At 72.5% G+C, this 55,715-nt stretch carries 54 protein-coding genes (1 of these 54 running past the window's edge); 17 read left to right on the top strand and 37 right to left on the bottom strand.

The window, feature by feature from the left end; all coding sequences use genetic code 11:
* On the top strand, positions 1-184 hold the 3' portion of the coding sequence (locus tag QWM81_RS14815) for a serine/threonine-protein kinase (protein ID WP_290112398.1). Its footprint begins 1,076 nt before the window's first position; 184 of the gene's 1,260 nt are visible here — the last part of the coding sequence; the start codon falls outside the window, past its left edge; its stop codon occupies positions 182-184.
* 10 nt (positions 185-194) lie between these two features.
* On the opposite strand, the gene QWM81_RS14810 is transcribed toward QWM81_RS14815, so the two are convergent.
* From QWM81_RS14810 to QWM81_RS14770, 9 genes are all read right to left on the bottom strand, one after another.
* On the bottom strand, positions 195-1,013 hold the full coding sequence (locus QWM81_RS14810) for a TrmH family RNA methyltransferase (protein ID WP_290112397.1): 819 nt from the start codon (positions 1,011-1,013) through the stop codon (positions 195-197).
* Positions 1,014-1,097: 84 nt separating this feature from the next.
* Complete coding sequence (gene cobA, locus QWM81_RS14805; RefSeq protein WP_290112395.1) at positions 1,098-2,330, bottom strand: uroporphyrinogen-III C-methyltransferase; 1,233 nt, start codon at positions 2,328-2,330, stop codon at positions 1,098-1,100.
* A gap of 414 nt (positions 2,331-2,744) precedes the next feature.
* Positions 2,745-6,041 carry a nicotinate-nucleotide--dimethylbenzimidazole phosphoribosyltransferase gene (gene cobT, locus QWM81_RS14800; protein WP_290112393.1) on the bottom strand — a complete coding sequence of 1,099 codons (3,297 nt, stop codon included), beginning with the start codon at positions 6,039-6,041 and terminating at the stop codon, positions 2,745-2,747.
* Between the two features lie 305 nt (positions 6,042-6,346).
* Positions 6,347-7,567: a precorrin-6y C5,15-methyltransferase (decarboxylating) subunit CbiE gene (cbiE, locus tag QWM81_RS14795; protein WP_290112391.1), complete on the bottom strand. Its 1,221-nt coding sequence runs from the start codon at positions 7,565-7,567 to the stop codon at positions 6,347-6,349.
* Between the two features lie 113 nt (positions 7,568-7,680).
* A complete protein-coding gene (locus QWM81_RS14790; protein WP_290112389.1) occupies positions 7,681-8,328 on the bottom strand; it encodes a GNAT family N-acetyltransferase in 648 nt (215 codons plus the stop codon).
* Between the two features lie 149 nt (positions 8,329-8,477).
* Positions 8,478-9,365, bottom strand: coding sequence for a MetQ/NlpA family ABC transporter substrate-binding protein (locus tag QWM81_RS14785; RefSeq protein ID WP_435372372.1), 888 nt, complete (start codon positions 9,363-9,365; stop codon positions 8,478-8,480).
* A gap of 67 nt (positions 9,366-9,432) precedes the next feature.
* Positions 9,433-10,104 carry a methionine ABC transporter permease gene (locus QWM81_RS14780; RefSeq protein WP_290112387.1) on the bottom strand — a complete coding sequence of 224 codons (672 nt, stop codon included), beginning with the start codon at positions 10,102-10,104 and terminating at the stop codon, positions 9,433-9,435.
* Positions 10,101-11,243 (bottom strand): methionine ABC transporter ATP-binding protein, encoded by a 1,143-nt coding sequence (locus QWM81_RS14775; protein ID WP_290112385.1) that lies wholly within the window; start codon positions 11,241-11,243, stop codon positions 10,101-10,103. Before QWM81_RS14775 ends, QWM81_RS14780 begins: the two co-directional genes overlap by 4 nt.
* Before the next feature lie 362 nt (positions 11,244-11,605).
* Positions 11,606-12,265 carry an HAD-IA family hydrolase gene (locus QWM81_RS14770; RefSeq protein WP_290112464.1) on the bottom strand — a complete coding sequence of 220 codons (660 nt, stop codon included), beginning with the start codon at positions 12,263-12,265 and terminating at the stop codon, positions 11,606-11,608.
* Between the two features lie 73 nt (positions 12,266-12,338).
* Between QWM81_RS14770 and QWM81_RS14765 the strand changes: the two genes are divergently transcribed.
* Both QWM81_RS14765 and QWM81_RS14760 read left to right on the top strand, forming a co-directional pair.
* Entirely contained in the window at positions 12,339-12,698 is a 360-nt protein-coding gene (locus QWM81_RS14765) for a hypothetical protein (protein WP_290112383.1), read from the top strand.
* Position 12,699: 1 nt separating this feature from the next.
* Complete coding sequence (locus QWM81_RS14760; protein WP_290112380.1) at positions 12,700-13,116, top strand: hypothetical protein; 417 nt, start codon at positions 12,700-12,702, stop codon at positions 13,114-13,116.
* On the opposite strand, the gene QWM81_RS14755 is transcribed toward QWM81_RS14760, so the two are convergent.
* From QWM81_RS14755 to QWM81_RS14745, 3 genes are all read right to left on the bottom strand, one after another.
* On the bottom strand, positions 13,094-13,570 hold the full coding sequence (locus QWM81_RS14755) for a GNAT family N-acetyltransferase (RefSeq protein ID WP_290112379.1): 477 nt from the start codon (positions 13,568-13,570) through the stop codon (positions 13,094-13,096). The genes QWM81_RS14760 and QWM81_RS14755 overlap by 23 nt on opposite strands.
* Before the next feature lie 39 nt (positions 13,571-13,609).
* Positions 13,610-14,197, bottom strand: coding sequence for a sigma-70 RNA polymerase sigma factor region 4 domain-containing protein (locus QWM81_RS14750; RefSeq protein WP_290112378.1), 588 nt, complete (start codon positions 14,195-14,197; stop codon positions 13,610-13,612).
* A gap of 159 nt (positions 14,198-14,356) precedes the next feature.
* Entirely contained in the window at positions 14,357-15,502 is a 1,146-nt protein-coding gene (locus tag QWM81_RS14745) for a glycerophosphodiester phosphodiesterase (RefSeq protein ID WP_290112377.1), read from the bottom strand.
* Between the two features lie 134 nt (positions 15,503-15,636).
* On the opposite strand from QWM81_RS14745, the gene QWM81_RS14740 reads away from it, so the two are divergent.
* Positions 15,637-16,395 carry a lysophospholipid acyltransferase family protein gene (locus QWM81_RS14740; RefSeq protein ID WP_290112463.1) on the top strand — a complete coding sequence of 253 codons (759 nt, stop codon included), beginning with the start codon at positions 15,637-15,639 and terminating at the stop codon, positions 16,393-16,395.
* A gap of 86 nt (positions 16,396-16,481) precedes the next feature.
* Here QWM81_RS14740 and QWM81_RS14735 read toward each other — a convergent pair whose 3' ends face one another.
* The 4 genes from QWM81_RS14735 to QWM81_RS14720 all read right to left on the bottom strand — a co-directional run bounded on the left by QWM81_RS14735 (position 16,482) and on the right by QWM81_RS14720 (position 21,426).
* Positions 16,482-18,026 (bottom strand): MFS transporter, encoded by a 1,545-nt coding sequence (locus QWM81_RS14735; protein ID WP_290112376.1) that lies wholly within the window; start codon positions 18,024-18,026, stop codon positions 16,482-16,484.
* Complete coding sequence (locus QWM81_RS14730; RefSeq protein WP_290112375.1) at positions 18,023-18,574, bottom strand: TetR/AcrR family transcriptional regulator; 552 nt, start codon at positions 18,572-18,574, stop codon at positions 18,023-18,025. The genes QWM81_RS14735 and QWM81_RS14730 overlap by 4 nt, the downstream gene beginning before the upstream one ends.
* A 127-nt stretch (positions 18,575-18,701) precedes the next feature.
* The gene (gene argH / locus QWM81_RS14725) at positions 18,702-20,129 is read right to left on the bottom strand and encodes an argininosuccinate lyase (protein WP_290112373.1); all 1,428 of its coding nucleotides are present in this window, start codon (positions 20,127-20,129) and stop codon (positions 18,702-18,704) included.
* A gap of 100 nt (positions 20,130-20,229) precedes the next feature.
* Positions 20,230-21,426 (bottom strand): argininosuccinate synthase, encoded by a 1,197-nt coding sequence (locus QWM81_RS14720; RefSeq protein WP_290112372.1) that lies wholly within the window; start codon positions 21,424-21,426, stop codon positions 20,230-20,232.
* A 425-nt stretch (positions 21,427-21,851) separates the two neighbouring features.
* On the opposite strand from QWM81_RS14720, the gene QWM81_RS29120 reads away from it, so the two are divergent.
* From QWM81_RS29120 to QWM81_RS14695, 6 genes are all read left to right on the top strand, one after another.
* Positions 21,852-21,983 (top strand): keywimysin-related RiPP, encoded by a 132-nt coding sequence (locus QWM81_RS29120; RefSeq protein ID WP_353938300.1) that lies wholly within the window; start codon positions 21,852-21,854, stop codon positions 21,981-21,983.
* Positions 21,984-22,069: 86 nt separating this feature from the next.
* Entirely contained in the window at positions 22,070-23,899 is a 1,830-nt protein-coding gene (locus tag QWM81_RS14715; RefSeq protein ID WP_290112371.1) for a lasso peptide isopeptide bond-forming cyclase, read from the top strand.
* A 28-nt stretch (positions 23,900-23,927) separates the two neighbouring features.
* The gene (locus QWM81_RS14710) at positions 23,928-24,251 is read left to right on the top strand and encodes a lasso peptide biosynthesis PqqD family chaperone (RefSeq protein WP_290112370.1); all 324 of its coding nucleotides are present in this window, start codon (positions 23,928-23,930) and stop codon (positions 24,249-24,251) included.
* Positions 24,248-24,844, top strand: a complete 597-nt coding sequence (locus tag QWM81_RS14705; protein WP_435372371.1) for a lasso peptide biosynthesis B2 protein — start codon at positions 24,248-24,250, stop codon at positions 24,842-24,844. Before QWM81_RS14710 ends, QWM81_RS14705 begins: the two co-directional genes overlap by 4 nt.
* On the top strand, positions 24,841-26,625 hold the full coding sequence (locus QWM81_RS14700; RefSeq protein ID WP_290112369.1) for an ABC transporter ATP-binding protein: 1,785 nt from the start codon (positions 24,841-24,843) through the stop codon (positions 26,623-26,625). Before QWM81_RS14705 ends, QWM81_RS14700 begins: the two co-directional genes overlap by 4 nt.
* 58 nt (positions 26,626-26,683) lie before the next feature.
* Entirely contained in the window at positions 26,684-27,373 is a 690-nt protein-coding gene (locus tag QWM81_RS14695) for a L,D-transpeptidase family protein (RefSeq protein WP_290112368.1), read from the top strand.
* A gap of 97 nt (positions 27,374-27,470) precedes the next feature.
* Here the strand turns inward: QWM81_RS14695 and QWM81_RS14690 are convergent, their stop codons facing one another.
* The 6 genes from QWM81_RS14690 to QWM81_RS14665 all read right to left on the bottom strand — a co-directional run bounded on the left by QWM81_RS14690 (position 27,471) and on the right by QWM81_RS14665 (position 33,310).
* Entirely contained in the window at positions 27,471-28,007 is a 537-nt protein-coding gene (locus QWM81_RS14690; RefSeq protein ID WP_290112366.1) for an arginine repressor, read from the bottom strand.
* A gap of 7 nt (positions 28,008-28,014) precedes the next feature.
* Entirely contained in the window at positions 28,015-29,208 is a 1,194-nt protein-coding gene (locus QWM81_RS14685) for an acetylornithine transaminase (protein WP_290112364.1), read from the bottom strand.
* Positions 29,205-30,110: an acetylglutamate kinase gene (gene argB, locus QWM81_RS14680; RefSeq protein ID WP_290112363.1), complete on the bottom strand. Its 906-nt coding sequence runs from the start codon at positions 30,108-30,110 to the stop codon at positions 29,205-29,207. Before argB ends, QWM81_RS14685 begins: the two co-directional genes overlap by 4 nt.
* Positions 30,107-31,261 carry a bifunctional glutamate N-acetyltransferase/amino-acid acetyltransferase ArgJ gene (argJ, locus tag QWM81_RS14675; protein ID WP_290112362.1) on the bottom strand — a complete coding sequence of 385 codons (1,155 nt, stop codon included), beginning with the start codon at positions 31,259-31,261 and terminating at the stop codon, positions 30,107-30,109. The genes argB and argJ overlap by 4 nt, the downstream gene beginning before the upstream one ends.
* 323 nt (positions 31,262-31,584) lie before the next feature.
* Complete coding sequence (gene argC, locus QWM81_RS14670; protein ID WP_290112361.1) at positions 31,585-32,613, bottom strand: N-acetyl-gamma-glutamyl-phosphate reductase; 1,029 nt, start codon at positions 32,611-32,613, stop codon at positions 31,585-31,587.
* 148 nt (positions 32,614-32,761) lie between these two features.
* Positions 32,762-33,310: an ArsR/SmtB family transcription factor gene (locus QWM81_RS14665; RefSeq protein ID WP_435372370.1), complete on the bottom strand. Its 549-nt coding sequence runs from the start codon at positions 33,308-33,310 to the stop codon at positions 32,762-32,764.
* Here QWM81_RS14665 and QWM81_RS14660 point away from each other — a divergent pair.
* Both QWM81_RS14660 and QWM81_RS14655 read left to right on the top strand, forming a co-directional pair.
* On the top strand, positions 33,297-34,160 hold the full coding sequence (locus QWM81_RS14660; protein WP_353938299.1) for an MFS transporter: 864 nt from the start codon (positions 33,297-33,299) through the stop codon (positions 34,158-34,160). The two genes, QWM81_RS14665 and QWM81_RS14660, sit on opposite strands and share 14 nt — an antisense overlap.
* Positions 34,161-34,441: 281 nt before the next feature.
* Positions 34,442-34,906 (top strand): hypothetical protein, encoded by a 465-nt coding sequence (locus QWM81_RS14655; RefSeq protein WP_290112462.1) that lies wholly within the window; start codon positions 34,442-34,444, stop codon positions 34,904-34,906.
* Here the strand turns inward: QWM81_RS14655 and QWM81_RS14650 are convergent.
* Both QWM81_RS14650 and QWM81_RS14645 read right to left on the bottom strand, forming a co-directional pair.
* Positions 34,893-36,044, bottom strand: a complete 1,152-nt coding sequence (locus tag QWM81_RS14650; protein WP_290112360.1) for a methyltransferase — start codon at positions 36,042-36,044, stop codon at positions 34,893-34,895. The genes QWM81_RS14655 and QWM81_RS14650 overlap by 14 nt on opposite strands.
* A gap of 176 nt (positions 36,045-36,220) precedes the next feature.
* Entirely contained in the window at positions 36,221-37,657 is a 1,437-nt protein-coding gene (locus tag QWM81_RS14645; RefSeq protein ID WP_290112359.1) for an aminotransferase-like domain-containing protein, read from the bottom strand.
* On the opposite strand from QWM81_RS14645, the gene QWM81_RS14640 reads away from it, so the two are divergent.
* Both QWM81_RS14640 and QWM81_RS14635 read left to right on the top strand, forming a co-directional pair.
* Positions 37,656-38,651, top strand: a complete 996-nt coding sequence (locus QWM81_RS14640) for a DMT family transporter (RefSeq protein ID WP_290112358.1) — start codon at positions 37,656-37,658, stop codon at positions 38,649-38,651. The genes QWM81_RS14645 and QWM81_RS14640 overlap by 2 nt on opposite strands.
* A gap of 92 nt (positions 38,652-38,743) precedes the next feature.
* Positions 38,744-38,938, top strand: a complete 195-nt coding sequence (locus QWM81_RS14635) for a DUF1918 domain-containing protein (RefSeq protein WP_290112357.1) — start codon at positions 38,744-38,746, stop codon at positions 38,936-38,938.
* A gap of 122 nt (positions 38,939-39,060) precedes the next feature.
* Here the strand turns inward: QWM81_RS14635 and QWM81_RS14630 are convergent, their stop codons facing one another.
* Positions 39,061-40,401 carry a glycoside hydrolase family 10-like protein gene (locus QWM81_RS14630; RefSeq protein WP_290112356.1) on the bottom strand — a complete coding sequence of 447 codons (1,341 nt, stop codon included), beginning with the start codon at positions 40,399-40,401 and terminating at the stop codon, positions 39,061-39,063.
* Between the two features lie 168 nt (positions 40,402-40,569).
* Here QWM81_RS14630 and QWM81_RS14625 point away from each other — a divergent pair, with 168 nt between their 5' ends.
* Together QWM81_RS14625 and QWM81_RS14620 are read left to right on the top strand one after the other, a co-directional pair.
* The gene (locus tag QWM81_RS14625; protein ID WP_290112354.1) at positions 40,570-41,430 is read left to right on the top strand and encodes a 3-hydroxybutyryl-CoA dehydrogenase; all 861 of its coding nucleotides are present in this window, start codon (positions 40,570-40,572) and stop codon (positions 41,428-41,430) included.
* Between the two features lie 143 nt (positions 41,431-41,573).
* A complete protein-coding gene (locus QWM81_RS14620) occupies positions 41,574-41,825 on the top strand; it encodes a hypothetical protein (RefSeq protein ID WP_290112461.1) in 252 nt (83 codons plus the stop codon).
* Between the two features lie 23 nt (positions 41,826-41,848).
* Here QWM81_RS14620 and QWM81_RS14615 read toward each other — a convergent pair whose 3' ends face one another.
* The 9 genes from QWM81_RS14615 to infC all read right to left on the bottom strand — a co-directional run bounded on the left by QWM81_RS14615 (position 41,849) and on the right by infC (position 51,847).
* On the bottom strand, positions 41,849-42,379 hold the full coding sequence (locus QWM81_RS14615) for an NUDIX hydrolase (RefSeq protein ID WP_290112352.1): 531 nt from the start codon (positions 42,377-42,379) through the stop codon (positions 41,849-41,851).
* 86 nt (positions 42,380-42,465) lie between these two features.
* Complete coding sequence (locus QWM81_RS14610; protein ID WP_290112351.1) at positions 42,466-43,806, bottom strand: NsdA family TPR-like regulatory protein; 1,341 nt, start codon at positions 43,804-43,806, stop codon at positions 42,466-42,468.
* Between the two features lie 642 nt (positions 43,807-44,448).
* Complete coding sequence (gene pheT, locus QWM81_RS14605) at positions 44,449-46,977, bottom strand: phenylalanine--tRNA ligase subunit beta (protein WP_290112350.1); 2,529 nt, start codon at positions 46,975-46,977, stop codon at positions 44,449-44,451.
* On the bottom strand, positions 46,977-48,101 hold the full coding sequence (pheS, locus tag QWM81_RS14600; protein WP_290112349.1) for a phenylalanine--tRNA ligase subunit alpha: 1,125 nt from the start codon (positions 48,099-48,101) through the stop codon (positions 46,977-46,979). Before pheS ends, pheT begins: the two co-directional genes overlap by 1 nt.
* Positions 48,102-48,236: 135 nt before the next feature.
* The gene (locus tag QWM81_RS14595) at positions 48,237-49,361 is read right to left on the bottom strand and encodes a sensor histidine kinase (RefSeq protein WP_290112348.1); all 1,125 of its coding nucleotides are present in this window, start codon (positions 49,359-49,361) and stop codon (positions 48,237-48,239) included.
* 58 nt (positions 49,362-49,419) lie between these two features.
* A complete protein-coding gene (locus QWM81_RS14590; protein ID WP_290112347.1) occupies positions 49,420-50,274 on the bottom strand; it encodes a TrmH family RNA methyltransferase in 855 nt (284 codons plus the stop codon).
* Between the two features lie 98 nt (positions 50,275-50,372).
* Entirely contained in the window at positions 50,373-50,759 is a 387-nt protein-coding gene (gene rplT / locus QWM81_RS14585; protein ID WP_073758255.1) for a 50S ribosomal protein L20, read from the bottom strand.
* Positions 50,760-50,861: 102 nt separating this feature from the next.
* Positions 50,862-51,056 (bottom strand): 50S ribosomal protein L35, encoded by a 195-nt coding sequence (gene rpmI, locus QWM81_RS14580; protein WP_041128339.1) that lies wholly within the window; start codon positions 51,054-51,056, stop codon positions 50,862-50,864.
* A 101-nt stretch (positions 51,057-51,157) separates the two neighbouring features.
* Positions 51,158-51,847 carry a translation initiation factor IF-3 gene (gene infC, locus QWM81_RS14575; RefSeq protein WP_290112345.1) on the bottom strand — a complete coding sequence of 230 codons (690 nt, stop codon included), beginning with the start codon at positions 51,845-51,847 and terminating at the stop codon, positions 51,158-51,160.
* A gap of 291 nt (positions 51,848-52,138) precedes the next feature.
* Between infC and QWM81_RS14570 the strand changes: the two genes are divergently transcribed.
* The gene (locus QWM81_RS14570) at positions 52,139-52,513 is read left to right on the top strand and encodes a DUF1844 domain-containing protein (RefSeq protein ID WP_290112343.1); all 375 of its coding nucleotides are present in this window, start codon (positions 52,139-52,141) and stop codon (positions 52,511-52,513) included.
* A gap of 129 nt (positions 52,514-52,642) precedes the next feature.
* On the opposite strand, the gene QWM81_RS14565 is transcribed toward QWM81_RS14570, so the two are convergent.
* From QWM81_RS14565 to QWM81_RS14555, 3 genes are read right to left on the bottom strand one after another with little or no spacing between them, the layout of a single operon-like run.
* The gene (locus QWM81_RS14565) at positions 52,643-53,374 is read right to left on the bottom strand and encodes an SseB family protein (RefSeq protein ID WP_290112342.1); all 732 of its coding nucleotides are present in this window, start codon (positions 53,372-53,374) and stop codon (positions 52,643-52,645) included.
* Positions 53,375-53,394: 20 nt separating this feature from the next.
* Positions 53,395-54,582: a type VII secretion-associated serine protease mycosin gene (mycP, locus tag QWM81_RS14560; protein WP_290112341.1), complete on the bottom strand. Its 1,188-nt coding sequence runs from the start codon at positions 54,580-54,582 to the stop codon at positions 53,395-53,397.
* Positions 54,579-55,445 carry a hypothetical protein gene (locus QWM81_RS14555; RefSeq protein WP_290112460.1) on the bottom strand — a complete coding sequence of 289 codons (867 nt, stop codon included), beginning with the start codon at positions 55,443-55,445 and terminating at the stop codon, positions 54,579-54,581. The genes mycP and QWM81_RS14555 overlap by 4 nt, the downstream gene beginning before the upstream one ends.
* Positions 55,446-55,715 lie beyond the last annotated feature (270 nt).

Here is a 55,715-nt window from a genome sequence, read left to right as displayed (position 1 = left end):
CGCGCGCACGGGCGCGGGCGGGCGTACGGGCGCGGGCGGGCGTACGGGCACGGGCGGGCGTACGGGCACGGGCGGGCGCCGGCCGGCGAACCCGCGACTGCTGCGTCAGCGGATCTTCGTCTTCGTGGTGGTGACGCTGATCGTGCTGCTGGGGATCGCGGCGGCGCAGGGCCTCCAGGGATAGCCGGCGGCTCTCAGGCCCCGGGGCGGTCGGTGGCCACGGCGTAGAAAGCGACCGCGGCCGCCGCGCCCACGTTGAGCGAGTCGACGCCGTGCGCCATCGGGATGCGTACCCACGCGTCGGCCGCGGTCAGCGCCTTGGCGGACAGGCCCTCGCCCTCCGCGCCCAGCATCAGGGCGACCCTGTCGAGACGGTGCGGGGCCGCCTCGTCGATCGGGGTGGCCTTCTCGTGGGGGGTCAGCGCGAGCAGCTTGAAGCCCGCCCCGCGTACCGTCTCCAGACCCCGGGGCCAGGTCTCCAGCCGGGCGTACGGTACGGAGAAGACGGCGCCCATCGACACCTTCACCGAGCGGCGGTAGAGCGGGTCCGCGCAGTCCGGGGAGAGCAGCACCGCGTCCATGCCGAGGGCGGCGGCGCTGCGGAAGATCGCGCCGATGTTGGTGTGGTCGTTGACGCCCTCCATGACGACCACCCGGCGGGCGTGATGGAGCAGTTCGCCCGCCGTGGGCAGCGGCGTGCGCTGCATGGAGGCGAGCGCGCCGCGGTGCACGTGGTAGCCGGTGACGCGCTCGGCGAGGTCCGGCGTCACCACGTACACGGGCGCCGGGACCTCCTCGATGACGTCCCGCATGACGTCGACCCACTTGGCCGACAGCAGCATGGAGCGCATCTCGTACCCGGCCTGCTTGGCGCGGCGGATGACCTTCTCGCCCTCGGCGATGAACAGCCCCTCTGCGGGCTCGCGCCTGCGCCGCAGTTCGACGTCGGTCAGGCCCGTGTAGTCGCGCAGGCGCGGGTCGTCGGGATCGTCGATGGTGATGAGCTCGGCCACTGGGTGATACGCCTTGTCGGGGGTTGGGTGGGGTAGGGCGGTCGTCGGGGGTGGGGCGGTCGTCGGGGGTGGGGTGCCGGCGTGTTACTTCGTGTTCTTGTGCGGGCCTTCGGCGACGACCGGGCCGATGACGATGACCGCCGGCGGGCGTACATCCTCCGCCTTCACCTTCTCCGCGACCGTCGCGAGCGTCGCGTCCACGCGGCGCTGCGTGGCCGTCGTGCCCTCCTGGACCAGTGCGAGCGGCGTGTCCGGGGCCTTGCCGTGGGCGACCAGCGCCTTGGCGATCGCGCCGATCTTGTCGACGCCCATCAGGATCACCAGCGTGCCGCGCAGCTTGGCGAGGGACTCCCAGTCGACCAGCGAGCGCGGGTCCTCCGGCGCGACATGGCCGCTGACCACCGTGAACTCATGGGCCACCCCGCGGTGCGTGACCGGGATGCCCGCCGCGCCCGGAACGCTGATCGAGCTGGAGATGCCCGGCACCACCGTGCAGGCGATGCCGGCCTCGGCGAGCGCCTGCGCCTCCTCCATACCGCGCCCGAACACGAAGGGGTCGCCGCCCTTGAGGCGGACCACGGACTTACCCGCCTTGGCGTGCTCGATCAGCGCGTTGTTGATCGCCTCCTGCGCCATGAAACGGCCGTAGGGGATCTTCGCCGCGTCGATCACCTCGACGTGCGGCGGCAGCTCGTCCAGGAGGTCGCGGGGGCCGAGGCGGTCCGCGATGACCACGTCCGCCTCGGCGAGCAGGCGGCGGCCGCGGACCGTGATCAGGTCCGGGTCGCCGGGGCCGCCGCCGACGAGGGCGACGAACGGGGTACGGGAGCGGTGGTGCGGAGCCGCGATCGAGCCGTCGCGCAGCCCCTCGACGATCGCGTCCCGCACGGCCGCGGAACGGCGCGGGTCGTGCCCGGTCAGCACGGCCACCGTGACGCCCTCGCTGCGGCCGGTCGCGGGCGTCCACGCCGTGGCCGCCTCGGCGTCGTCGGAGCGTACGCACCAGGTGCGGGTGCGCTCGGCCTCGGCGGAGGCACGGGCGTTGGCCTCGGGATCGCTGGACGCGATCAGGGCGTACCAGGCGTCGGCCAGGTCCCCGTCCTCGTACCGGCGGCGCTCCCAGCGGATCTCGCCCGCCTCCGCCATGGCCTCCACCGAGGGGGTGGCGGACGGCGATACGAGCGTGACGTCGGCACCGGCCGCGATGAGGGCGGGGAGCCGGCGCTGGGCCACCTGCCCGCCGCCGATGACGACGACACGGCGCCCGGAGAGGCGAAGTCCGACGGGGTAGGCGGGGTGCTCGGCGTACTCGACCATGGCGGTGCGGGCTCCTCGGGCGGGGTGTTGCTCTGTGCGGCGGCCGCTGCGACGGTGAAGCGGCTGGTGGGGCGGGGGGTGAGACGTTGCGGACCACGATACGGGTCGCGGCGGCGACGCGGGCGGGGGCGTTGGGTGGGGTGGGTGGGGTGGGTGCCCCGGTGGGCGGTGCCCCGGGCGTGGGGACATGCGGGCATGGGGCCCGGGGTGTTCGGGTGTGCCCGGTGACGGGTGCGCTGCGGGGATGCTTTGGGGCCTGCCTTGGGGCGGTGCCTTGGGAGGGGTGCTCGGCGGTGGGCTCCTGGCGGTGGGCAGGGGCGGGGGCCGGGTGCTCCGGTGGGGGCTCGGACTGCGCTTCGCGCCTTTGCGTCCGAGCACCCCTCACCTCGACCTCGGCCCCTCACACCGCGGGGCTCACTTCTCCGTGACGCCCGCCGAGTCGAACGTGGCCACCTCGTGCATGGCCCGGGCCGCGCTCTGGATCACCGGGAGGGCCAGCAGCGCGCCGGTGCCTTCGCCGAGGCGGAGGTCCAGGTCGACCAGGGGGCGCAGGCCCAGCTTGTTGAGGGCCGCCACATGGCCCGGCTCCGCGCTGCGGTGGCCCGCGATGCAGGCCGCGAGGGCCTCGGGGGCGATGGCCCGGGCGACCAGCGCCGCCGCGCCCGCCGAGACGCCGTCGAGGACGACGGGGGTACGGAGGGACGCCCCGCCGAGGATGAAGCCGACGAGCGCGGCGTGCTCCAGGCCGCCGATGGCCGACAGGACGCCGATGGGGTCGGCCGGGTCGGGCTGGTGGAGTTCCAGCGCGCGGCGTACGACGTCGACCTTGCGGGCGTGCATCTCGTCGTTGATGCCGGTGCCGCGACCGGTGACCTCGGCGGCGTCGATGTCCGTGTAGACCGAGATCAGCGCGGCGGAGACGGTGGTGTTGGCGATGCCCATCTCGCCGGTGAGCAGCGCCTTGTTGCCCGCCGCGACCAGGTCGCGGGCCGTCTCGATGCCGACCTCGACCGCCGCGAGCACCTCCTCGCGGGTGAGGGCCGGGCCGGTGGTGAAGTCGGCCGTGCCGGGGCGCACCTTGCGCGGCAGCAGACCCGGCGTGGCCGGCAGGTCACCGGCGACGCCGACGTCGACCACGCAGACCTCCGCGCCGACCTGGTTGGCGAACGCGTTGCACACCGCGCCGCCGCCGAGGAAGTTGGCCACCATCTGCGCCGTGACCTCCTGCGGCCAGGCGGTGACGCCCTGGGCGTGCACCCCGTGGTCGCCCGCGAAGATCGCGACGGCCGCGGGCTCCGGGATCGGCGGCGGGCACTTCCGGGACAGGCCCGAGAGCTGAGCCGAGATGATCTCCAGCATGCCGAGCGCGCCGGCGGGCTTGGTCATCCGCTTCTGCCGCTCCCACGCCTCACCGAGCGCCTTGGCGTCGAGTGGACGGATGTTGGTGACGGTCTCCTGGAGCAGGTCGTGCGGCTCCTCGCCGGGCAGGGCACGGCGGCCGTACGTCTCCTCGTGGACGACCCAGGACAGCGGGCGGCGCTTGGACCAGCCCGCCTGCATCAGCTCCGGCTCCTCCGGGAATTCGTCCACGTACCCCACACAGAGGTAGGCGACGACTTCCAGGTGCTCGGGCAGGCCGAGGGCCCGGACCATCTCACGCTCGTCGAAGAAGCTCACCCAGCCGACGCCCAGCCCCTCGGCGCGGGCGGCGAGCCACAGGTTCTCGACGGCCAGCGCGGAGGAGTACGGCGCCATCTGCGGCTGCGTGTGGCGGCCCAGGGTGTGCCGGCCGCCCCGGGTGGGGTCGGCGGTAACGACGATGTTGACCGGGGTGTCGAGGATGGCCTCGATCTTCAGTTCCTTGAACTGCTTGGCCCGGCCCTTGGGGAGCGACTTGGCGTACGCCTCGCGCTGGCGCTGGGCGAGTTCGTGCATCGTGCGCCGCGTCTCGGCGGAGCGGATGACGACGAAGTCCCAGGGCTGCGAGTGGCCCACGGACGGCGCGGTGTGCGCGGCTTCCAGTACGCGGAGGAGGACCTCGTGCGGGATCGGGTCACTGCGGAAGCCGTTGCGGATGTCGCGGCGCTCGCGCATGACGCGGAGGACGGCTTCCCGCTCGACGTCGCCGTAGGCGGGGGCCGGGGCGGTGGCGCTTTCCGTGTGCCGCGTGTTGTCGCTGTGCTGGGTGCTGTGGGTGTTCTGCCCGTTGTCGGCGGCTGCGGCCTCCTCGGGCTCCTCGGCCACGGGCGCGGTAACCACCGGCTGGGGGGCCAGCGGTTGTTCGGCGGCCGGAGGCTGCTCGGCCATCGGGAGCTCGTCGGCCATCGGGGGCTGCTCCACCGGGGCCGGCTGGGCGACCGGGGGCTGCTCGGCGGCCAGCGGCTGTGCGGCGGGCTGTTCGGCCGGGACCGCCTGCTCGGCGGCCACAGGTTGTTCGGCGACCGCGGGCTGTTCCGTTACGGGGGCGGGCTCGGCCGCCACGGGCTCCGCCGGTGCGGGCGCAGTCGGCTCCGGGGGCGCCGGTGCCACGGGCTCCGCGGGTGCCTCGGGGGCGGCGGCGACGGGCGCGGCGGCTTCGGCTGCGTTGGGGCCGCCGTCGCGCGGGGCCGGGACCGTGGCGACGGGCTCGGGCGCCGTGGCGACGGGCTCGGGGGCCGTGGCAACGGGCGCAGGGGCCGGGGCAGGCGCGACGGGTTCCGGGGCGGGAGCTGCGGCGACGGGCTCGGGCGCCGTGGCGACGGGCTCGGGGGCAGGAGCGACGGGCGCAGGGACCGGGGCTGCGGCGACGGGTTCCGGGGCTGCGGCGACGGGCTCGGGCGCTGCCTGTGGGGCCTGCTGCTCCGGGACGGGCGGGGCGACCGGTTCCGGGGCGGGCGGGGCGACCGGTTCCGGGGCGGGCGGGGCGACCGGTTCCGGGGCCTGGGCCTGCTGCTCCGGGGCGACGGGCTCCGGGGCGGGGGCGACCGGGTCTGCGGCCGGCTGCGGCACCGGGGCGAGGTGCGGGGTGGTCGGGACGGAGCCCTCGACCTGGACGAACCGGGCGGCCGGCGCGGGGGCCGGTTCCGGAACGACCGTTTCTGCTGCCGCGGGCTGCGGCTGCGCCGACCACGGTTCCGCGCTCTGCGGCGGGAGCTCGCCGAGCTGGGGCCCCGGCAGTACGGGCGCGGGCTCCTCGCGCGGCACGTCCAGGTACTCCAGACCACCGGAGGTCGCGGGACCCGGGTTCGCCGGGCCGCGGTCCGCGAGGGAGCGGACCACGCCGCCCGAGGTGTCGGGAACCGGCGGGCCCATGTGGAGCGGCCGCCGCGCGGGCTCCGGCTGCGGCTGCGGCTGCGGCTGCGGCTCCGGCATGCGTACGCCGCCCAGGTCGACCGAGCCGGAGTCACGGCCACCGGCCTCGTGGGCGTCCACCTGGGCGACGGGCGCCTCGTACACCGGAGCGGGCTGCTCCTGCGCGACCGACTCGTACACGGCCTGCTGCGCCTGCTGCGCCTGCTCCGCGATCATGGCCGCGCCCACCGGGTCCACGTGGGTGTGCGGTTCGCTCCACGCGCCCTGCGAACCGGGCATCAGCAGCAGGTCGTCGTCCTCGGCAGCGGTCTCGGAGGGATCCAGGAAGGTGTACGCGCCCGGAGCGGGGATGCCCGGCTGCTCCACCATGCCTGCGTTCTCCGGCTGCCCCTCGCCCGGGACCTGGCCGGTGTCAGTCATGCGTACCCCTCGCCCATCGGTTGTGCTCCTTCAGACCATCGCCCGCCAACAACAACGAGCGTGCGCGCCGCGCGGCACGAACGGCACGCGGACATCACGTATTGTCGCGGCCTTCGGCCGCCGTGGTAGCGAGATCCGCCACCCTCGGCTGTGGACTGCGCCACGTCGCGCGTCCCCCGGTAGCGCTGTACCACATTCCGCACCCCAAAAGGGTCACTTTTTCGGGACATTGGCGAACGAACCACCGAACACCCGGCTGCGGTACAACGATCGGCCAGCCTACCTGCCGTCCCGTAGTGGCATGGTCACGGGGAGGGGGCGGGCCTGTGCCCGGACAGCAGGAAGACGACCGAGCGGTCGCGTTCCGACCAGGCACCGGCGTCCAGTTCGACGGACTGGAGCAGGACGCACTCGACCGCGTAACCCCCGTCCGCGAGCGCCGCGCCGATGGCCTCGGCCTCGTCGCGGGTGGTGGCGTGGGTGACGATCCGTTCGGGGCGGCGGTCCGCGCAGGCGGTGACGACGGCCGCTCCCCCGCCCCCGATCCGTACGACATCGGGCTCCGGCAGCCGCTCCAGCACGTGCGGCGCGCGGCCGGCCACGGTCTCGAGCTGTACGCCGAAGTGGCGAGCGGCGGCCTCGGTGCGGGCGCAGGCGCCCGGGTCCTCGTCGACCGCGATGACGGCCGCGCCGAACCGGGCGGCCTCCACGGCCAGCGCTCCGGCGCCGCAGCCGATGTCCCAGACCAGGTCGCCGGTGCGCGGGCCGAGGCGGGCGAGCTGCGCGGCGCGCAGACCGGCCGCCTCGCCGGTGCCGAGCTCGCCGCCGTACGCGTGCGGGGGCAGCCCCCAGCCGCGTACCGGCCCGGGGTCCCGGCCCATCAGCCATCCGCCGCCGGGTGCGGCCGGTGCGGCCCCGGCGGGGGCGCCGCCGATGACGATGACGACGTTGGGGTCGCGCCAGGCGTGGTCGGCGGCCTTGTCGGAGGTGAGGACGGTGACCTGTTCGCGCGCGGTGCCCAGTTCCTCGCAGATGACGAAGGTGCGGTGGACGCCGTCGAGGAGCAGGGCGAGCTCGGCGGGGCCGGCGCCCGGGGAGGTGAGGACGGCGACCTTCGGGTGGGCCCGGCAGACGTTGACGGCGCGGCGCAGCGTACGGCTGTGGGCGACGACGATCTCGGCGTCGTCCCAGGGCATGCCGGCGCGGGCGAAGGCGGCGGCGACGGAGGAGACAGCGGGCACCACTTCGACCTCCAGGCCGTACTGGGGTGCGCGCAGGGTGCGTACGACGCCGAAGAAGCCGGGGTCGCCGTCGGCGAGGACGACGGCGGTGCCGCGGTGGCCCGCGATGCGGCGGGCGGCGAGGTCGACGCTGCCGAGGCGGATGCGTTCGGCGGTCGGCGGGACTTCGGGGAGCGCCAGGTGGTGGGCGGCTCCGGCCACGAGGGTGGCGGCCGAGAGGGCGGAACCGGCGGCCGTGGTGAGGGGCGAGCCGTCCCAGCCGATCACCGTGACCCGGTCGGCCATCTTCGTCTGTCTCCTGGGGTGTTGGTGCGGGTCGTGGGGCGCGTGGTGAGGGTACCTCGGGCACCCGGGGAACCCGGCACCTGGGGAAACCCGGCACCTGGGAGAACCGGGTGTCAGTTCCAGTCGGTGAAGGAGGAGTATCCGGTGTCGGCGACCTGGTCGGCGGCGCCTTCGAGGTCCTCGGGGAGCAGGCTCCACACGATCAGGTCGGTCCTGATGTCGGTCCAGCCGCCGTCCTCGGTCTGGGTCCTCGCTATCCAGGCGTTGCGCAGCACACCCTCGCTGATGCAGCCGATCTTCTGGGCGACCTGCTGGGAGGCGGTGTTGTCGGCGGGGGTGCGCAGCTCCAGTCGCTCGAAGTGCTGGTCGCGGAAGAGCCATTGGGCGACGGCGAGGACGGATTCGGTGGCGTATCCCTCGCCGCGGGCCCAGGGGGCGGTGACGTAGGCGACTTCGGTGGCGCGGGTGCGCCAGTCGGTGTTGCGCAGGTCGATGGTGCCGACGAGCCGCTGGGTGAGGAATTCGGTGACGGCGAGGACGACTCCGCGACCCTCGCCGCGTCGAGCAGGAGCGATCCTGCGGACCCACTCCTCGGAGTCGGCGGTGGTGTACGGGTGGGGTACGGAGGTCCAGGCGACGACCATCTCGTCGTTCATCATCTCGGTGTGCGCGAGGATGTCGGACTCCTCGTAGGGGCGCAGCACCAACCGTTCCGTGCTGATGGAGATGTCCGGAAAGGTGGTAGTCATGCGCAGCTCCATGCCGGGGACCGTCCGTAAAGGCCGTGGACGCACAGCATGCAGCATGCAGCCGGTGGTGCGCATGGGCGGGTCGGTACGGATGCGTCGATACGGCACAGGCCCCGCGCACCGGACGGGGTGCGCGGGGCCTGGGGCCGGGACGGGCGGGGTTACTTCACCGCGCCGAAGGCCGGGATGATCGAGCCGTCCTTGTAGGTGTCCTCGATGTACTTCTTCACCTCGGGCGAGTTGAGGAGCGTGGCGAGCTTCCGCACGCGGGCGTCCTTCTCGTTGCCCTTCTTGACGGCGAGGAAGTTGGCGTACGGGTTGCCCTCGGCCTTCTCCAGCGCCAGGGCGTCCTTGGCAGGGCTGAGCTCGGCCTCGATGGCGTAGTTGCCGTTGATGACGGCGGCGTCGACGTCGTTCAGGGCGCGGGGCACGGTGGCGGCCTCCAGCTCCTTGAACTCCAGGCCCTTCTTGTCCGTGATGTCGGAGAGCTTGGCGCCGGAGCCGACGCCGTCCTTGAGGGTGATGACGCCGTTGTCGGCGAGCAGCTTGAGGGCGCGGCCGCCGTTGGTGGTGTCGTTGGGGACGGCGACGGTCTGGCCGGCCTTCAGGTCCTTGAGGTCCTTGAGCTTCTTGGAGTAGAGGCCCAGGGGCTCCAGGTGGACGTTGACGACCGGGACGATGGTGGTGCCGTTCTTCTTGTTGAAGTCGTCCAGGTACGGCTTGTGCTGGAAGTAGTTGGCGTCGACCTGGCCCTGCTGGGTGGCGGTGTTGGGCAGGACGTAGTCCGTGAACTCCTTCACCTCCAGCGTGAGGCCGGCCTTCTTCGCCAGGTTGTCCTTGACGAAGGTGAGGATGTCGGCGTGCGGGGTCGGGGAGGCCGCGACGACGAGGGGCTTGGACGCGTCGGCCTTGCCGCCTTCGGCCTTGGACGACGGGTCGGAGGCCGTGCCGCAGGCGGTCAGGCCGAGGGTGAGGACGGTGATGCCGGCGAAGGCCGTGGTGAGCTTGGTGTGCTTGACGGACCTGATGGGCTTGATGTTCTTACGCACGAAAAGTGCCTCTTTCTGGTGGTGCGGACAACGCCCGGACAAGGAGTGCGGGCTGCTTGGGGTGAGGTCAGGAAGCGGTGCGGCCACGGCGGGCGAGGAGCCGCACGATGCCGTCGCCGACGAGCTGGACGACGGTGACGATCACGATGAGGACCACCACGGTGACCAGCATGAACTGGGTGTCGAAGCGCTGGTATCCGTAGGTGATGACCTTGGCGCCGAGGCCCTCGCCGCCGACCGCGCCGGCCAGCGCCGAGTAGCCGATGAGCACGATCACGGTGGTGGTGACGGCGGAGACGAGCGACGGCAGGGCCTGCGGGAGGAGCACCTTGCGGATGATCGTCGGGATCGAGCCGCCCATCGACTGGACGGCTTCCACCAGGCCGTGGTCGACCTCGCGGATCGCGGTCTCCACGAGGCGGGCGAAGAACGGGATGGCGCCGATGGCGAGGGGCACGATCATCGCGGTCGGGCCGATGAAGGTGCCCACCACGAGAGTGGTGAAGGGGATCAGGGCGACCAGCAGGATGATGAACGGCAGCGAGCGGCCGATGTTCACGATCGCGCCGACCACCTTGTTGACGACGGTGTTCTGCAGCAGTCCCCCCTTGTCGGTGAGGACCAGCAGGACGCCGATCGGCAGTCCGCCGATGACCGAGACGACGGTGGCCCACAGCACCATGTACAGGGTGTCGATGGTTCCCTGGGTGAGCAGGGGCTGCATCTCCGACCAGCTCACTTGGCGATCTCCTTGACCAGCTTCGGGGCGTTCTGGGCAGGTACGGCGGCCTTCTCCTGCACGTCGGCGTCGGCGTCGGCCTCTGCGTCTGCGTCTGCGTCTGCGCCTGCGCCTGCGCCGGCGTCTGCATCGGCGTCCGGGGCGACCAGCTCGGCCTGGAGACCCTGCTCGCGCAGGAAGCCGATGGGGACGACGTTCTCCTCGTAAGGGCCGGGGAGTTCGATCCGCATACGGCCGATTTGCCGGCCGCCGACGGTGTCCATCGCGGCGCCGAGGATCGAGATGTCGATGTTGTACGTACGGGAGAGCTGCGAGATCACCGGCTGGGTCGCGGCCTCGCCGTGGAAGGTGACGTCCAGGACCGTGCTGCCGGGGCCGGACGCGTCGCCGGTCACCGGGAACAGCTCGTGGGCGAGTTCGGAGCCGGGGGTGGCGAGCAGTTCGGCGACCGTGCCCGACTCGACGACGCGCCCCTTCTTCATCAGGGCGGCCGAGTCGCAGATCTGCTTGACGACGTCCATCTCGTGCGTGATGAGCAGGACGGTCAGGCCGAGCTGCCGGTTGAGGTCGCGCAGCAGCTGGAGGATGGAGCGGGTGGTCTCCGGGTCCAGCGCGCTGGTCGCCTCGTCGGAGAGCAGCACCTTGGGGTTGCCGGCGAGGGCGCGGGCGATGCCGACGCGCTGCTTCTGGCCGCCGGAGAGCTGGCCGGGGTAGGCCCTGGCCTTGTCGGCGAGGCCGACGAGGTCGAGGAGCTCCAGGGCGCGGCGGGAGCGGTCGGCGCCGGAGACGCCGAGGATCTCCAGGGGGAGTTCGACGTTGTCCTTGACGGTGCGTGAGGACAGCAGGTTGAAGTGCTGGAAGACCATGCCGATGCGGCTGCGTGCCCGGCGCAGGTCCTTGTTGGCGCGGCGGCCGCGCCCGGCGAGTGCGGTGAGGTCGGTGCCGTCGACCGTCACGGTGCCGGAGGTGGGGCGTTCGAGGAGGTTGACGCAGCGGATGAGCGAGGACTTGCCGGCGCCGCTCTGTCCGATGACGCCGAAGACCTCGCCTTCGCGGACATGGAGGTCGACGCCGTCCAGAGCGGTGACCTGGCGGCCTCGCGACTCGTAGACCTTGGTCAGGCCCGTAGTGGTGATCACAGGGTTTCCGTCACTGTCGAGTGCACGGCGCGGTGTCCGCCGGGCACGGGGCATTCGTCGTTCCGACGCGCGGCACGGCTGGTTCGGCGGGTGGCCGGGGAGGCGCGTGCGCGGGGCGGGCGTCGCGGTCCGGCGGTTTCGTACGGACGGGGCGACGGCTCGGCTGTCGGGCCTCGCTTCGGGGCGCGAGGCTCAGTCAGGGGCCCTCAGAAGGCGCACATTCGACACATACAACGAGCACCGGGCGTCGTCATCGCCTCGGTCGCACGGGTGCGGCTGCTCGTCGTGGTCATGCGTGCCAGTAAACCAGAGGTGCTTTCGGCCCCTGGGCGGCTGTCCGAATAGCGGACAGCCGCTGTCCCTCATGCGGACGGGCCGCCCACGGCGACGACCGTCACTCCCCCGTCCGTGGCCTGCGCGGATACCGCCGACAGGTCGGGTACGACCACGTCGGCGACGAGCTCGGAGGGGTCGTGCGTTGTGGTCAAGGCCACGGTGGCCATGCCGGCGGCCCGGCCCGCGGCCAGCCCGGCCGGCGCGTCCTCGAAGACCACGCACGCCGCCGGGTCCACGCCCAGCTTCGCGGCGGCGAGCAGATAGGGCTCGGGGTCGGGCTTGCCGCGCGTGATGTCGTCGGCCGCGATGACGACGGGCGCCTCGATGCCGGCCTCGCGCAGCCGGGCCTCGGCGAGCGGCCGCGTCGCGGAGGTGACGACGGCCCAGCGGCCGGCCGGGAGGGAGGCGAGCAGTTCCTTGGTACCGGGCAGCAGCTCCACGCCGCCGGGTACGTCGTCGACCTCCAGCTGTTCGATACGGGCCAGGGCCCCGGCTGTCCGGTCGGCGGGCAGCAGCTCGGCGATGATCTCGACGGCGGGGCGGCCGTGCAGCTCGACACGGGCGAAGTCCTCGGCCGCGATGCCGTACTCCTCCGCCCACCGCGACCAGCAGCGGTGGACGGACTCCAGGGAGGAGACGAGCGTTCCGTCGTTGTCGAACAGGAGGGCTTCGGCGTGGATCTTCATGGTCATCGACCCTACGTTCGCCCCGCCGGGGCCGGTGACACCGGGTCTTTTGGCCCGTAATAGTCTCGTGCGCATGCTTCACGCCCTGACGGTCGCACTCTCCGTGGCCGCGCTCGCCCTGGCCGCCTGGTGCGGCTTCGCCGCGTACCGGGACCAGCCGACGAAGGACTGGCACTTCATCGGCATGGCCGTGGTCACCGTGCTGGCGCTGGCGCAGCTGGTCGTCGGCATTGTGCGGCTGGCGCGGGGCGAGAAGGCCGACGAGGGAACGGCGATCTTCCTGGCGTATCTGATCGGCGCGTTCTGCGCGGTGCCCGCGGCGGGGTTCATGTCGCTGGCGGAGCGCACCCGGTGGGGCTCGGCGACCGTCGCGGCGGGCGCGGTGGTGCTGGCGGTGCTGGAAGTGCGCCTCTTCGACATCTGGGAGCGCTGAGATGACGGGGCGCCGTCTGTCCCGGGGGCCGGGGATGCTGCTGGTGTGGCTGTACGGGGTGATGTCGGTCGGCGCGGTGTCGCGGTCGGCGCTGCAGATCGTCACCGAGTTCGGCCGGGCGCCGCTGGCGTACACACTCTCGGCCATGGCCGCCGTGGTGTACGTGTTCATCACGTACACGCTGGTGCGGGGCGGGGAGAGGGCCCGCAGGGCGGCGCTGGTGTGCTGCGCCGCCGAGCTGGTGGGCGTGCTGACCGTGGGGACCTGGACGCTGGCCGATCCGGGCGCCTTCCCGGACGCCACGGTCTGGTCCGATTACGGATACGGGTACCTCTTCATTCCGGTGCTGCTGCCGGTGACCGGAATCCTGTGGCTGCGGAAGGCGGGGACGGCGCCTACGCGGCCTTCTCCAGCGTGACGAGGGTCAGGCGGGGGCCGGCCTCGCGGGTGGCGACGGTCTCGTACCCCTTCTTGCGGTAGAGGCTCAGGTTGGCCTCGCTGCGGTGGCCGGTGAACAGCTGGTAGCGCTTGGCGGCGGGGTCGGCCGCGAAGTGCAGCTCGATGGCGTCGAGGAGGCGGCCGCCCAGGCCGTGGCGGCGCATGCGTGGGTGGACGATGAGCTTGGCGATGGTGGCGGTGCCGGTGTCGTCGATCCGGCCGCGTACGGAGCCGATCACCTCGTCGCCGAGGCGGGCGACCAGGGCGTGGCCGCGGTCGAGTTCGGCCGTCAGGTCGTCGAGTGACTGGGTGAGGGGCTCGATGCTGTAGTCGCCGTACAGCTCCGCCTCGCTCTGGTAGCACAGGTACTGCAACTTGAGGATCTGCTCGGCGTCCTGCGCGCTTGCCGCTGAGATGGTCACGCTCATGCCCATGAATGCATGCCTCCGGCTCACCTGGTCCGCCCTGTCGGTCTACCGCTCCTTTCCCCGATGTTCAGGAACGGCAACCTCCGCCGCGAGCATTCTGCGCAGACATCCCAGGCAACGGGAACGCATGGGTCCCAAACTTCCTTGTGAGATACCCAACTCCCCTGCGATTTCGCGGTAGGTGGGGTCGGTGGGCGACAGCATCGCAGTCAGCAGCCGACGGCAGTGCGGGGGCGTGCGGCCGACGGCGGTACGCAGCGCCCGGCGGCGTTCGGCGCCGAGCGCGGCCACGTCGGTTTCGGCCTCCGACGCGGGGTCCCCGTCGTAGGGCAGTTCCCGTACGACGGTCCGGCGGGCGCGGCGGGCCTCGGCCCGGACGGTGCGGCGCAGCCAGTCGGCGGGCCGGTGCGGCAGGCCGGGCCCGCCGTCCAAACGCTCCAGGAGCCTGAGCCATACGGCCTGTTCGAGGTCGGCGGGCTCGACCCCGGCGGCCGCGGCTTCCGCCTGCGACTCGGCGGCGAGCAGGGGCGTCAGGGCTCCGACCAGGGCGGGGAGGGCCGAGTCGGGTGGTTCGGGGGCCTGTTCGGGGGCCTGTTCGGGGCTCTGCTCGGCAGTCTGCTTGGGGGGTGTCATGCCGGGCACGACACCGCCCGGCCCATCCTCGGTTGCCGTTTCCGCCTCAAACCCCCCGTCCGGGCGGTCGCCCCGGCCGCCGGCTGACGGGCGTGCCCGGTGCGGTACCGGAGGTGGGGCGCCCATGCGCGCGGGCGCCCCACCCCGCGGGGCGACGCGTCAGCGGTCGCGGAAGTCCGCGGCGGCCAGCAGGCCCGTGTCGGGCTGGTCGGTGAAGATGCCGTCGATGCCGGTGGCGAAGTACGCCTCGTACGCGCCGAAGACGTCCCCGTACGCCGCCGGGTCCGTGCCGCGCCGGAAGTCGGCCGGCAGGAAGGTGTTCTCGTTGCGCAGCGTGTACGGGTGGAGGATCAAACCCTTGGCGTGCGCGTCCCGCACCAGGGTGGTCGGCTTGCCCAGCTTGCCGTCCTTGCCCTTGGGGATGACCAGGTCGAGCAGGGGGCCGATGCCCTGTGCGTACGACGCGATCCACGTCAGGCCCTCGGGCGTGATCAGGTCCGCGACCGTGCGCGGGTCGCCCGCCTCGCGGAAGTCCCAGGGACGGTCGTCCGGGGTCCACAGCAGCACGACGCGCGGTGTGGAGACGAGCTTGGCCATCCGCTGCATGCTGCTCGGCTCGAACGACTGGAGGAAGGTCGCCGAGTCGGCGCGGTGGCGCCCGTACCGGCGCAGCAGCTTCGCGAGCGGCTCCTCCAGGCCGAGGCCGAGCCCCCGGAAGTAGGTGGGGTGCTTGGTCTCGACGTACAGCCAGACGGGGCGGCCGCGCCGGCGGCCCTCCTTCTCGGCCCAGCGCAGCACCTCCTCGAAGGTGGGTATGGTCCAGCGCCCGTCGTAGACGGTGTTCTCCTGGCGCGTGCCCGGGATGCGCTCCTTGGCGCGCAGCGTCTTCAGCTCCGCCAGGGTGAAGTCCTCGGTGAACCATCCCGTCAGTGACGTGCCGTCGACGGTCTTGGTGGTCTTGCGGGCGGCGAACTCGGGGTGGTCGGCGACGTCCGTCGTCCCGGTGATGTCGTTCTCGTGGCGGCAGACCAGATGCCCGTCCTTGGTCGGGACGAGGTCCTGCTCGATGACGTCGGCGCCCATGTCCAGCGCGAGCTGGTACGAGCCGAGGGTGTGCTCGGGCCGGTAGCCGCTGGCTCCGCGGTGCGCGATGACCGTCGGGACTGGCAGCCGACGGCGGGAATCCGCCGGGGTCGACGCCTGCGCGGCGGTGCCGCCCGGGCCCAGGGAGAGGGCGGCCGAGCCGAGCACCGCCGCTCCGAGGACGGTCCGGCGGCCCGGACTCCTGCGCGCACCCTGTGTCATGGAGGCTCCTTCGTGAGCAATTTTCGGACTGTTGAGCGAGGCCGATCGTAGGCAGCGGTGCCTTACGTACGGGAGACCCTGGACGAACTCGTGGCAAACGCGGGTCAACACTGCGTATCGACTCGGTGAACCCGATGTGCGGGCGGGGGCAACCCGCGAGTATCGTCCTCACCTGCACATACTGGTCACGTACGTGGTCGGCTACTTCGACGGAGGACTCGTTGTCCCGCTTCGCGCTCATCAAGGCAGTGCTCGGCCCGGTCATGCGCCTGATGTTCCGCCCCCGGGTGGAGGGCGCCGAGAACATCCCCGGCACCGGTCCGGTCATCCTGGCGGGCAACCATCTGACGTTCATCGACTCGATCGTCCTGCCGATCGTGTGCGACCGGCAGGTCTTCTTCATCGGCAAGGACGAGTACGTCACGGGCAAGGGCCTCAAGGGCCGCCTGATGGCGTGGTTCTTCACGGGCGTCGGCATGATCCCGGTGGACCGGGACGGCGCCAATGGCGGCGTGGCCGCGCTGATGACGGGGCGCCGGGTGCTGGAGGAGGGCAACGTCTTCGGCATCTACCCGGAGGGCACCCGCTCCCCCGACGGGCGGCTGTACCGGGGCCGTACGGGGATCGCGCGGCTCACGCTGATGACGGGCGCGCCGGTGGTGCCGTTCGCGATGATCGGCACGGACAAGCTCCAGCCGGGCGGCGCGGGCCTGCCGCGCCCGGGCCGGGTGACGGTGCGCTTCGGCGAGCCGATGGAGTTCTCGCGCTACGAGGGCATGGACCGCGACCGGTACGTGCTGCGGGCGGTGACGGACTCGGTGATGGCCGAGGTCATGCGGCTGTCGGGGCAGGAGTACGTGGACATGTACGCCACGAAGGCGAAGGCCGCGTAACAGGACGCCTGAGTGCGCCTGACCACGTATGACGTAGGTGTCAGGAAGGGCCGCGCCCCGCCGGGGGCGCGGCCCTTCCTCGTGCGTCACGGGTGCTCGATGCCCTCCGCCAGCTTCTGGCCGCGCAGCAGGAACCAGGCCGCGACCGCCGTCGCCAGCAGGACCGCCGCACCGGCACCGGCGGCGATGCGCAGGCCCTCGACGAACGCGTCCTGCGCGGCGGTGACCAGCGCGCCGGCCGTCGCCTCCGGCAGGTCGGCGGACGCCTCCACGGCGCCGCCCAGTGACTGGTGCGCGGCCGCCGCCGTGCCGGCGGGGACGCCGTCGGGCGTGGCGAAGTCGCTGTAGACGCCGGTCACCACGGAGCCCAGGAGGGCGATACCGAGCGCCGCGCCGAGTTCGTACGCCGTCTCGGACACCGCCGACGCGGCGCCCGCCTGTTCCCTGGGCACGCTCGACAGGATGACGTCCGCGGTCACCGTGAACGCGAAGCCCGCGCCGATGCCGACGACGAGCAGCGACGCGCCGAGCAGCGGATAGCCGGTGGACCGGTCGAGCAGGGTGAGCACGGCGAGCGCCAGGCCCACCGCGGCGAGGCCGCCGGAGACCACGGACCGTACCGAGTACCGGCGGGCGACGACGCCCGCGATCAGACCGGCCGTCACCGCGCCGATCGCGGCGGGGAGTTCGGCGAGCCCTGCCTCCAGGGGGTGGCGTCCTTGGACCAGTTGGAGGAACTGGGAGAGGAAGAACACCAGCCCGGACAGGCCCAGGATGGTCAGCAGGTCGGCGAGGACCGCCCCGGAGAAGCCCCGGTGGTGGAAGAGCCGCATGTCGAGCAGCGGCGCGTCGAGCCGCAGCTGCCTGCGTACGAACCAGGCCAGCGCGGCGACGCCGATCACGGCGGCGACGCCCATGTCGAGGCGCAGGCCGTGCGCGGCGGCTTCCTTGACGGCGTAGACGACACCGATCATGCCGATGAGCGAGAGCGCCACGCTGGGCAGGTCCCACGGGCCGGGCGCCGGGTTCTTCGACTCGGGGATGAACTTGGCGCCGACGACGACCAGGACCACCATCACGGGCAGGTTGATCAGGAAGACCGAGCCCCACCAGAAGTGCTCCAGGAGGAACCCGCCGACGACCGGGCCGACGGCCGCGCCGGCGGAGGCCATGGCGCCCCAGATGCCGATGGCGAGGCTGCGTTCGCGCGGGTCGTGGAAGAGGTTGCGGATGAGCGCGAGCGTGGACGGCATGAGGGTCGCGCCCGCGACACCGAGCAGCGCACGGGCGACGATCATCAGCTCGGGCGTGGTGGCGTACGCGTTGAGCACGGAGACGGCGCCGAACGCCGCGGCTCCGGTCAGCAGCAGCTTCTTGCGGCCGATGCGGTCGCCGAGGCTGCCCATGGTGACGAGGAGCCCGGCGATGACGAAGGAGTAGACGTCGCCGATCCACAGCAGCTGGGTGCCGGTCGGGCGGAGGTCCTCGCTGAGGAAGGGGGTCGCGAGACCGAGGACGGTCGCGTCGACCGCCACCAGCAGCACGGCCAGGACCAGTACGGCGAGTGCCAGCCATCGGCCCGGGCGGTGCAGAACCTCCGATTCCTTGGCGGACTGATCTGTACGGGTCATCTCTCCACGCTCCTGCGTGCTCCGCCGAGCAGCAACTCGACGATCATGTACTGGAAGTCCTTGGCGGCCACCCGCCCGTCCTGCACGGCCCAGGCGCAGGTGCCGATCAGCCCGTAGAGCGCCTCGGTGAGCCAAGCGGGCGTGAGGTCGATCCGGAACTCGCCGCGCTCCTGGCCGCGCCGGAAGAGGGCGGAGACCCGGGCGTCGAGACGGGCCCAGCCCTCGTTCATCTGGTCGCCCTCGAAGAGCTGGTTCTCGGTGACGAGGAACGCGAGCAGTCCCGCGACGGGCTCCAGTCCGGCGACGAGGCGGCGCAGCGCCTCCTCGGCGGTTCCGTCGTGGAGCCTGGCCTGGTCGATGGCCGCCTCGAACTCCTGGATACCGAGCGCTTCCAGCGCCCTGACCAGCGCGTCCCGCCCGGCGAAGTGCCGGTGCAGGGTCGCGCGGCCGATGCCGGCGGCGCGGGCGACCTCGTCCATGGTGGCGGTCGCCTTGCGGGAGAGGAGGGCGGCGGCGGTGCGCAGCACCTGCTCACGATCGACTGTCATGAGACAACCATAGCCCAAATGAGACATCAACGTCTCACCAGCTTGGGGCGGCTCCTGTCCGACAACGACAGCGCCGCCGTCCGGCGAACCGGACGGCGGCGCTGTGAGCGGGCTCTTGGCTGCTGTGTTACCCCTTGGCTTCGGCCCAGGCGTGCTGGATCACCAGGTCCGCCTTGACCTCGGCGAGCTGGGTGGCGACGGCGGAGGGGGCGGTGCCGCCCCGGCCGTCGCGGGAGGCGAGGGCGCCGGGGACGTTCAGGACCGTCCGTACCTCCGGGGTGAGGTGCTCGGAGATCTTGGCGAACTGCTCGTCGGTGAGCTGGTCCAGCTCGATGCCGTGCGCCTCGCACTCCTGGACGCACTCCCCCGCGACCTCGTGCGCCACGCGGAACGGTACGCCCTGCTTGACCAGCCACTCCGCGATATCGGTCGCGAGCGAGAAGCCGGCCGGGGCGAGCTGCTCCATCCGCTCCCGGTTGACCGTGAGCGTGGCCATCATGCCCGTGAACGCCGGCAGCAGGACCTCCAGCTGGTCGCAGGAGTCGAAGACCGGCTCCTTGTCCTCCTGGAGGTCGCGGTTGTACGCGAGGGGGAGCGCCTTCAGGGTGGCGAGCAGCCCCGTGAGGTTGCCGATGAGGCGGCCGGACTTACCGCGCGCGAGCTCCGCGATGTCCGGATTCTTCTTCTGGGGCATGATCGACGAGCCGGTCGAGAACGCGTCGTGCAGGGTCACGAAGGAGAACTCCTTCGTGTTCCAGATGATGACCTCCTCGGCGATCCGGGAGAGGTTCACGCCGACCATCGCGGTGATGAACGCGAACTCGGCGACGAAGTCGCGCGAGGCCGTGCCGTCGATCGAGTTGCCGGCGCTGCCGTTCTCGAAGCCCAGGTCCTTGGCGACCGCCTCCGGGTCGAGGCCCAGGGACGAGCCGGCCAGCGCGCCGGAGCCGTACGGGGAGACCGCCGTGCGCTTGTCCCACTGGCGCAGCCGCTCCGCGTCCCGGGACAGCGCCTGCACATGGGCGAGCACATGGTGGGCGAAGAGCACGGGCTGGGCGTGCTGGAGGTGCGTACGGCCCGGCATGGCGAGGTCCGGGTGCGCCTCCGCCAGGCCCACGAGCGCGTCCTGGAGGTCGGCGAGGAGCCCGCCGATGATCCGGGCGTGGTCGCGCAGGTACATCCGGAACAACGTGGCGACCTGGTCGTTGCGGGACCGGCCCGCCCGCAGCTTGCCGCCCAGGTCGGGGCCGAGGCGCTCCAGCAGGCCGCGCTCCAGGGCGGTGTGGACGTCCTCGTCGGCGATGGTGCCGACGAAGGAGCCGTCGGCGACGTCCGCCTCCAGCTGGTCGAGCCCGGCGAGCATGCGCGTGAGTTCGTCGGCGGTCAGCAGCCCGGCCTTGTGCAGCACACGCGCGTGGGCGCGGGAGCCGGCGATGTCGTACGGCGCCAGACGCCAGTCGAAGTGCACGGACGCCGACAGCTTGGCCAGCGCCTCGGCGGGACCGTCGGCGAAACGGCCGCCCCAGAGCCGGACGTCACCGTTGTTGCTGCTCACTGCTGCTCCTCTGGAGGGGTGCGGATGTACCGCCGCCTCCCCACCGCTGGGTGAGGAGGCGGCTGTCGAACGAGTCGGGTCAGGCGAGGCCGGCGTCGGGCTATGCCCGCAGATCGCGCCGCGCGGCGATCTTCGACGACAGGGCGAAGATGTCGATGAAGCCCTGCGCCTTGGACTGGTCGAACGTGTCGCCCGAGTCGTACGTCGCCAGGTTGAAGTCGTAGAGCGACTCGTCCGACTTCCGGCCGGTGACGACGGCGCAGCCGCCGTGCAGGGTCATCCGGATGTCACCGGAGACGTGCTGGCTGGCCTCGTTGATGAAGCCGTCCAGGGCCCGCTTGAGCGGCGAGAACCACAGGCCGTCGTAGACCAGCTCGCCCCAGCGCTGCTCGACCTGCCGCTTGTAGCGGGCGAGCTCACGCTCGACGGTGACGTTCTCCAGCTCCTGGTGGGCGGTGATCAGCGCGATGGCGCCGGGCGCCTCGTAGACCTCGCGGGACTTGATGCCGACGAGCCGGTCCTCGACCATGTCGATCCGGCCGATGCCCTGGGCGCCGGCGCGCTCGTTGAGCTGCTGGATCGCCTGGAGCACGGTGACGGGCTTGCCGTCGATGGCGACCGGCGCGCCCTCCTTGAACGTGATGATGACCTCGTCGGCCTCGCGCGGGGTGGCCGGGTTCGAGGTGTACTCGTAGATGTCCTCGATCGGACCGTTCCAGATGTCCTCCAGGAAGCCGGTCTCCACGGCCCGCCCGAACACGTTCTGGTCGATGGAGTACGGGGACTTCTTGGTCGTCGCGATGGGCAGCTCCGCCTTCTCGGCGAAGGCGATGGCCTTGTCCCGGGTCATCGCGTAGTCCCGGACGGGTGCGATGCACTTCAGGTCGGGGCCGAGGGCCTGGATGCCGGCCTCGAAGCGGACCTGGTCGTTGCCCTTGCCCGTGCAGCCGTGGGCCACGATCGAGGCGTTGTGCTTCCTGGCGGCGGCGACCAGGTGCTTGACGATGGCCGGCCGGGAGAGCGCCGAGACCAGCGGGTAACGGTCCATGTACAGCGCGTTGGCCTTGATCGCCGGAAGGCAGTACTCGTCGGCGAACTCGTCCTTGGCGTCGGCGACCTCAGCCTCGACCGCACCGCAGGCGAGCGCGCGCTTACGGATGACGTCCAGGTCCTCGCCGCCCTGGCCGACGTCCACGGCGACGGCGATGACCTCGGCACCCGTCTCCTCGGCGATCCAGCCGATGGCGACGGAGGTGTCCAGTCCGCCCGAGTAGGCGAGTACGACGCGCTCGGTCACGGGTTTCTCCTTAACGGTGCATGCGGTAATGAGCATAAGTATGCACTCCCCCGTATGTTTCGTCAACGTGGGCCTGTGCGGACACGCGCGGGCGTGCGGTGGCGACGGTCGGGCGCGGCGCGGGGGCCCGGCCGGGCACGCGCCCGCGTCCACGGGGCATCACGCGTGCCCGCGAGGCATCACGCAGGTCCGTGTGGTGCGCGGAGGAGAACCGTCCTCTCACGCTGAGCAGTTGATGCCTATGACCGTTGAATGTGAATGAATTCTGTTGCGCATTCAGGGAATAGGGCGTGCGTCAGCGCGAAGTCATTGAAAGGGTAACGGTGTTGCGATCTCCTCACCAAGGTCTAGGCTGGGCAGTGAGGTTGATGATGTGAATGTCGCGCTGAGACACGACTCCTTGAACACCGCACAATTCGCTTGAGATGCGAAAGGAGGTGAACGACATGCGTGCATACGAGCGTCCGACTCTGACCGCGGCCGGCTCTTTCCGCAAGACCGGCTTGGGCACCGACAGGGGACCGGAAAAGAGGCTCGTCCTCCGGTTCAGCCTGTGACGCGTTGCCAGGTGGTGGTGGGTTTCCGTTGACCCCACCACCACATGTGGTTCTCCCGCCTCGCGGCGTCCAGGAAAGGCACCGTCGTGGTCGATTTTCCGGTTTTTGACGAGATCCCCGGCTGGTTCGTCGTTCTTCCCGACCGTGCTGCGGCCGCCCCGGTCGGGGCCGCGCTGCGCGACCGGGCGGTACAGGAGGTCAGCCATCCCTCGGGGCGGCCCTGGCTGCTCGGGCGCTGGTCTCCGGACTCCATGGCCGTGGGCGAGGCGGGCCCGGTAAGGATCGCCGTCATCGGTGAGCACGCGGTGACCGCCGGCCGGCTCACCACGGCGGCGGGTCGGACCAGCACGGTCGCCGACCTGGACGGACTCGCCGGGTCCATGACGGGAAGCTTTCACCTGGCCGCCTCGGTCGCCGGTGACGTACGGATCCAGGGGACCCTCACCGGCCTGCGCCCGGTGTTCCACGCGGACGTCGGTGACGTGTCGGTGGCCTCCGACCGGGCCGACGTGCTGGCCGGGCTTCTCGACGCCGGGGTGGACAGGCGGCGGCTGGCCCTCCACCTGCTGGATTCCTTCGCGCTGTACCCCCTGGCGGGCGAGCCGGTGTGGCGGGGCGTGGACGTCCTCTCGACCGGCCGCTACCTGGTGCTCGGTCGCGACGGACGGCGACGGACGGTCACCTGGTGGACGCCTCCGGAGCCAGTGGTTCCGATGGCCGAGGGCGCGCCCGCGTTGCGGGAGGCGCTGTCGGCGGCGGTCGAGGTACGGGTCCGGGGACGGGATCTGGTGAGCTGCGACCTGGGCGGGCTGGATTCGACGTCGGTGTGCTCCCTGGCCGCCCGGGGCGGGGCCGGCGTCGTCGCGTACACCGCCGACGGCCGGGACCCCGTGGGCGACGATGTGACGTGGGCCCGCCGCACGGTCGCCGGGCTGGGGAACGTGGAGCACCACATCATCCCCGGGGACCGGATGCCGATGGTGTACGAGGGGCTGCGCGACACGCGCGACCGGTTCGACGAGCCGTGCCCGGCCGCCGTCGACAGCAGCCGATGGCTGGTCGTCCCGCGGCTGGCCGCGGCGCGTGGCTCACGACGGCACCTGACCGGCTTCGGCGGGGACGAGTTGCTCGCCGGATCGCCGGCGCACCTGCACGCGCTGCTGCGCACCCACCCGAGGACCGCGCTCCAGCGCGTGCGTGGTTTCGCCGCCCAGCGCCCGTGGTCCCACCGGGAAGCGCTGCGGCAACTGTGGGACCGCAGCCCCTACCGGGCGTGGCTGGCCCGGGTCGCCGGCCAACTCACCGCCGTACCACCCCCGATGGACACGCCCACCCTGGACTGGGGCTCACCGCCGCGGATGCCCCCGTGGGCGACACCGCACGCGGTCGATGCGGTGCGGGAGCTGATCCGCACCGCCGCCCCCACCGCCGAACCCCTGGCCGAAGGGCGCGGGCAGCACGTCGAGCTGGAGGCGATGCGCAGTACGTCGCGCATGGTGAGGCAGTTGGGTCAGATGGCCGCCGGGCTCGGGATCACCCTGTCCGCCCCGTACTACGACGACCGGGTCATCGAGGCGGGGCTGGCGGTGCGGCCGCAGGACAGGATCACGCCCTGGCAGTACAAGCCGCTCATTGTCGAAGCGATGCGCGGTGTCGTTCCCGACGAGAGCCTCACCCGCCACACCAAGGATGAGGGGTCCTATGAGGTGGAGGCGGGACTGCGCGAGCACCGGGCCGAATTGCTCGCCCTGTGCGAGGAATCCCGGCTGGCCCGACTGGACTTGGTCGACCCGGACGCACTGCGCGAGGTGTGCAGCCGACCGCTGCCTCCCACCCTGCAATTCGACGCGCTTTTTCAGACCGTGGCGTGCGAAGTCTGGCTGCGTACGCTGGAAACCGCCACCGTCGCGGGCTGACGGAAACAGCCGCTGATGGAGAAAAGCAATGACGACGCTCAAGCTGCGTGACGGCGTGTTCACGGCCGAGACCGAGTACGGGATCGCACTGCTCGATGAGGACCACGACCAGTACTGGACCCTCAATCCCAGCGCCGCCATCGTCGTGCGGACATTGCTGGACGGCAAAAGCCCCGATGAGGCCGTGCGGGCGCTCACCGAGCAGTACGCGGTGGACGCCGACAGCGCGCACCGGGACGTCGAAGAGCTGATCGGCGAATTGCGCTCGGCGGGCCTGGTCGAACAGCACACCGGGCATTCCCCGGCCCGGCGCCGCCCGCACCGGTGGCGGCCGGAGAAGAGGCCCTCATGACCTCTCCGGAAGCCGTTTTCCACCACCCGCGCTCGGTGCCCCTGCGGCGCCGCCTCTTGGTCCGGCTTGTCGTCGGCGCCGCACGGCTGCTGGCCAACCAGCGCCCCCGGCGCATCCGGAACGTGCTCGGCCTGCTTCGCCGGGGTGCGCGTCCGGCCACCTTCGAGCAGGCTCAGGCGGCGCGGGACACGGTGGTCGCGGTCAGTCTGGCGTGCGCGGGGCGGGAGGGGTGCCTGCCCCGGTCGCTGGCCACGACCCTGCTGTGCCGCCTGCACGGCAGGTGGCCCACCTGGTGCGTGGGCGCCCGGCGCCTGCCGCCGTTCAGCGCGCACGCGTGGGTGGAGGCGGAGGGGGTGCCGGTGGGCGAGGACTACCCGGCCGACTACTTCCGTCCGCTGTTCACCGTGCCGTGCGCCGTCCGGCACCAGCGCCGCGAGTCCGATACGTCCGGTATATCCGGTGAGTCCCGGCGGCCGGACGAGAGCCCTGAGTCCCGTGACTCCTCGAAGTCCCGTGATTTCCATGACTCCCGCGATTCCCAGCACTCCCGGGATTCCCAGGACTCCCATGAGCCCGTGGGCCCTGAGCCGTGACGCCCGAAGCGGCAGGTGAGCACAGCCGGGTCGGCCCGCGGGACGTCCTGCGCCTGCTGTACGGACACCGGCGGTGGATCGTCCTCGCCGTGCTGCTGACGCTGGGCGCCTCGGCGCTCAGCCTGGCCCAGCCCCTGCTGGTGAAGAAGGTGATCGAGTCGACCGCGGCCGGGAGCGCGGTGGGCCTGGTCATCGTGCTGCTCGTCGTCCTCTTCGTCGGCCAGGCGCTGGTGCAGGGCCTCGCCCAGTACGTCCTCGCCCGTACGGGCGAGGGCATCGTCCTGGGCGTCCGGCTCAGGCTCATCAAGAAGGTGCTGCGGCTGCCGATGGCCGTGTACGACCGGCAGCGCATCGGCGATCTGATCTCCCGTACCAGCACCGACAGCACCACCCTGCGGCTGCTCATCGCCGAGGGCTTCACGGACGCGGTGACCGGTGCCATCGGGCTGGTCGGCGTCGTGGCCCTGATGGTCTGGCTCGACTGGCTCCTGTTCCTGATCGTGCTCGCCATGGTGGCGATCGCCTCGGTGATCGTCGCCTCGGTGCTGCGCGGCATCGAGGTCGCCTCGCTGGTCACCCAGCAGGCGACGGGCGCGATGACCGCCGACCTGGAGCGCGCGCTCGGCGCCATCCGTACCGTCCGGGCCAGCCGCGCCGAACAGCGCGAGACGGACCGCATCGGGAGCCGGGCCAGATCGGCGTACGCGGGCAGTGTGCGGATGGCGAAGCTGGACGCGGTGGTGGCACCGGCGGTCGAGCTGGCCGTGAAAGGGTCGTTCCTCGTGGTGCTGCTCATCGGCGGTATGCGCGTCGCCGAACGGCAGGGCTCGATCGCCGACCTCGCCGCCTTCCTGCTGTACATGATCTATCTGGTGGGGCCGATCGGCATGCTCTTCCAGTCCTTCAGCACCATGGAGCAGGGTGTGGGCGCCTACCGCAGGGTCACGGAAGTGATGGCCATGCCGACCGAGCAGGACGCCGCGCCCAGGCCCGTGTCCAAGCCCCCGTCCATGGCCGCGACGACACCCTCCGGGGCGCCGGTGCTGGAGTTCCAGGACGTGTGGTTCGGGTACGAGCCGCGCCGGCCCGTCCTGCGGGGGGTGAGTTTCGCGGTGCCGCAGAACGTCCAGGTGGCGCTGATCGGCAGCTCCGGGGCCGGCAAGTCGACCGTCTTCGCGCTCATCGAGCGCTTCTACGATCCGGACCGCGGCCGCATCCTCTTCGACGGCCGCGACATACGAACGCTCAGCCGCGCCGAGCACCGGGCCCGGATCGGCCTGGTGGAACAGCACACCCCCGTGCTGTACGGCACGCTGCGGGAGAACCTGACCTACGCCGCCCCGGACGCCGGCCCCGACGAGGTCGACCGGGTCGTCGAACTGGCGCATCTGACCGAGCTGGTGTCCCGGCTGCCGCGTGGCCTGGACACCGACGCCGGTGAGCACGGCATGGCGCTCTCCGGCGGTGAACGCCAGCGGATCGCGATCGCCCGCTCCCTGCTGGCCCGCCCCAGGCTGCTGCTGCTGGACGAACCGACGGCGCACCTGGACGCGGCCAACGAGGAGGTGCTGCGCCGGTCGATCAGGCAGACCGCCGACCAGTGCGCGCTGCTGGTCATCGCCCACCGGTCCTCGACCATCCGCGCGGCGGACCTCATCGTCGTACTCCACGGAGGGCGGGTCATCGCCACCGGCACCCATGACGAACTGCTCGGCGCGAGCGCCCACTACCGCCTCCTGGCGGGCGCGTCCCGGCACGCCGGAGACGCACTCCCCCGATAGCGGCCGTTCGGACGCGCCGTACGAGCGGCTCGCGGGCGGTACGCGTACGTTCCCGACCATGCGTCTCGGTCTCGGTCTCGCCCTCGCGTCCGTACTCCTGCTGCTCACCCCCGTGGAGCGTGACCCGCTGCCCGCGCGGATGGCCGACACGGGCGGCGGTACGCAGCTGATCACGGCCGAGGCGCCGCACGCCCGGTCCACCACCGGCACGGTGACGTGGTGGGACCGGCGCGGCGGGCGGTGGGTGCGGGCGGGGTCGGCGGCGGCGCGGTTCGGCGCGAACGGCCTGGTGGAGGGGGCTGGGCGGCGCCAGGGCACGTCGACCACGCCGACGGGCCTGTACTCCCTGCCGTACGCCTTCGGTATCGAACCGGCCCCGCACGGCACGGCCTACCCCTACCGCCGGGTGACGGGCGAGTCCTGGTGGTGCCAGGACAACCGGTCGCGGTCGTACAACCGCTGGGCGGAGGGCCTGCCGGCGGACTGCCGGGCGGCCGAGGCCGAGCACCTGGTCACCTACGGGGCGCGGTACGCGCACGCCCTGGTGATCGGCTTCAACTACGACCGCCCGGTGCGCGGGCGTGGCGCGGGCATCTTTCTGCACGTCAGGGGGGAGGGTCCGACGGCCGGTTGCGTGGCCGTGCCGGCGGGTGCGATGCGCCGGATCCTGGCGTGGGCGGAGCCGGGGCGCAGGCCGCACATCGCGATCGGGACGCGCGGCGGGCGGACGGCGATCGTCCGCTACTGAGGCCGCGCGCGGCAGGCGGCGTGCGGCGCCGCGTGCCGAGACGGTGACGCGGGTGACCCTTCCCTCTCGCCGTGCGTGCCGGACGGACCCGGAAGCGTCAGCTCTCCTTCTGCGCGAGCCGCAGCAGGTGGTCGGCCAGGGCCTGGCCGCCCGCCGGGTCGCGGGAGATGAGCAGCAGCGTGTCGTCGCCCGCGATGGTGCCCAGGATGGCGTGCAGTTCCGCCTGGTCGATGGCCGAGGCGAGGAACTGGGCCGCTCCCGGTGGCGTACGCAGCACCACCAGGTTGGCGGAGGCCTCGGCGGAGATCAGCAGCTCGCCGGAGAGGCGCCGCATGCGCTCCTCCTTGGCGGATTCGCCGAGCGGGGCCTGCGGGGTGCGGAAGCCGCCCTCGCTGGGCACCGCGTAGATCAGCTCGCCGCCCGTGTTGCGGATCTTCACCGCGCCGAGCTCGTCGAGGTCGCGGGAGAGCGTCGCCTGCGTGACGCTCAGCCCGTCGTCCGCGAGGAGCTTGGCCAGCTGGCTCTGGGAGCGGACCGGCTGCCGGTTGAGGATGTCCACGATCCGGCGGTGGCGTGCGGTGCGGGTCTGCGGAACGGACGGCCCGCCGTGCTCGGTGTCCTGGGCCTCGGTCATCGTCGTCTCATTCTCCGGATCGTCTTTCCCCGTTCACGCTGCTGAGAACGCCGGGCAGGGCCCGGAGGAAGGCGTCCACCTCGTCGTCACCGATGATCAGCGGCGGCATGAGCCGTACGACATCGGGAGCGGGCGCGTTCACCAGGAGACCGGCGTCCTGAGCCGCCTGCTGCACCTGGGGCGCGAGGGGCTCGGTGAGCACGATACCCAGCAGGAGGCCCGCCCCACGGACGTGGGAGACCAGCGGGTGGTTCAGGGCCTCGATCGCGTCGCGCAGCTTCTCGCCGAGCCGCTTGACCCGGTCGCGGGCGGAATCGGCCGCGAGGGTGTCCAGTACGGCGAGTCCGGCGGCGCACGCGACGGGGTTGCCGCCGAAGGTCGTGCCGTGCTGGCCCGGCTTCAGCAGCTCGGCCGCCGCGCCGAAGGCGACGGTCGCGCCGATGGGCAGCCCGCCGCCCAGCCCCTTGGCGAGGGTGACGATGTCGGGCTCGACGCCGTGCGCCTGGTGCTCGAACCAGTGGCCGCACCGACCGACGCCGGTCTGCACCTCGTCGACGACGAGCAGCGTGCCGGTGGCCCGGGTGATCTCGCGGGCGGCCTTCAGGTAGCCGGGGGGCGGGACGACGACGCCGTTCTCGCCCTGGATGGGCTCGATGACGAGGAGCGCCGTCTGCTCGCCGACCGCGGCGCGCAGCGCGTCGGCGTCTCCGTACGGTACGTGCGTGACCTCGCCCGGCAGCGGCAGGAACGGCTGCTGCTTGCCGGGCTGGCCGGTGAGCGCGAGGGAGCCCATGGTCCGGCCGTGGAAGCCGCCCGCCGTGGCGACCATATGGGTCCGGCCGGTGAGTCGGCCGATCTTGAACGCGGCTTCGTTGGCCTCCGCGCCGGAGTTGCAGAAGAAGACCCGGCCGGGCCGCCCGAAGAGCTGGAGCAGCCGTTCGGCGAGCGCGACGGGCGGTTCGGCGACGAAGAGGTTGGAGACGTGGCCGAGGGAGGCGATCTGGGTGGAGACCGCCTCCACCACGGCGGGGTGGGCGTGGCCCAGGGCGTTGACCGCGATCCCGCCGACGAAGTCCAGGTACTCCGTCCCGTCGGCGTCCCAGACCTTGGCGCCCGCGCCGCGTACGAGGGACAGCTTGGGCGTGCCGTAGTTGTCCATCAGCGCGCCCTGCCAGCGCCGGGTCAGTTGCTCATTGCTCACTGCGCTCCCCCTGGTGCGTCGGGCACGACCATCGTGCCGATGCCCTCGTCGGTGAAGATCTCCAGCAGGATCGAGTGCTGCACGCGCCCGTCGATCACGCGGGCGGTGGTGACGCCGTTGCGCACGGCGTGCAGGCAGCCCTCCATCTTGGGGACCATGCCGCTGGACAGCTCGGGCAGCAGCTTCTCCAGCTCGGTGGCGGTGAGCCGGCTGATGACCTCGTCGCTGCGGGGCCAGTCCTCGTACAGGCCCTCGACGTCGGTGAGGACCATCAGGGTTTCGGCACCCAGCGCCGCAGCGAGTGCCGCAGCCGCCGTATCAGCATTGACGTTGTAGACATGTCCGTCGTCCTGGGAACGGGCGATAGAGGAGACGACCGGGATGCGGCCGTCCGAGAGCAGGGCTTCGATGGCGCCGGTGTCGATCTCGGTGATCTCGCCGACCCTGCCGATGTCGACCAGCTCGCCCTCGATGCGGGGCTGGTGGCGGGTGGCGGTGATGGTGTGCGCATCCTCGCCGGTCATGCCGACGGCGAACGGGCCGTGCTGGTTGAGCAGCCCGACGAGCTCGCGCTGCACCTGTCCGGCGAGCACCATCCGTACGACGTCCATCGCCTCGGGCGTGGTGACCCTGAGGCCCGCCTTGAACTCGCTGACCAGGCCGTGCCGGTCGAGCGCGGCGCTGATCTGCGGGCCGCCGCCGTGCACGACGACCGGCTTGAGACCGGCGTGCCGCAGGAAGACGACGTCCTGGGCGAACGCGGCCTTCAGCTCCTCGTCCACCATCGCGTTGCCGCCGAACTTGATGACGACGGTCTTGCCGTGGTGACGGGTGAGCCAGGGCAGCGCCTCGATGAGGATCTGCGCCTTGGGCAGGGCGGTGTGCTTCCTCGTCGTACTCATGAGCTGTAGGCGCTGTTCTCGTGGACGTAGTCGGCGGTGAGGTCGTTGGTCCAGACGGTGGCCGTCTCGCTGCCGGCGGCGAGGTCGGCGGTGATGGTCACCTCGCGGTAGCGCATGTCGACCAGGTCGCGGTCCTCGCCGACGGAGCCGTTCTTGCAGACCCAGACGCCGTTGATGGCGACGTTCAGCCGGTCGGGCTCGAAGGTGGCGCCGGTGGTGCCGATCGCGGACAGGACACGGCCCCAGTTGGGGTCCTCGCCGTGGATGGCGCACTTGAGGAGGTTGTTACGGGCGATGGAGCGGCCCGCCTCGACGGCGTCGTCCTCGGTGGCGGCGTTGATGACGTCGATACGGATGTCCTTGGAGGCGCCCTCGGCGTCGCCGATGAGCTGGCGGCCGAGGTCGTCGCAGACCCGGCGTACGGCTTCGGCGAAGTCCCCGTACTCGGGCGAGACGCCCGACGCCCCGGAGGCGAGGAGCAGGACCGTGTCGTTCGTCGACATGCAGCCGTCCGAGTCGACCCGGTCGAAGGTGACGCGGGTGGCGTCGCGCAGCGCCTTGTCCAGGACGGGGGCGTCCAGGTCGGCGTCGGTGGTGAGGACGACGAGCATCGTGGCCAGGCCCGGGGCGAGCATGCCGGCGCCCTTGGCCATGCCGCCGACCGTCCAGCCGTCCTTACTGGTCACGACGGACGTCTTGTGGACCGTGTCGGTGGTCTTGATGGCGATGGCGGCCTTCTCGCCGCCGTGCTCGGAGAGCTCCTTGGCGGCCTTCTCGACGCCGGGCAGGAGCTTGTCCATGGGCAGGAACACGCCGATGAGACCGGTGGACGCGACGGCGACCTCGCCCGCGCCGATGCTCAGCACCTCGGCGGCCTTCTCGGCGGTGGCGTGCGTGTCCTGGAAGCCCTTGGGCCCGGTGCAGGCGTTGGCACCGCCGGAGTTGAGGACGACGGCACGCAACTCGCCGGTCTTCAGGACCTGCTCGGACCAGAGGACCGGCGCGGCCTTGACGCGGTTGGAGGTGAACACGCCCGCGGCGGCGCGGCGGGGCCCGGTGTTGACCACGAGGGCCAGATCCGGGTTGCCGTTCTCCTTGATCCCGGCGGCGATGCCCGCCGCCGTGAACCCTTTCGCTGCCGTGACGCTCACTGTGCTTCTCCGTTCGCCCCGCCGCGGTAGCGGCTGGTGTCGCTGTCACCCGCGCTGGGGGCCCCACCCGCCGAAGGCAGGGGGAGCAGAGGCGCGGGCATCTTCGTCGTCCGCGGCCCGGCGGCTGCGCGCGCGTCGCTCACTGTGCTTCTCCGTTCGCTTCTCCGCCCGCGCAGCGCAGAGGCGCGGGCATCGTCGTCATCCGCGGCCCGGCGGCTGCGCGCGCGTCGCTCACTGTGCTTCTCCGTTCGCTTCTCCGCCCGCGCAGCGCAGAGGCGCGGGCATCGTCGTCATCCGCGGCCCGGCGGCTGCGCGCGCGTCGCTCACGGTGCCACTCCGATCGTGGAAAGTCCGGTGTCCTCGGGGAGCCCGAGGGCGATGTTCATGCTCTGCACCGCGCCGCCGGCGGTGCCCTTGGTGAGGTTGTCGATGGCGCTGATCGCGATGACGCGGCCCGCGGCCTCGTCGTGGGCGACCTGCACCTGGACGGCGTTGGAGCCGTACACGGAGGCGGTGGCGGGCCACTGCCCCTCGGGGAGGAGGTGTACGAACGGCTCGTCGGCGTACGCCTTGTCGTACGCGGCCCGTACGTCCTCGGCCGTCGTGCCCGGCTTCGCCTTGGCGCTGCACGTGGCGAGGATGCCGCGGGCCATGGGGGCGAGGGTGGGGGTGAAGGAGACGGTCACCTTCTCCCCCGCCACGGTGCCGAGGTTCTGGATCATCTCGGGGGTGTGGCGGTGGCCGCCGCCGACGCCGTACGGGCTCATGGAGCCCATGACCTCCGAGCCCAGCAGGTGCGGCTTGAGCGCCTTGCCCGCCCCGGAGGTGCCGGTGGCGGCGACGATCACCGCTTCCGGCTCGACCAGCCCGCCGCCGTACGCCGGGAAGAGCGCCAGCGACACGGCGGTCGGGTAGCACCCGGGCACCGCGATGCGCTTGGCCCCCTCCAGCGCGGCGCGGGCGCCCGGCAGCTCGGGCAGGCCGTAGGGCCAGGTCCCGGCGTGCGGGGAGCCGTAGAACGCCTCCCAGTCGGCGGCGTCCCTCAGCCGGAAGTCGGCGCCCATGTCCACGACGAGGACGTCCTCCCCGAGCTGCTCGGCAACGGCCGCGGACTGCCCGTGCGGGAGGGCGAGGAAAACGACGTCGTGCCCGGCGAGCACCTCGGCCGTGGTCGGCTCAAGCACCCGGTCGGCGAGCGGCAGCAGGTGCGGCTGAAGTGTGCCGAACCTCTGGCCGGCGTTGGACTGGCCGGTCAGGGCGCCGATCTCGACCTGGGGGTGGCCGAGGAGCAGACGGAGTACCTCTCCGCCCGCGTATCCGCTCGCGCCCGCCACTGCTGCTCGTACTGCCATCGAACCCTCCTCGTCGATGGCATGACTATACGCACCCATGCACTTTTATGCAAAGCGTTTTCTGCCGCTCCACCGACGACTGCCTGTGACTGGGCGCTTCAGTCGGCCCGCTGAGCGTCCTGGTTGGCCCACGCCACGGGGCCTGGGTTCACGCGTGGGCGGTGGACGGCGGGGATCCCGCGCCTGCGGCTTCCACGACGTTTTCTCCCGTCCGGGTACGGGCGTACAGCACCTCTCTGCCCGCACGGTGGGCACTGACCAGACCAGCGGTGCGCAGGGCCGTCAGGTGCTGGGAGACGCCGCCGGGAGTCATCCCGGTGCGGCGGGCGAGGCCGGTGGTCGAGGCGGGAGCTGTCAACTCGGTCAGGAGGGTCGCGCGGGAGCGGCCCAGCACCCCCGCCAAGGCATCGGACACGGTCGCGGACCGCCTGTGCCAGAGCATCGCCACAGCGCGTGGCGGGTAGCGCAGCGAGGGCTGCCACGGCTCGTCCAGCACGGAGAACACGCGTGGCCACACGAACGCGGACGGCACCAGCAGCAGGCCGCGGCCGTCGAGCCGGCGCGCTCCGCGCACGGTGCGGTGCTCCAGGTGCAGGGTGCCCCCGGCCCAGGTGACCTGGGGGTCGAGGTCAGCGAACAGGTGCTGGGCGCCGCCTTCGACCAGGCGGCCGACGCGGTAGCGGATGTCGGCCGGCACCAACATCGCCGGCCGCGGCGCCGGCGGCTTCCTGGTCCAGCTCTTCACGGCTCCGCTCGCGATCCTCGGCGGGGCCGTCGCTTACCTGGCCTCCGCCGCCGGCCTCATGGGCATCGGCCGACCGCGCACTGCTGCCGTGGGCTCGCCCGACCGGCGACGGCTGCGGGCCGAGGTGGCGGAAGGGCTGCGCCACGTCCTCGGCAGCCGCGAGCTGCGCGCGCTGGCGTTCACCGCGACCCTGACCAACCTCGGCGCACAGATGATCAACGCCATGCTGCCGGTGCTGTTCATCCGCGAACTACGCCTGCCCGCCGGGGCGCTCGGGATGTACTGGGCCGCCGGCGGCCTGGGCATCCTGATCGGCGCCGGCCTCGCCCGCCGCCTCGCCGCCCGCCTCGGCCACGGTCGCACTCTGGGGCTGGCCGGGCTCTGGTTCGCACCTGCCGGACTTGCCGTCGCGCTGGTCGGCGACGGGCTGTGGCTGTGGGTGGCCGGTGCCGGGTGGCTCGCGGCCATGACCAAGACAGGCATCGACAACGTCCTCGGCGTCACGCTGCGCCAGCACCTGACTCCGGACCCGCTGCTCGGCCGCATGAATGCCACCTTCCGGTTCCTGCTCACCGGCGCCCTGGCCATCGGCTCCGCCCTCGGTGGCCTCATCGGCCAGGCGGCAGGGGTACGCATGGCGGTCTGGGCGGGCGCGATCTGCCTGGCCGGTGCCTTCCTCCCGGTGTTCTGTTCCCCCGTCCGTACGCTGCGACAGCTTCCCGCAGCCACCACGCCACCCCGCCGGGCATCAGCGGCGTGCGCCGGCCGGGTTCGCCCGGGCGAGGGCTCACTCGACGCATAACGCCGAAGCGGAGTCGCTCACCGAGGCCATCGGCACCCACGCGGCCGTCACCGCGACCAAGTCGATGACTGGTCACCTCTTCGGGGCGGCGATGGCGAATGCCTTCCGGTACGGCGGCCGCAACACCTCCCTGCTGTTCACTCGTTGAGGGGACGAGAGGCGAGACGCCGGGGGCGAGGGGCGGGCCGGCGGTAATATCCGCTGCCTCGTCAGACGGCGCAGCGGGAGGAACGGTGACAGCGGACGCGGTGGCCGATGTGCTCGCCCGCATCCCCGCCCTCATGCGGGACGTGCCCGCCGACCGGACCGGAGCCCTGTGGCGGCTGGCGGCCGAGGGCCGGCAACTGGACGCCAACCTGATCCGGCTGACGTCCGACGCCCGGGTCGCGGCGCATGTCGAGCCCGACGTGGACGTGCTGCTGTACGTCGTGGACGGCACCGGGCGGCTCGACACCTCCGAGGGCGGGCGGCTGCTGGAGGCGGGCTGCGTAGTGTGGCTGCCGCGCGGCGGCCGGCGCGGCGTGCTGGCCGGGCCGGAGGGGCTGGCGTACCTCACGGTCCACCGCCGCCGCCCGGGGCTGTCCATCCGTAACACGGCAGCGGTCGAGGAACGGGAAGGGGACGGGGACGGCGGTGAGTCGGCCTGCCTGCTCGACCGGGTGTGCCCCGCCTGCGGGCGCCTCGCCCCGGACGGGTCCGACGTCTCCTTCTGCGGACGGTGCGGGTCCCGGCTCAGGGCTTCTTGACGGCCCTCAGCACCACGAACTTCGGGCCGCCCGCCACCACCTCGGCGTTGCCGAAGATCCGCCGCAGCGTCACGTGGTAGCCGAGGTGCCGGTTGCCGACGACCCACAGTTCGCCGCCGGGCCGCAGCGCACGGCGCGCCCCGGAGAACATCCGCCGGGCCGTCAGGTCGGTCATCGCCTGGTGGCTGTGGAAGGGCGGATTGTTGAGGACCAGGTCGACCGAGTCCGCGGGTACGTCCGCGAGAGCGTCGCCCACCAGGAACTCCGCCTTGGTGCCGGGCTCGGCACTGGCCCGGAACGTCTCCTCGGCGGACGCCACCGCCTGGTACGACTCGTCGGCGAGGACGAGCTCCGCGCCGGGCTCCGCGACTGCCACGGCGAGGCCCACCACGCCGTTTCCGCAGCCCAGGTCCACGACCCGGGACTGGCCGAGCCCTCGCGGCAGGTGCTGGAGGAAGAACCGCGTACCGATGTCGAGGCGGTCGGCGCAGAAGATGCCCGCGTGGTTGACGACGGTCCGGCCGGCGACGGTGGGGGCGTCGTCGGGCAGGGTGTAGCGGTGCGGCCAGGGGCTGGGCGTACGCGGCAGGGCCGGGTCCGGCGTACAGAAGATGAGCCGGGCCTTCTTCACAGCGAGCGACGTACGCGTCGGGCCGATGATCCGCTCGAAGAGGCTCAGGGTGGAGGTGTGGATCTCCTTCACCATGCCGGTGCCGATGACGACCGTGCCCGCATGTACGGCGGGGGCCAGGCGGTGCAGCTGGTCCTCCAGCAGCGCCAGGCTCTTGGGGACACGGACGAGCAGGACGTCGATCCGCTCGGGCGGGGTGTCGCGGGTGGTCAGGAGCTGTACGGATGCCTCGTCCACGCCGTTGCGGGCGAGGTTGGCGCGGGTCGCCTCGCGGGCGAGGAAGGAGTCGGTGATCTGTACGGGGTGGTGCGCGGCGAGCGAGGTGACCAGGGCGCCCCACCGGTCACCGACCACGGCCACGGTGCCGGACAGACCCGGCGACCCGGGCTCGGCCAGGTGGCGCAGCAGATACTCGTCGGCGGCGTCCCAGGCGCGCAGCCGGTCGCGCGGGTCCTCGGGGAAGCGGGCGAGCTCGTACTCGCCCCATGACGTGGTCAAACGGTTCATTGTGCCCTCAGGCTAGCCGCTCGCCCGTTACCTACTGGAATCCGCGGCCCGTCCGGTGCCCCGGGGAACCGGAACGCCATCCACTGATCCGGTGCCGTCCAAGCCCCCGAAGCCGGTCTTCCCGTACGTCACGACGTCACGACGTCACGACCTGGCGACCTCGCGACCTCGCGGTGTCAGCTCGGCAGTTCGTCGTAGGCGCCGCGCAGCCGGCGCACGCCCTCGGCGATCTCCGCCGGGCCGGCGACGCCCGCGAAGCTCAACCGCACGTGCCCGGCGGGCGGTTCGGCGCAGAAGTACGGGCGGCCGGGGGCGACGGCGACGCCCGCGCGCAGGGCGGCGGCGACGAGGGCGGGCTCGTCGGCCGTGTCGGGGAGGCGGAGCCAGAGGTGGTAGCCGCCGGAGGGGAGGTGGGGCAGGGCGAGTTCGGGGAGGTGCAGTTGGAGCGCGGTGGTCATGGTGTCACGACGGTTCTTCAACTCGGCGGATACGCAGCGGAGGTGACGGCTCCAGGCGGGTGACCCGACGAGCTCCAGCGCGGCCTCCTGAAGGGGCCTCGGTACGAAGAAGTTGTCCACGACCTGGATGGCGCGCAGCCGCTCCAGCACCGGTCCGCGGGCTGCCAGGGCGCCCACCCGCAGGCTCGGCGAGGTCGGCTTGGTGAGCGAGCAGACGTGGACGACGACGCCGTCCGGGTCCTCGGCGGCCAGTGGCGCCGGGAGCGGGCCCGCGTCCTCGTGGACGAGGCGGCGGGCGAAGTCGTCCTCCACGACGAACGCCCCGGCCTCGCGGGCGATCCGGACGACCTCGCGGCGCCGCTCACCGGCGAGGGTCGCGCCCGTCGGGTTCTGGAACAGCGGCTGGGCGACGAGGAGGCGCGCGCCGGTGGCCCGGAAGGCGGCGGCCAGCAGGTCGGGGCGTACGCCGTCGCGGTCGGTCGGCACGGGTACGGGGCGCAGCCCCGCCGCGCGGGCGACCGCGAGCATGCCGGGGTAGGTGGGCGACTCGACCAGGACGGGGGCGCCGGGCGGGGCGAGGGCCCGCAGTGCGGTGGTGATCGCGGACTGGCCGCCCGCGGTGATCAGGATCTCGGCCGCGGTGACCGTGCCGCCGATCTCGCGGGCGAACCATTCGCGCAGTTCGGGCAGGCCGTCGACGGGCGGTCTGCCCCAGGCGCCGGGGCGCCGGCCGGCCCGGGCGAGGGCGGCGGCGAGGGCCCGTTCGGGCTGGAGGGAGGGATGCAGGTAGCCGCCGTTGAACTCGACGACACCGGTCGGCGGGGCGGCGAGGGTGACCAGTACGCCGGAGGCGTCGACGGAGCGCGGTACCAGCTCCGTCGCGGCGTCGGCGCTGAGGGTCACCTCCTGCCAGGAGGTGTCGCCGGGCGGCGGCGTGCCGGTACGGGGCTGGGCCCGGAAGGCGCCCGCGCCGGGGCGGGTGACGACCAGGCCCTCGGCGGCGAGCTGGGCCAGCGCGCGGGAGACCGTCACCGGGGAGACCCGGTAACGCTCCACAAGCGCCCTGCTCGACGGCAGCTTTCCACCTGGTGAGTAGCGGTTGAGTTCTCGCTTCAGAGTGCTCGCCAGTTCCGCCACGCTGCTACGCTCTTGCATGACAGCACACGATAGCGCTACTGGCTCCACGTCGATAGCAGTCCCGCCGCCCGGCCGACGCCGGTCGCCCCGCTCTCCCGGGGCGCTCCGGTCACCGCGGCCGCGTGTGTCACCGAGGCCGCCCCGGCCGGCGGGCGGTACCGGCGGCGGCACCCTGCTCGCCGCGCTGGGCGTCGTCGCCTTCTCGCTCACCTTCCCCTCCACCGCCTGGGGTCTGGAGAGCTTCGGCCCGTGGTCGCTCGTCGCCGTGCGCAGCGCGCTGGCCGCCCTGATCGCCGGCGCCTTCCTGCTGGCGCTGCGCGTCCCCGTCCCCGACCGGCGGCACTGGGCCGGGCTCGCCGTGGTGGGCGGCGGCGTGGTGGTGGGCTTCCCGCTGCTCACCACGCTGGCGCTGCGGACCTCGACCACGTCGCACGCGGCCGTGGTGGTGGGTCTGCTCCCGCTGACGACCGCCGCTTTCGCCGCGCTGCGCACCGGCCGCCGGCCCTCGCGCACCTTCTGGGCGGCCGCGCTGGCAGGGGCGGCGGTGGTGATCGCGTTCACCGTTCAGCAGAGCGGTGGGGCGGTGTCGGCCGGGGATCTGTACCTGTTCGGCGCGCTGCTGGTGTGCGCCGCCGGGTACACCGAGGGCGGACGGCTGGCCCGGGTGATGCCGGGCTGGCAGGTGATCGGCTGGGCGCTGATCCTCTGCCTGCCGCTCGCCGTGGCGGGGTCGGCGGTCGCGCTGGCCTTCGAGCCGGTTCGGCTGACCGCGCATGGCGTCATCGGCCTCGTGTGGGTCGCGGCCGGTTCGACGTTCTTCGGGCTGTACGTCTGGTACCGGGGCATGGCGTCGATCGGCATCGCCAAGGCCAGCCAGCTCCAGCTGGCCCAGCCGCTACTCACCCTCGTCTGGTCGGTGTCGCTGCTCGGTGAGACCCTCTCCGCCGCCGCGCCCCTGGCGGCCGGAGCGGTACTGGTCTGCATCGCGGTCACCCAGCGCGCCAACGCCTGAACGGCCTCCCGGGGTGACGCGGACCACACCGGCCGACGTAGACTCCCCATACGAGCGACAAGTAGGGCAAACCGGCACGAGGAGGTCACTCGATGCACGCGACTGTAGGCGACACATTGCTGGTGCACGGCAGGGTCGTCGGCCAGCACGACCGGACCGCCGAGGTCATCGAAGTGCTCGGGCCGGACGGAAACCCGCCGTACCGCGTCCGCTTCGACGACGATGGGCACGAAGCCGTGATGTCACCGGGCCCCGACAGCGTCGTACGCCACAAGGAACCCAGCTGACGGCCACCGGCCCGCCGCACGGACCAGCCGAATCGGCCGGCCACCCGGCGGACCGGTGGACGGGCGGACCGGCGGCCCGGCGGACCGGTGGACGGACCGGCCCCGACTGCAGCGCCGGACAGCTACAGCGCCGGATAGCGCGGCGGGCGGACCGCCGTCGGGTAGTGATCGGCCACCACCCTGGCCATCGCCCCGATGCGGTCGGTCACCACTTCCTTGGCCGAGAAGAACACATGGCCCCGCACCCTCGGGTGCTCCCCCGCGAGCGCCAGGTGGCGTGACAGCTCGGCCGGGTCCTGCCAGGCCGCGGGCTGAGCGGGGTCACCGGCCTTGTAGAGCGCCTCCCCCACATACAGCTCGACGTCCGTGCCCCGGACGACGTCGTCCCACCAGGGCACCAGCTTGGCGTAGTCCGCCGGGGCGAAGCCGATGTGCCAGTACAGCTGCGGTGTCACATAGTCGATCCAGCGCTCCTTGACCCACTTGCGGGTGTCGGCGTGCAGGTCGTCGTACGTCTGGACACCCGCCCGGGTGTCCGAGCCCAGCGGGTCGGTGCCGGCGTTGCGCCACACCCCGAACGGGCTGATGCCGAAACGTACGCCCCGCCTGGTCTCGGCGATGCGTTCCGACATCTCCCGCACCAGCCGGTCGATGTTGTCGCGCCGCCAGGCGGCCTTGTCGGGGAAGCCCGCACCATGAGCGGCGTACGCGTCGTCGTCGGGGAACGCCTGCCCGGCGACCGGGTACGGGTAGAAGTAGTCGTCGAAGTGCACGGCGTCGATGTCGTAACGGCGTACGGCGTCGAGCATCGCGTCCTGGACGAAGCGCCGGACCTCCGGCAGCCCCGGGTTGTAGTAGAGCTTTCCGCCGTACGCGAGCGCCCAGTCCGGATGCACCCGGACCGGGTGCCCCTCCGCGAGCCTGGTCCGGTCGGTGTGGGTGGCCACCCGGTACGGGTTGAACCACGCGTGCAGCTCAAGACCCCGCGCGTGCGCCTCCGCCACCGCCGTGCCCAGCGGGTCCCAGCCGGGGTCCTTGCCGGGTACGCCGGTGAGGTACTGCGACCACGGCTCGTACGGCGAGGGCCACAGCGCGTCGGCGGTGGGCCGCACCTGGAAGATCACCGCGTTCAGCCGCCGCTCCACCGCTTTGTCGAGGTACGCCAGCAGCTCGGCGCGCTGCTCGGCGGCGGGCAGGCCCGGCTTGGACGGCCAGTCGCGGTTGGCGACGGTCGCCAGCCACATCCCGCGGAACTCCGTGGCGGCCTTCCGGCCCTTGTGGCCCCGGCCCCGGCCGCCGCCGTGCCGGACGCCGGCACTGTCCGCACCCCCGTTCCCGTTCCCGGCCCCGGCCCCGGCCGGGCCAAAACCCTCGCCCGCCGCGCGCGCCCCCGGCGCGACCATCAGCGACGCCACCAGTCCGGCCGCAGCCGCCGCGAGACTTCTTCTCCCGATATGCCGCATTCATCGCCCCTTACCAGGTGAGCTGTCCCACTGTCCCTCTGTCCCCGCAGAGCATGCCCGCCCCGGGCCGCCCTCCATCCGTACGAACGGAGTAACGTCGTGGGGTCGAGGCGGGCGCCGGAATCACACGGGGATCCTGCCGCATGGAAGATCAGCGAAAGGCACGATGTGACCGACATCGAACGCGTCGGAGTGGTGGGCTGCGGCCAGATGGGCGCGGGCATCGCGGAGGTGTGTGCCCGTAGCGGCCTGGAGGTCAAGGTCGCCGAGACCACCGGCGAGGCCCTCGAACTCGGCCGTACCCGGCTGTACAACTCGCTCTCCAAGGCCGCCCAGCGCGGCAAGATCACCGAGGAGGAGCGCGACGCGACGCTGGCCCGGCTCAGCTTCACCACGGACCTCGGCGAGTTCGCCGACCGCGACCTGGTCATCGAGGCGGTCGTCGAGAACGAGCAGGTGAAGACCGAGATCTTCCAGATCCTCGACCAGGTGGTGACCCGTCAGGACGCCATCCTCGCCTCCAACACCTCCTCCATTCCGCTGGTGAAGCTGGCCGTCGCGACGTCCCGTCCGGACCAGGTCATCGGCATCCACTTCTTCAACCCGGCCCCCGTGCAGCAGCTCGTCGAGCTGATCCCGGCGCTGACCACCTCCGAGGGCACGATCAGCCGCTCCCAGGCCGTGGTCGAGAAGGTGCTGGGCAAGCACGCGATCCGCGCCCAGGACCGCTCGGGATTCGTGGTGAACGCGCTGCTGATCCCGTACCTCCTCTCCGCCATCCGGATGTTCGAGTCGGGCATCGCCAGCCGCGAGGACATCGACAACGGCATGGAGCTGGGCTGCGCCCACCCCATGGGCCCGCTGAAGCTCGCCGACTTGATCGGCCTGGACACGGTCGCGTCGGTCGCGGACTCGATGTACGCGGAGTACAAGGAGCCCCTGTACGCCGCTCCCCCGCTGCTCCAGCGGATGGTGGACGCCGGGCGCCTGGGCCGTAAGACGGGCTCGGGCTTCTACCCGTACGCGTGAGACGTGACACAGCGCGACCGGAATTCGCACGGGGTGTGCGGAGCGTGTTCGCATATGCCTTGCGCACACGCTCCCTCCGCTCCACCAGGGGGAGTTGACTCGGCTCCGGTCAGTCGACGAAGAGGAGCGGAAACGTGACCACCATGGACCCCGATCACTTAACGGCCGTCGAGGAGTTCGCAGAGCTGCGGCGCTGTCTTGACGTCGGGCTCGCCCGGATCGACGGGCAGCTCGCACTGCTCGCCCAGCGCCACGGCCAGATCGACCGCGATCTGACCGATCTGGCCGCGCGCGTCGCGGCGCTCGAACACGCCAAATGGCCCGTGCCGACCGTGGCCGCGCTCACCTCCGTGGGCGCGCTGGCGGTGGCCGTCTGGCAGGCCCTCGGGCGCTGACGCCCCGGGGGAACGCGGGAACCTCAGCCCAGCCGCAGATGGTGCAGCATGAGCAGCCCGGCCGCCATGTTGGCGGCCGGGACCTCGCCGCGGGCGATCATGTCCGGGATCAGCTTCAGCGGTATCCACTCGCGGCGCGAGGACTCGAAGTCGTCCTCGGGATGGCCGATGTAGGTGGCGTCCTCCGCCCAGTACAGATGGTGGCGGGCGTCGGTCAGGCCGTTGGACGGCTCGACGGTGAGGAGATGGCGCAACGGGCCCGGCCGCCAACCCGTCTCCTCCTCCATCTCCCGGGCGGCCGCCTCCGCGATGTCCTCGCCGTCCTCCACGACACCCGCGGCGAGTTCCCAGCCCCAGCTGTCGGTGATGAAGCGGTGCCTCCACAGCATCAGCACCTCGTTGGCCTCGTTGACCGCGGTGGCGACGGCCACCGGGCGGAGCCGGATGAGGAAGTGGTCCAGGTGCCGGCCGTCGGGTAGTGCGACATCCGCGAGGTTCACCTTGAACCAGCGGTTTTCATAGATGGTTTGTTCGCTCAGGTTCGTCCACTGCACTTTTCTGCCACCTTCCGACAAGTAGATGGCAATATCGCAGCAGGCCTACGGACCCGGCGGAACGTCGCACGCGAAGCGCGGGAAGGTCACAGCGGCACGCGCAACGCCCCGTCGATGAGGTCGGCCGCCTCCGCCGCGTCCCTGCAACCGCTCGCCACCAGGTGTTCCCGCACCTCCCGCAGCCGGTCCCGCAGCCGCTGCGACTCCATCCCCCGTGCCCGCTCGGCCATTTCGGCCGCCGTCCGCGCCGCCCGGTCGGCCTCGCCCTGGCGCAGCTCGATCTGGCTGAGCATGGCCAGCCGGTGCACCCGGCCCCGGTCGTGCGCCGGAGTGCGTACGGCCGCCGCGGCGTGCTCCCGCGCGGCGTTCAGGTCGCCCAGGCTCAGCAGGGCTTCGGCGACCTGCACGTTGACCAGCCCCGGCTGTACGTAGCCGGTCTCGTCCGGCTCGTACCCCGGCCGGATCCGCTCCGCCTCCGACTCCGCCCGCCGGATGCACCGCAGCGCACCGGCTCCGTCGCCGAGATGGGCGTACGCCTTCGCCTGCATCGCGTACAGGTCGGCGGCCAGCGCCGGGGTGATCTGGCTCCCGGCGGTACGCAGCGCCGCCTCCGCGAACGCCACCGCCTGCCGGTACTCCCCCATGAACAGCGACTGGTTGACCAGCAGGGCGATCACATAGGCCCCAAGCCCCCGGTCCCCGCTCGCCTTCGCCAGCCGCAGCGCCTGGTGGAAGTACCGCTGGGCGAGCCCGTGCGCGTCCGAGTCGTACGCGCAGATCCCGGCCACCGCCACCAGCCCGCCCGTCGCCCGGTGCAGCTGGCGGCCCAGCGTGTCGTTGTAACTGCCGCGCAGCAGCGGCGCGGTCTCGGCGTTGAGGAACCCGACGATCCGGGCGCGCGTGGCGATGCCGCCCGCCCTGCGGTACATCAGCTCGTAGTGCGCCCTCGCCGCACGCAGCATCGTGATGTCGGACACGCTGACGTGCGTCTGGCCGTCACGCGAGACGTCGGCGTCCTCGGGCGGGTTCTCCCACTCCCAGACGGGCATCACGGCGGGGGTGCCGGTCACGGCCGGGGCGCCCAGTATGTGCGGCCGTTGCTGTTCGTCGGAGCGCCACAGCGCGGTGGCGCGCTCCACGAAGCCGGACAGCGGCGAGCCGTGCGTCAGGGCCGTCTCGCCGGGGACGCCGAGGCCGATGTCGTCCAGGGTGACGGGGCGGTGCAGGCGGGCGCTGAGCACCTCGCAGATCAGGTCCGGCACCTGTCCGCGCGGCCGCTGGCCCTTCAACCAGCGCGCCACCGCCGTGTGTTCGTACCGCAGTGCCAGGCCTCTCGCCCGGCCGGCCTGGTTGACGTGGGCGGCCAGGCCCGCGTTCGAGATCCCCGCCTCGTCGAGCAGGGCGTCGAGCAGGGTGTTGGGCTGCATGGGTGCCCCTCCGGTGCCTCGGTGTCGCCCAGCGTAGTGGAGCCGGGTTCGCACGGGGTGTGAAGCGAGTGCCCGTATCCGTGCGCCACGCGCTCTGCCACCGCGCCCCGGGCGCGGGTTGACTAGGGGGTCTCTCACAGAGGCGGCCGGGCCGCCGGCTCCCCCTCGTACAGTGCGGCGGCCCGCTCAAGCGCCGTTCCGTCCCGCCGGATTGATCTGCCCGACACTCCGCGGCGGGGCGGACGGCGCCGGCCGCACCGTTCCGTCCACATCAGCGCTCATGACAGGAGGGAGCAGGGCGGGTACGGCGCAGTCCTGGGTCCGCGGGCTGCGCCGGCACCCGGGAAGGTCGTCGCGCACGACCATCAACGCCACATCGTCGGTGAGCCGCCCGCCGGTGTGCCGCAGCAGCGCCGAGTGCACCCGGTGGATCAGGGCCGCCGGGGGCACCGGCGCCACCCCGCAGTGTCTCGGTGAGCACGTCCGCCAGCCGGAGGAACGCTCCTCCGGCGATCGGGACGATTCTGTCGATCGTGCATGTCCGGGGGGAAGTCCACCGGGCTTCCCACGCGAACGAGTGAGGGGCACGTCCGACCCACCGGACATGCCCCTCACCACACGCTCAACCCACAGGGTGAACCGTCAGGCGCCGCGCAGCACCGCGCCCGTCCGCTCGGCGGCCAGCGCCACCGCGGCGTCACGGGCGGCCGAGGCCTCCTCGACGGTCAGCGTGCGGTCGGCGGCACGGAACCGCAGCGCGTACGCCAGCGACTTCTTGCCCTCGCCGATCTGCGACCCGACGAACACGTCGAACAGCCGGATGGACTCCAGCAGTTCGCCCGCGCCCTCACGCAGTGCCCGTTCGACCTCGGCGTGCGGGACGTCCCGCTCGACGACGAGGGCGACGTCCTGCGTGGCCACCGGGAAGGCGGAGATCCGCGGCGCGCGCAGGGCACCGGCCGAGGCCCGCTCCACGGCGTCGAGGTTCAGCTCCATCGCGCACGTACGGGCGGGCAGGCCGAGCGCCTTGACGACGCGCGGGTGCAGCTCGCCGGCGTACCCGACGGTCCGCTGCTCCCCGTCCAGGGCCACGGCCAGTTCGGCGCAGCGGCCCGGGTGCCACGGCCCGTACTGGCCCTGGCGCACGATCAGCTCGGCACCGGCCTCCCGCGCGACGGTCCTGGCGGCCTCGACCGCGTCGGCCCAGTCGGACGGGCGGCCCTTGCCCCACCAGCCGGCCTGCTCGCGCGCCCCGGCGAGGACGACGGCGGCGTGCCGCGGCTGCTCGGGCAGCGGGGCGTTGAGGGCCGCGATCTCCTCGTCGGTGGGACGGCGGTCGACCGGCAGCACCACCGCGGCACCGGCCCGGTCGCCGGGGTGGAAGACCAGCCCGGTCTCGAAGAGCGCCAGGTCGTGACTGCCGCGCCCGTCGTTGCGGCGCAGTGCGCCGAGCAGCCCGGGCAGCAGCGTCGTGCGCATCGCCGGCTCTTCGTCGGAGAGCGGGTTGACGAGCGTGACGACCTCGCGGTTCGGGTCGTCGGCCGCCAGACCGAGCTGGTCGAAGACCTGCTCGGCGACGAACGGGTAGTTCAGCGCCTCGACGTACCCGGCCCCGGCGAGCGCCCGCCCGACGCGGCGGTGCAGCCGCTGGCGCGCGGTGAGTCCCCGGCCGGCCGGGGGCTTGGGCAGCGTGGAGGGAAGGTTCTCGTACCCCTCCAGCCGGATGACCTCTTCGGCGAGGTCGTTGGGGTGGGCGAGGTCGGGGCGCCACGACGGGACGGTGACGGTCAGCTCGTCCTGCCCGTAGACGTCGCAGCCGACCTCCTGGAGGCGGCGTACGACGGTCTCGCGGCCGTAGACGACACCGGCGACCCGGTCGGGGTGGTCGGCCCGCAGCCGCACCGTGCGTGGCGCGGACGGCGCGATGACCTCGGTGACGCCCGCCTCGGCGGTGCCGCCCGCGAGGAGGACCAGCAGGTCGACGGTGCGCTGCGCGGCAGCGGCGGCGGCCTGCGGGTCGACCCCGCGCTCGAAGCGCCGGGACGCCTCGGAGGACAGCTTGTGGCGCCGCGCGGTGCGGGCGACGGCGACCGGGTCGAAGTGGGCGGCCTCGATGACCACCTCGGTGGTGCCGCGCACCTCGCCGGTCTCCGGGTCGGTGACGGAGTCGGCGATCTCGGTGTTGGCGCCGCCCATCACGCCCGCGAGGCCGATCGGCCCGCGGTCGTCCGTGATCACCAGGTCCTCGGCGTCGAGGACGCGCGTGACGCCGTCGAGGGTGGTGAGCTTCTCGCCCGCCTCCGCGCGGCGCACGCCGATCGCGCCCTGGACGCGGGTGCGGTCGTACGCGTGCAGCGGCTGGCCGAGCTCCAGCATCACGTAGTTGGTGATGTCGACGGCGAGCGAGATGGGGCGCATGCCCGCCTTCTGGAGGCGGCGGCGCAGCCAGATCGGCGAGCGGGCCTCGGGGTCGAGCCCGACGACCGTACGCGCGGTGAAGCGGTCGCAGCCGATGGGGTCGGCGACCTTCACCGGGTAGCCGTACGCGTTCGGCGCGGGCACGTCGAGCAGGGCCGGGTCGCGCAGCGGCAGCCCGTAGGCGGTGGCCGTCTCCCGGGCGACTCCGCGCAGCGACAGGCAGTAGCCGCGGTCGGGGGTGACGGCGATGTCGAGGACCTCGTCGTACAGCTCCAGCAGCGCGGCGGCGTCGCTGCCGATTTCGACCTCGGGCGGCAGCACGATGATGCCGTGGCTGCCGTCGTCGCCCATGCCGAGCTCGTCGCCGGAGCAGATCATGCCGCGGGAGACCCTGCCGTACGTCTTCCGCTCGGCGATCGCGAAGTTTCCGGGCAGCACGGCGCCGGGGAGCGCCACGACGACCTTGTCGCCCTCGGCGAAGTTGCGGGCACCGCAGATGATCTCCTGCGGCTCACCCGTGCCGTTGGCCCGGCCGACGTCGACGGTGCAGAACCGGATGGGCTTCTTGAACTCGGTCAGCTCCTCGATGGTGAGGACCTGGCCGACCACCAGCGGCCCCGTGAGCCCGGCGCCGAGCCGCTCGACGGTCTCGACCTCAAGACCTGCCGCGATGAGCCTGGTCTGTACGTCACGGCCGGTCTCCGTCGCCGGCAGGTCGACGTACTCCCGCAGCCAAGAAAGCGGGACCCGCATCAGATCTCCATCCCGAACGGCCGGGTGAACCGGACGTCACCCTCGACCATGTCTCGCATGTCTTCGACGTTGTGGCGGAACATCAGCATCCGCTCGATGCCGAACCCGAAGGCGAATCCGCTGTACTTCTCGGGGTCCACGCCGCAGGCGGTCAGCACCTTCGGGTTGACCATGCCGCAGCCGCCGAGCTCGATCCAGCCCTCGCTGGAGCAGGTGCGGCAGGGGCGCTCCGGGTTGCCGACGGACTCGCCGCGGCACACGTAGCAGACCATGTCCATCTCGGCGGACGGCTCGGTGAAGGGGAAGAAGTTGGGCCGCAGCCGGGTCTTCATGCCCTCACCGCCGAACAGCGCCTGGACCATGTGGTCGAGAGTGCCCTTGAGGTCGGCCATGGTGAGGCCCTCGTCGACGGCGAGCAGCTCCACCTGGTGGAAGACCGGGGTGTGCGTGGCGTCCAGCTCGTCGGTGCGGTACACACGGCCGGGGCAGATCACGTACAGCGGCGGCTCGCGGTCCAGCATGGAGCGGACCTGGACGGGCGAGGTGTGCGTGCGGAGCACGACACCCGAACCGCTCCTGCCCTCGGCGTCGGCGACGAAGAAGGTGTCCTGCTCGCCTCGGGCGGGGTGGTCGACGGCGATGTTGAGGGCGTCGAAGTTGAGCCACTCGGACTCGACCTCGGGGCCTTCGGCCACCTCGTAGCCCATGCCGACGAAGACGTCCTCGATCCGCTCCATGAGGGTGGTCAGCGGGTGGCGGGCGCCGGCGGGAACGCGGTCGTAGGGCAGCGTGACGTCCACCGCCTCCTCGACCAGCACGCGCGCGTCGCGCTCGGCCTCCAGCTCCGCCTGGCGGGCGGCCAGTGCCTTGTTCACGGCACCCCGGGCCTGGCCCACGCGCTTGCCGGCCTCGGCCTTGGCGTGCGGGGGCAGGGCGCCGATCTCCCGGTTGGCGAGGGCGAGCGGCGAGGCGGGGCCGGTGTGCGCGACCTTGGCCTCGTGGAGCGCGTCGAGGTCACCGGCGGCGGCGAAGGCGGCGAGCGCCTCGTCCCGCATGCGCTCGATCTCTTCCGGTTTCAGTGCCTCGACCTCGACTGGGTCGTACGACTTGTTCGGTGCCGACATCTCTTCCCGTACTTCCGATGGGCTGGCTGGGGCCCCCGCTCGACGACCGAGGACGCAAAGGTGCCAAAGGACGAGTCTAACGGGGTGGGGGCAGGCGGATGCGCCGCGGATCAGCCCGTGGACGCCCTGGACCCTCTATGACGTGAGATAGGAGGGGGCGCCCACGGGCAGCGTAAATCGGAACTGCGCGCCGCCGCCGGGTCCGCGGCCGACGGTGATCGTCCCGCCGTGCGCCTCGACGATGCCCTTGACGATGTACAGGCCAAGACCGGTCCCGCCGCGCTTGCTCCCCCGCCAGAAGCGGGTGAAGACACGGCCCATCGACTCCTCGGGAATGCCGGGGCCTTCGTCGCTCACGGTGACGGTCGTTCCCTTCTGGTCGTCGTCCGCACAGGCGGGTGCCACCTCGATGGTGACGGTTCCCTCGCCGTGGCGCACCGCGTTTTCCAGGAGGTTGCCGAGCACCTGGTCGATCTTGTCGGGGTCGGCCCACAGATCGGGCAGCGGGCGGCGTACGCGGACGAAGAACCGGTCGGGCGACTGGCCGCGCGCGGTGTGGGCCTGGATGTGGCGGCCGACGGCGGCGGCGATGTCGACGGGCTGGCGGCGCACTTCGAGGCGGCCGGAGTCTATTCGGGAGATGTCCAGGAGCTCGGCGATCAGCCGGGTGACGCGGCTGGCGTCGGCGTCGACGGTCTCCAGCATCAGCCGCTTCTGGTCGTCGGTGAACCGCTCCCACTTGGCGAGCAGGGTCGCCGTGAAGCCCTTGACGGAGGTGAGCGGTGAGCGCAGTTCGTGGGCGACGGTGGCGATCAGCTCGGCGTGGCTGCGCTCGGTACGGCGCCTGGCCTCGGTCCCGCGCAGGGTGACGACCACCTTGCGTACCGGCGCGAGCGGCTGGTCGCGTACGTAGCGGGCGGCGACGAGGATCTCACGGCCACCGGGCAGCAGCAGGTTGCGCTCGGGCTGCCCGACGCGGATGGCGAGCCCGCCGTACGGGTCGGTCAGCTCCCACCAGCGGCGCCCCTTGAGGTCCTCCAGCGGCAGCGCCCGCTCCAGCGGACGGCCGAGGGCCTGTGCCCGGGGTACGGAGGTGAGGCGGACGGCGGCGGCGTTGAAGCAGACCACGCGGCCGTTCTCGTCGGCGACGACCAGGCCGTCTGGCAGGTCGTCGGGATCGCACGCGTGCGCGGGCGGCTCGGCGGAGGCGTCGAGTAAGGCGCCCCTCGCCGGCGCCGGCCTGCTCGTCCCCAGCGTCATCCCGGTATCCCACCTCTCCGTGCAGCACAGTGGGCATCCCCCCGAGCCCGCCAGCCTACTAGGGAGTGGTGACGGAGCGGCACCCTCCGGCAGCACGCTGCGCACGGGCGGAGCCGTAGAGACATACGGCCGCGGCGGTGGCGAGGTTCAGGCTCTCGGCCTTGCCGTGGATCGGGACGCGCACCACGGCGTCCGCGAGGGCGCGGGTCTCCTCGGGCAGGCCCCACGCCTCGTTGCCGAAGATCCAGGCGGTGGGCCCGCCCATGGTGCCCGCGTCGAGCTCGGCGTCCAGGTCCTGCTCGCCCGCCCCGTCGGCGGCCAGGACCCGCAGCCCCGCGTCCCTGAGCCCGGCGACGGCCTGCTCGACGGGCACGCCCACGGCGACGGGGAGGTGGAAGACGGACCCGACCGAGGCGCGCACCGCCTTGGGGTTGTAGAGGTCGACGGAGGCGTCCGTGAGGACGACGGCGTCGGCGCCGGCCGCGTCGGCGCACCGCAGCACGGTCCCGGCGTTGCCGGGGTCGCGTACGTGGGCGAGGACGGCGACCAGCTTGGGGCGGGCCCGGAGGATCTCCTCGAACGGCGAGTCCAGGAACCGGCACACCCCGAGCAGCCCCTGCGGGGTGACGGTCTGCGAGACCTCGGCGAGGACGGCGTCGGAGGCGTGGTGGACGCGGGCGCCGGTGGCGCGGGCGGCCTCGACGATGTCGGCGTACCGCTCGGCGGCCTCGACGGTCGTGAACAGCTCGACCAGCGTGGGCTCCCCGCCGCCGCGGTGCGCGACGGCCTCGCGCACGGCCTGGGGCCCCTCGGCGATGAACCGGCGCTCCTTGCCCCTGAAGTTGCGCTTGGCGAGCCGCCGGGCGGCGATGACCCGCGGGGAACGGGGGGAGATCAGCTCAGGGGTGCCCATGGTGGTCGGCGGCTCTCTCGTCGTGAGGTCTGCGGAACAGACCGGACCCGCAGGCTCGGGGCCTGCGGGTCCGGAGGGAAGAACTGCGGCCTGGGAGATCAGGCAGCGGCCTTCGGGGCGTTGACGTCGCTCGGGAGCGCCTTCTGGGCGACCTCGACGAGCGCGGCGAACGCGCCCGCGTCGTTGACCGCGAGCTCGGCCAGGATCTTGCGGTCCACCTCGATGTTGGCGGCCTTCAGACCCTGGATGAGGCGGTTGTACGTCATACCGTTGGCGCGGGCAGCGGCGTTGATGCGCTGGATCCACAGCTGACGGAAGTCGCCCTTGCGCTTCTTGCGGTCGTTGTAGTTGTAGACCAGCGAGTGGGTGACCTGCTCCTTGGCCTTGCGGTACAGGCGCGAACGCTGGCCGCGGTAGCCGCTGGCCTGCTCGAGAATCGCCCGGCGCTTCTTGTGGGCGTTGACTGCCCGCTTGACGCGTGCCACTTGTTAACTCCTTGTAGCGGGGCCGTGGTTGGACTCACACGGCCCGGAAACGATATGGGTCCCGGTGTCGGGCTGCCCTCGTCACCGAGGGCGGGAAGTCAGTCAGATGCCCAGCATCTTCTTGATCTTGGCGCTGTCACCCGGGGCCATCTCGGCGTTGCCGGTGAGGCGACGCGTCAGCTTGGACGACTTGTGCTCGAGCAGGTGGCGCTTGCCGGCGCGCTCGCGCAGGATCTTGCCGGAGCCGGTGACCTTGAAGCGCTTCTTGGCACCGGAGTGCGTCTTGTTCTTCGGCATAGCGCCGTTCTCTCCTCGTCAGTGGCGCTCCCAGCCGGTCCGGAGACCGGCGCGCGGGAGCGTCAGGTGTGTCGGTTGCATCCTGGGCGGGTGCCCGGGAATCAGGCCTCGGCAGCCTCGTCGGCGGACTCGTCCGCCTGGGCGGGCTGGCCCTGGCGCTCCGCCTTGCGGGCGGCCTGCGCCTCACGGGCCTCGGCCATCGCCTCGGTCTTCTTCTTGTGCGGTCCGAGAACCATGATCATGTTCCGGCCGTCCTGCTTCGGGTTCGACTCGACGAACCCGAGGTCCTGGACGTCCTCCGCCAGCCGCTGCAGCAGCCGGAAGCCGAGCTCCGGCCGGGACTGCTCGCGACCACGGAACATAATCGTGATCTTGACCTTGTCGCCCTGCTTGAGGAACCGGACGACGTGACCCTTCTTGGTGTCATAGTCGTGCGGGTCGATCTTCGGCCGGAGCTTCATCTCCTTGATGACCGTGTGCGCCTGGTTCTTGCGCGCCTCACGGGCCTTCATGGCCGACTCGTACTTGAACTTCCCGTAGTCCATGAGCTTGCACACGGGCGGACGGGCGTTCGCCGCGACCTCGACCAGGTCCAGGTCGTACTCCTGCGCAAGCTCCAGGGCCTTGGCAAGCGGGACAATCCCGACCTGCTCGCCGCTGGGACCGACAAGTCGCACCTCGGGAACGCGAATCCGGTCGTTGATGCGGGGCTCGGCGCTGATGGATCCTCCTCGGTAGCACCACGCGACCGCCTGGCGGACGGACGCGTAACGTCTGTTGTGTGAGACCAACCGCGCCGGTGCATGAAAAATGCCCCGGACGGGACACAGGCGGGGCTCCTTGTGATACCGGAGCACCGCCGCGGTCAACCGCGGGGCGCGCGTTCGGGCGGCTCCATCGTCCGTACGGAACGATGGGCGCCACCTGACCGGTGACCCGCCGCCCCGGAGGGCGGCCAGGTGGGAGATCGGAGCCTCCACTTGTGGGCCGGAACACGAGTCGCGTCCAGCCGGTCGTCACACCAGGTTACCAGCTCCCGGCGGGTGCGGCTAACCGGGACGCGGGCGCCTATCGTGGGCGCCATGAGTGACGCCACGCCGAGCAACGCCTCCGCCGCCCAGACCACCGACTTCGAGACCATGACCCGCGACATCGCGGAGGTCCCCGCGGTCGAGGTGATCGTGACGGTCGCCGTCAACCTGATGAGCGCCGCCGCCGTCAAGCTCGGGCTCACCGAGGAGGGCGAGCAGTACAAGGACCTGGACGAGGCGCGCAAGCTGATCCACGCGCTGGCGGGCCTGCTGGACGCGGGCGCGACGGAGATCAGCTCGTTCCACGCGGCGCCGCTGCGCGACGGCCTGAAGTCACTCCAGCTGGCGTTCCGCGAGGCCTCGATCGTCCCGGACGACCCGGGCCAGGGCCCGGGCGAGAAGTACACCGGCCCGGTCTTCGGCTGACGCGGCGGGGCCTGGCGTCTGCTTACGCCCCGCGGCGTGGCGCGCGACTGCCGTCACCGGCCCGGTCTTCGGCTGACGCGACGGGCACCGAGGGGCGGTCATCGGCTGAGGCCGCAGGGCCCCGAGGCCTCAGGCGCGCACGTAGAAGGGCTCGCCCGGGGGGGTGGCGGTGGCCGGGAGGAGGGCCAGGTCGAGGCCGCGCACCAGGCGGGCCCTGAGTGTGTCGTCGGCCGCCAGGGCGCGGGCCACGCGCCCGGCCGCCTCGGCGGGGGCGGTGTCCGGGGCGAGGACCAGCGCGAGGGTGCCGTCCGCGGTGCCGGGGCCCAGGTGGGCGCGGAGCACGGTCGGCTCGGCGGCGACCACCGACCGTACCGCCGCCGTGACGGCCGGGTCGGCGAGCGGGTCGGTGCTGGTGCGGCCCTCGGCGAGGGCAAGCAGCGCGGGGCCGGTCAGCTGGTAGGGCACGGGTCCCGCGAGGTCGAGCACGAGCGTGTCGGCCTTCTCGTGGGCGGCGGCCTGGAGCGCCTGGTGCAGCGGTACGGCGACGGGGCGGGCGGCCGGGTCCCAGCGGGCGAGCGCGTCGGTGGACGTGAACGCGGGCAGGGCGCGGCGGTCGCCGGCGGTGAGCGTCGGTACGGCCATGTCGCTGGTCTTCTCGCGGCGCAGGCCGTTCTCGTCCTCCTCCAGCTCGCCGAGGACGGCGACGATGGGGACCAGCAGCCGGGCGTCCTTGAGGGCCGCCAGGACGCGGGGCTCGGCGGACCGGTCCTCCGCCCAGGCCGCGAGGGCCTCGGCGAGCCTCGGGTCGGCGGTGCCGTCGTCGTCGGAGAAACCGGGGTCAGGGATGTTCTTGAGCGCCACGCGACGAGCCTAGCCGGGGCTCAGCGCCCGGCCGCACGCCCCCCGCGCCACAGGACGACCGCGGCGGCCAGCAGGAGCACGCCGACGCCGCCCGTGACCGGGGCGAGCAGCCCGGGACCCTCCTCCTCCGCGGCGGCGCTCGGCGGGCCCGCGCCGAAGTACCGCTTGCCGTAGCCGGAGGCGGCGGCCCTCAGGTCGGCCGGGCGCAGCTTGGCGCCCTGCTCGATCGCGGCGGCCGGGTCGACCGTCCCGTACCCCTTGTCGTCGTCGTGGCCGCCCCCCTCGGGGCGGTCGCGGGCGGTGTCGGCAAGGAGCTTCTTGACCTGCGCGGGGGTCAGGCCGGGGTGGGCCGACTTGACCAGGGCGACGGCTCCGGAGACGAACGCGGAGGCGGCGCTGGTGCCCCAGCCCTCGTAGTACTTGCGGTCCGGGTCGGCGATGACGATGTCGACGCCGGGCGCGCTGACGGTGGCGTACCAGCGGCTGGTGGAGAACGCGGCGTGGGTGCCGTACCGGTCGACGGCGGTGACGGCGATGACGCCGGGATAGGCGGCCGGGTACGAGATGTGGTCGCCTTTCTCGCCGCCGTTGCCGGCCGAGGCGACGACGACGGCGCCCTTGGACAGGGCGTACTGGACGGCGGCGTCCTCGCCCGCGTCGGGGTGGGCGGACTCGCTGTCGTCGCCGAGGGAGAGGTTGATGACGTCGGCGCCCTGGTCGACGGCCCACCGGATGCCCTCGGCGAGGGCGGTGCCACGGGTGGTGCGGGCCTTGGTGCGGGCCGGGTCGCCGCCTTCGAGGATGACGCGGACGGGGAGGATCTTCGCCTCGGGCGCGATGCCCATGACGCCGTCCTCGCCGCCGGAGCCGTGTCCGTGGCCCGCGATGATGCCGGCCATGGCGGTGCCGTGGCGGGCCCAGGCGCGGTCGCCGCGTTCGGCGCCGAAGCCGATGAGGTCCTTGCCGGGCAGGACATTGCCGGTGAGGTCGGGGTGGGCCGCGTCGACGCCGGTGTCGAGGACGGCGACGGTGACGCCGGCGCCCTTGGTGGTGCGCCAGGCCTCGTCGGTGCGCATCGCTTCGAGGCCCCACTGCTGGGTGCGGATGGCGTCGGCGTGGGCGGGGGTGGCGGGCAGCACGGCGAACGCGGTCGCGGCCAGGGCGGCGGCGACGGCGGTACGACGCCTGCGGTATCCGGTTTTCCTCACCGCGGCTCCCGCATGGCGGTGTCGGCCGTCTTGCGAAGGCCCCGCTCGACGCGGTCGGCGATGCCCTTGGCCTCGTGGCCGAGGCCCGCCTGGGCGGGTGCGCTCGTCTGGCCGTCGGCCATCGCCTCGGCGGCGGGCTGCGGGTCGTCGACGGTACGGCCGTCCGCGAAGCCGGACACGGCGTAGACGACGACGGGTACGTCGGTGAGGACGCTCACCCGCCAGCTGGCCCGCTGCCTCTGGCCGAACCCGGCGGCGAGGGTGCCCGGGGCGTCGAGCGTGCGGGGCATGAGGTCGGTGCGCTCGTCGAGGCTCTCGCCCGTGAAGCGCTTGCGCAGCGCCGCCATGCCGGGGCGGTCGGCGTCGGTGAACACCATGCCCACGGTGGTGACGCTGGTGGAGGTGGCGTCGGTGTACGTGGCGCGCAGCAGGCGTTCGCAGCCGACCGGCTGGAGCGTCTTGATCAGCAGGGGGTCGAGGGCGCCGGTGCACGGGCCGTCCGGGCCGACGGCGACGCGCGTCCACGTGCGGTCGGCGCCGCCGGGTCCCGCGCCGTCGCCGTTCAGGGTGCGGGGGAAGAGCGTGTCGACGGGGACGCTGTGCCAGATGCCGCGGGCCTCGGTCCAGCGGTCGTCCGCGGAGGAGTGGGCCGCCGAGTCGCCGACGAGCCAGGCACCGGCGGCGGCTCCGCCCGTGAGCCCGAGCCCGAGCACCAGGCAGGCGACGGCACCGGCCGCGCGGGCGGGGTGCCGGGTGCGGACGGGCCGGAGGCGGGTGGTGGTCTCGACGGGCGCCTCGGGCGGCGGGCCCCAGTACGACGGGGCGGTTGCCCCCGGCCGTGGCGTGAGGTCAACGGCGCCCACGGGCCGCCGGCGACTGGGCGTCGGCACGGTGGGCGGCACGCTGGGCGGCGGCGGCACGACGGCGGGCCGGCGAGGGGCGGTGCCCGATTCGTCCCACCTGGTCCCGGGGACGGGCCGGAGGTCGGCGGTGGCCGATTCGTCCGCCCTGGCCCCGGGGACGGGTCGCAGACGCGCGGTCGTCTGGACCGGCGGCTCGACGCGGGTGGGCGCGGAGGCGGGCGCCGGGCCGGACGGGGGTGCGGTGGCGGGCGCGGGGGCGTGCCCCGGCGC

The organism is Streptomyces ficellus (assembly GCF_030406405.1).
GTDB classification, from domain to species: Bacteria; Actinomycetota; Actinomycetes; order Streptomycetales; family Streptomycetaceae; genus Streptomyces; species Streptomyces ficellus_B.
Note: the sequence above shows the minus strand (reverse complement) of the source record. Positions and strands in the feature narration are given on the sequence as shown.

Bases quoted from the DNA above. Each gene is read 5' to 3' on its own strand.
- cobA (WP_290112395.1), bottom strand. From the start codon at position 2,330: ATGGTCGAGTACGCCGAGCACCCCGCCTACCCCGTCGGACTTCGCCTC.
- cobT (WP_290112393.1), bottom strand. From the start codon at position 6,041: ATGACTGACACCGGCCAGGTCCCGGGCGAGGGGCAGCCGGAGAACGCA.
- cbiE (WP_290112391.1), bottom strand. From the start codon at position 7,567: ATGGCCGACCGGGTCACGGTGATCGGCTGGGACGGCTCGCCCCTCACC.
- QWM81_RS14790 (WP_290112389.1), bottom strand. From the start codon at position 8,328: ATGGAGCTGCGCATGACTACCACCTTTCCGGACATCTCCATCAGCACG.
- QWM81_RS14770 (WP_290112464.1), bottom strand. From the start codon at position 12,265: ATGAAGATCCACGCCGAAGCCCTCCTGTTCGACAACGACGGAACGCTC.
- QWM81_RS14765 (WP_290112383.1), top strand. From the start codon at position 12,339: ATGCTTCACGCCCTGACGGTCGCACTCTCCGTGGCCGCGCTCGCCCTG.
- QWM81_RS14760 (WP_290112380.1), top strand. From the start codon at position 12,700: ATGACGGGGCGCCGTCTGTCCCGGGGGCCGGGGATGCTGCTGGTGTGG.
- QWM81_RS14755 (WP_290112379.1), bottom strand. From the start codon at position 13,570: ATGGGCATGAGCGTGACCATCTCAGCGGCAAGCGCGCAGGACGCCGAG.
- QWM81_RS14750 (WP_290112378.1), bottom strand. From the start codon at position 14,197: ATGACACCCCCCAAGCAGACTGCCGAGCAGAGCCCCGAACAGGCCCCC.
- QWM81_RS14745 (WP_290112377.1), bottom strand. From the start codon at position 15,502: ATGACACAGGGTGCGCGCAGGAGTCCGGGCCGCCGGACCGTCCTCGGA.
- QWM81_RS14740 (WP_290112463.1), top strand. From the start codon at position 15,637: ATGTGCGGGCGGGGGCAACCCGCGAGTATCGTCCTCACCTGCACATAC.
- QWM81_RS14735 (WP_290112376.1), bottom strand. From the start codon at position 18,026: ATGACCCGTACAGATCAGTCCGCCAAGGAATCGGAGGTTCTGCACCGC.
- QWM81_RS14730 (WP_290112375.1), bottom strand. From the start codon at position 18,574: ATGACAGTCGATCGTGAGCAGGTGCTGCGCACCGCCGCCGCCCTCCTC.
- QWM81_RS29120 (WP_353938300.1), top strand. From the start codon at position 21,852: ATGCGAAAGGAGGTGAACGACATGCGTGCATACGAGCGTCCGACTCTG.
- QWM81_RS14710 (WP_290112370.1), top strand. From the start codon at position 23,928: ATGACGACGCTCAAGCTGCGTGACGGCGTGTTCACGGCCGAGACCGAG.
- QWM81_RS14705 (WP_435372371.1), top strand. From the start codon at position 24,248: ATGACCTCTCCGGAAGCCGTTTTCCACCACCCGCGCTCGGTGCCCCTG.
- QWM81_RS14695 (WP_290112368.1), top strand. From the start codon at position 26,684: ATGCGTCTCGGTCTCGGTCTCGCCCTCGCGTCCGTACTCCTGCTGCTC.
- QWM81_RS14690 (WP_290112366.1), bottom strand. From the start codon at position 28,007: ATGACCGAGGCCCAGGACACCGAGCACGGCGGGCCGTCCGTTCCGCAG.
- argB (WP_290112363.1), bottom strand. From the start codon at position 30,110: ATGAGTACGACGAGGAAGCACACCGCCCTGCCCAAGGCGCAGATCCTC.
- argC (WP_290112361.1), bottom strand. From the start codon at position 32,613: ATGGCAGTACGAGCAGCAGTGGCGGGCGCGAGCGGATACGCGGGCGGA.
- QWM81_RS14660 (WP_353938299.1), top strand. From the start codon at position 33,297: ATGTCGGCCGGCACCAACATCGCCGGCCGCGGCGCCGGCGGCTTCCTG.
- QWM81_RS14655 (WP_290112462.1), top strand. From the start codon at position 34,442: ATGCGGGACGTGCCCGCCGACCGGACCGGAGCCCTGTGGCGGCTGGCG.
- QWM81_RS14650 (WP_290112360.1), bottom strand. From the start codon at position 36,044: ATGAACCGTTTGACCACGTCATGGGGCGAGTACGAGCTCGCCCGCTTC.
- QWM81_RS14640 (WP_290112358.1), top strand. From the start codon at position 37,656: ATGACAGCACACGATAGCGCTACTGGCTCCACGTCGATAGCAGTCCCG.
- QWM81_RS14645 (WP_290112359.1), bottom strand. From the start codon at position 37,657: ATGCAAGAGCGTAGCAGCGTGGCGGAACTGGCGAGCACTCTGAAGCGA.
- QWM81_RS14635 (WP_290112357.1), top strand. From the start codon at position 38,744: ATGCACGCGACTGTAGGCGACACATTGCTGGTGCACGGCAGGGTCGTC.
- QWM81_RS14630 (WP_290112356.1), bottom strand. From the start codon at position 40,401: ATGCGGCATATCGGGAGAAGAAGTCTCGCGGCGGCTGCGGCCGGACTG.
- QWM81_RS14620 (WP_290112461.1), top strand. From the start codon at position 41,574: ATGGACCCCGATCACTTAACGGCCGTCGAGGAGTTCGCAGAGCTGCGG.
- QWM81_RS14610 (WP_290112351.1), bottom strand. From the start codon at position 43,806: ATGCAGCCCAACACCCTGCTCGACGCCCTGCTCGACGAGGCGGGGATC.
- pheT (WP_290112350.1), bottom strand. From the start codon at position 46,977: ATGCGGGTCCCGCTTTCTTGGCTGCGGGAGTACGTCGACCTGCCGGCG.
- pheS (WP_290112349.1), bottom strand. From the start codon at position 48,101: ATGTCGGCACCGAACAAGTCGTACGACCCAGTCGAGGTCGAGGCACTG.
- QWM81_RS14595 (WP_290112348.1), bottom strand. From the start codon at position 49,361: ATGACGCTGGGGACGAGCAGGCCGGCGCCGGCGAGGGGCGCCTTACTC.
- QWM81_RS14590 (WP_290112347.1), bottom strand. From the start codon at position 50,274: ATGGGCACCCCTGAGCTGATCTCCCCCCGTTCCCCGCGGGTCATCGCC.
- rpmI (WP_041128339.1), bottom strand. From the start codon at position 51,056: ATGCCGAAGAACAAGACGCACTCCGGTGCCAAGAAGCGCTTCAAGGTC.
- QWM81_RS14570 (WP_290112343.1), top strand. From the start codon at position 52,139: ATGAGTGACGCCACGCCGAGCAACGCCTCCGCCGCCCAGACCACCGAC.